This window comes from Mesorhizobium sp. SARCC-RB16n (assembly GCF_008520305.1).
Taxonomy (GTDB): Bacteria; Pseudomonadota; Alphaproteobacteria; order Rhizobiales; family Rhizobiaceae; genus Mesorhizobium.
In genome coordinates this window covers 167,286-224,956 of the sequence record NZ_ML703263.1, presented here as the reverse complement: position 1 = coordinate 224,956, position 57,671 = coordinate 167,286, and the positions used below count along the sequence as shown (strand labels likewise).

Sequence of the window (57,671 nt, the reverse complement as noted above, 5' to 3'; positions counted from 1 at the left end):
GTCACCGTCTCCGGCATGACGGTGACACGGTGCTGCTTGCTGTAGCCAACGGCACCTTCGCTGCCATGCGTGACGACGATCAGCTTCGGGCCTCGGTCGAGCCAATTGCGCACGACATCCTCGTGCGCACCGGCTTCGCCAAACCAGTGGAGGTCTTCGTCCGACAGTTTGACAATGTCGGCCATGGCCATCATTTCCCGGATGCGCCTGAGATGCTTGGCCTTGTCGGGGATAAAGTTCGGCCGGATGTTGGGATCGAGCATCATTACGCGGGCCTCATGCTCGCGCCGCATGAATTCCTCATAGGCCGAGCCGGCCGGCTCCGAGATCAGGCTGATGGCGCCGAACAGCATCGCCTCGATCTCGCCGCCGAGTTGCGGCAGGTCCTCGATGGTCAGCATGCGCCCGGCCGTGTTCTCGTCATAGAAGGTGTAGGTCGCCTGGCCGTTGTTCAGCCGCACGAAAGCCAGTGTCGTCGGTCGGGGCGAGGTGTGGGCATAGGTTGAACTGACCTTGCTGGCCCCCAGCGCGTCCCGGAACTGACCGCCGAACAGGTCCGACGACAGGCCCGAGAAGAAGCCGGCCGGCGCGCCGAGCCGGCCGAGTGCGATCGCCGTGTTGAAGACCGCGCCGCCGACATAGGGAGCAAAGGCCGGCTCACCCTGCGTGGTGGTGCGCGGCAGCATGTCGATCAGGGCTTCGCCGCAACAGAGGATCATGGCTTCTTGGTCTCCGGCGGATAGATCACGCCCTTGCGGATAATGATGTTGGCGTAAAGCCGCGGCTCGCTTGTCGCGACGATGGCATGCGCCGATTTGACCCGTGCATAGAAGTCGGCGCCGGCCAGCGCAACCACCTTGCGGCCCGGCGCGCGTTTGGCGCAGATCGCCTCCATTTCACGGTGGACAGGGTCGGCAAGCGACGGATCGCCTTTCACCGAGGCGCGAAACAGCGCTTCCGGGACGACATCGTCGACCGGAAGCAGCGTCAGTACCGCGTCGAGTACGGGAATGAGGGCATGGCCGTCGGCCCGGATGAGGCGTTTTGCCTGGTCCTGCGCGGGATAGTTCCCGTCGACCAGGGCAATCTCGTCACCATGGCCCATGGCGCGCAATGTCGCCAGAAGCTCCGGACCAAGCAGCGCCGGAATCCCGATCAGCATTCAGGCGCTCCTGGAAATCGTCGTCGAACCGATCAGGAAGCGTTCGGAAAGCGGCAGGCTGGCACCGCCGAGCGCCCGGGCATGGATGCCCACGCTTCCCTCGCGGACGGCCGGAAGTTTCAGGCCTTCGCCGTCGATCGCGCCGATTGCCGTGACGACCGCCTCGACCAGCCTGTGCCGGACGGCCTTCGGCATCCAGCCGTCGATCACCGCGGCCTCGAAATCGATGACCGAGGACGCCGCAACGATGGCGTAAGCGAGCGCCCGCGAGGCGCTGGCGATCCACTCGTCGAGCTCGGCGCCGATCTCCCCCCAATCCTCGGGGGAGGTCCACAGATACGAGGCCTCGACGCCACGCGCATTGAGTGTCTTTTCGAGCATGGCGATTGAGGCCACGTCGATCAGCTGGGCCGGTTTTCCATCCGGCCCCGGCACCGGCATGGAGCCGAGCGCGCCGGCATTGCCGGTCGGTCCGCCGAAAAGTCGGCCGTTGAGCACGATGCCGCCGCCGGCAAAGGCGCCGATGTAGAAATAGACGAAATCCCGCGCCGCGCCCGTCTGGCCGAAGACAAGTTCGGCACCGCAGGCGGAGGTGGCATCGTTCTGCAGATAGACCGGAAAATCGCACTGCGTCTGAATGTCGGCCCGGATATCGCGGTGGCGCCACTCGTCCATAACGTCGCGCGGCGCGCCGGCGGTGTCGGCCCAGTTCCAGAGTTCGAACGGCATGGCGATGCCGAGCCCGGCAATGCGCTTGTCCTGCGCCGGTGTCAGCTCCCCGCGCATCGTCTTCATGCCTGCCGTTACGAACTCGACTGTCTCGCGTGGGGCAGGGTAGCGGTAGGAGTGCTGCAGCATGGCGCGCACGTGCCCGAGAAAATCGATCAGCACGAGTTCGGCGCTGCGGCGGCCGATCTTGAGGCCAATGAAGAAGGCGCCTTCGGGGTTGAGCGCCATGGGGATCGACGGCTGGCCGATCTTGCCGCGCAACGGCGCCTGGCGCACGAGCAGGCTTTCGTCCTCAAGTTCGCGCATGATGACCGAAACCGTCTGCGCCGAAAGTCCGGTCATGCGGGCGATGTCGGACTTCGCCAGACTGCCGTGCTGGCGCACCAGCGAAAGCACCAGGCGCTCATTGTGGTCGCGCATGCCGCTCTGGTTGGTGCCGCGGTGAATAAGGCTCTCATTCGCTTCGGGCGAACCATGCCTCGCAGTGGCGGTCTCCACCCTGTTCCTCCCGTCGTTTCCCCGCAATGCTTTTGGGCAAGAATGAGTGAAGCATGCAAGGCTGTCAATAATAAATAAGAGTGATTTAATTATTGACAGATGCCTTAGTCTGGTGTCTGTTTGAATCGAGCGTCCAAGCTGGGAAGAGTTGTCTGGATGCTTGTGAGGATGCCGGTTGGCCGGCTTCCGATATGGTCTACTGGGAGGAAATCATGGGTAAGTGGAATGTTCTGAGGGCGGCCGTCGCCGGCCTTGCCTTTTATGGCGCGATGGCCTCGGCCTCGTACGCTGCCGATATTGTCGGCCTGATTACCAAGACCGAAGGCAATCCGTTCTTCGTCAAGATGCGCGAGGGCGCGCAGGCCAAAGCCAAGGAACTCGGCCTTACGCTGCAGACCTTTGCCGGCAAGTTCGATGGCGACAATGACAGCCAGGTCGCGGCCATCGAGAACCTGATCTCGGCCGGGGCCAAGGGCTTTGCCATCGTGCCGAGCGATTCCAGTGCCATCGTGCCGACGATTAAGAAGGCGCGCGACGCCGGCCTGCTGGTCATCGTGCTCGACACGCCGCTCGATCCGATCGATGCCGCCGACGCAACCTTCGCCACCGACAATTTCAAGGCCGGCGAACTGATCGGCCAGTGGGCCAAGGGCACCCTCGGCGACAAGGCCTCAAGCGCCAAGATCGCGTTCCTCGACCTAGCCACCAACCAGCCGACGGTCGACTATTTGCGTGACCAAGGCTTCATGCAGGGCTTTGGCATCGACATCAAGGACCCGAAGAAATATGGCGACGAGAGCGACGCGCGCATTTGTGGGCATGAAATGACCGGTGGCGCCGAGGACGGCGGCCGCACCGCCATGGAGACCTTGCTACAGAAGTGCCCTGACGTGAACGTCATGTACACGATCAACGAGCCGGCGGCGGCAGGTGGCTATCAGGCACTCAAGGCGGCGGGCAAGGATGACGGCTCGGTTCTGGTGGTGTCGATCGACGGCGGCTGCCCCGGCGTCAAGAATGTCGCGGCAGGCGTAATTGGCGCGACCTCACAGCAATATCCACTGAAGATGGCTGCGATGGCCATGGAAGCGATCGAGAAATTCGCCAAGACCGGAGAGAAGCCGAAACCCACCCCGGGCAAGCAGTTCTTCGACACTGGAGCGACGCTGATCACCGACAAGCCGGTCAAGGGTGTCGAATCGATTGATACCAAGAAGGGCCTCGAACTCTGCTGGGGCTGATGGCTTCCTAAGACCCGCCAGAAGAGTTTAAACTCCAACGGAAAGGGCGGTTGCGGCCGCTCTTTCCTAAAAATACGGGACCCTTGGGAGGGGATTATGAGCGACGACACAACCGGTTCGGCCATTGCCGAGCGCGGCCTCCGGGGCAGCGATCAGTCGGTGGCGAGTTTTGAAGAGGATCGCCGTTCCAGCTTGAAGAGCCTGCAGAGATTTCTGCACGAATACCCGACAGCAATCCCGTTCATTGTGCTCGTCGTCGGTATCCTGATTTTTTCGGTGGCGGCCGGGGGCCGGTTCTTTGCGCCGTTCAATCTTTCACTCGTTCTCCAGCAGGTCACCATAATTGCCTTTCTGGGCATAGCCCAGACGCTGGTTATCCTGACCGCCGGCATTGATTTGTCGGTTGGCGCGATGATGGTGCTCTCATCCATCATCATGGGCCGGTTGACTGTCACCTTTGGTATTCCGGTCGAAATCGCCTTCGTGCTCGGGCTGCTTACCGGCCTGCTCTGTGGCCTTATCAACGGCGTGCTCGTCGCCGTCATCAAGCTGCCGCCTTTTATCGTCACACTTGGAACTTGGAGCGTCTACGGTGCCATGGTCATCTACGTTTCGCACTCCGAGACGGTGAGGGCGCAGGACATCGAGGCCATGGGGCCGCTGCTGCAATGGCTCGGCCATACGATAAGGCTGGGTGGCGGGGCGGTGCTGACCTACGGCACGATCGCCATGATCCTGACGGCTGTTATCATCTGGTATGTGCTCAACCGCACGGCTTTCGGCCGCCATGTTTATGCAACCGGCGATGATGACGAGGCCGCGCGCCTCGCCGGCATCAACACGCGCGGCGTCTACATTGCCGTCTACACGATCGCCGGCTTCATCTGCGCCATTGCCAGCTGGGCGCTCATTGGCCGCATCGGTGCTGCGAGCCCGCTTGGCAACCAGACCGCCAATCTGGATGCCATTACCGCAGTGGTGATCGGCGGCACCTCGCTGTTCGGCGGCCGCGGTTCGCTCGTTGGCACGCTGTTCGGGGCGCTGATCGTCGGTGTCTTCCGCAATGGTCTGGCGCTCGCCGGCGTCGACTCGCTCTGGCAGGAGTTCACCGTCGGCATCCTCATCATCCTCGCCGTTACCATTGACCAGTGGATCAGGAAGGTCTCGGCATGAGCACGCAGCCCATTCTCCAGGCAAAAGGTCTCAACAAGCGCTACGGCAGGGTGGTCGCGCTCGACAACGCCGATTTCGACCTGCTTCCGGGCGAGATCCTCGCCGTCATCGGCGATAATGGTGCCGGCAAGTCGACGCTGGTCAAGGCGCTTTGTGGTGCCGTCATCCCGGATTCCGGTATGATCGAGCTCGACGGCCAGACGGTGCATTTCCGTTCGCCGATCGAGGCCCGCATGGCCGGCATCGAGACCGTCTACCAGAACCTGGCCCTGTCGCCGGCGCTGTCGATCGCCGACAACATGTTCCTAGGCCGTGAGCTCCGCAAACCCGGCTTTGCCGGGCAATGGCTGCGCCGGCTCGACCGCTCAGCCATGGCGCGCATCGCCCGCGATAAACTGTCCGAGCTCGGGCTGATGACCATCCAGAACATCAACCAGTCGGTCGAAACGCTGTCCGGCGGCCAGCGCCAGGGCGTCGCCGTGGCGCGGGCCGCCGCCTTCGGCAGTCGTGTCATCATCATGGACGAGCCGACAGCGGCGCTTGGCGTCAAGGAGAGCCGCCGCGTGCTTGAACTGATCCTCGACGTGAAGAAACGCGGGCTGCCGATCGTGCTCATCTCGCACAACATGCCGCATGTCTTCGAGGTGGCCGACCGCATCCATATTCATCGTCTCGGCCGTCGCCTCGCCGTCATCGATCCCAAGCAATATACGATGTCCGACGCCGTTGCCTTCATGACCGGAGCGAAGGCGCCGCCTGAGGTACTAGCCGCCTGATCTTGCCAGTTGCCGCGGTCATTCCGGCGACACTTGCCTAAATCGATTGAAAACATGCTGCAATGCACTAGGATAGGCTGGGAGAAACGGTGAAAGCCGGTATGATCAGGCAAACCGAACGAGAGGCGATATGACATCCGCCATGACGATCGAAGCTCCCGCTCTCGACAATCCCGATCCCAAGACGCTCGCCGAAGAGGTCTTGATGTCGCTCAAATACCGGGTCGGCAAGGACACTACCGTCGCGACCCAGTACGACTGGCTGACCGCCTCGATCAAGGTCGTGCGCGACCGGGTCGTCGACCATTGGATGCAGGCGACCAAGGAAGCCTACGACCAGCAGGAAAAGCGCGTCTATTACCTCTCGCTCGAGTTCTTGATCGGGCGCCTGATGCGCGACGCTTTTTCCAATCTCGGCCTGATGGAGAACATGCGCGAGGCCTTGTCCTCACTCGGCGTCGATCTCGACATCATCGCGGCGCTCGAGCCGGACGCAGCCCTTGGCAATGGCGGACTTGGCCGGCTCGCCGCCTGCTTCATGGAAAGCATGGCGACCGTCGACATTCCCGCGCATGGCTACGGCATCCGCTATGCCAACGGCATGTTCCGCCAGGAAATCCATGACGGCTGGCAGGTTGAACTGCCCGAGACCTGGCTGGACCACGGCAACCCGTGGGAGTTCGAGCGACGCGAGCGCTCCTTCGAAGTCGGCTTCGGCGGTTCGGTCGAATCGATCACCTCGAAGGACGGGCGCCTCGAGCGGCATGTCTGGAAGCCTAGGGAGCATGTGCTTGCCGTCGCCTACGACACGCCCGTGGCCGGCTGGCGCGCCAAGCGCGTCAACACGCTGCGCCTTTGGTCCGGCATGCCGATCGATCCGATCCTGCTCGACAAGTTCAATGCCGGCGACCACATTGGCGCGCTGGCCGAAAGCAACAAGGCCGATGCGCTGTCGCGCGTGCTCTATCCAGCCGATTCCCACATGGCTGGGCAGGAACTCAGGCTTCGCCAGGAGTATTTCTTCTCCACCGCCTCGCTGCAGGACATTGTCCAGCGGCATCTCAGCCAATATGGCGATCTGAGGTCGCTGCCCGACAAGGCGGCGATCCACCTCAACGACACCCATCCGGCGATCGCCGTGCCTGAACTGATGCGGCTCCTGATGGATGTCCATGGCATGGATTTCGACCTCGCCTGGAATCTCACCAAGCGCACCTTCGGCTACACCAACCACACGCTGCTGCCCGAGGCGCTGGAAAGCTGGCCGGTGCCGCTATTCGAGCGGCTTTTGCCGCGCCACATGCAGATCGTCTACGCCATCAACGCGCAGGTACTCCTGGAGGCGCGCGCCACCAACCAGTTTTCTGACGAGCAGATCAGCCGCATCTCGTTGATCCAAGAGAATGGCGACCGCCGGGTGCGCATGGGCAATTTGGCCTTTGTCGGTTCGCATTCGATCAACGGCGTGTCGGCGCTGCACACCGAGTTGATGAAGGAGACGGTCTTCGCCGACCTCCACAAACTCTATCCCGATCGCATCAACAACAAGACCAACGGCATCACGCCGCGGCGCTGGCTCATCCAGTGCAATCCGGGCCTCACTGCGCTTGCCCGCGAGGCGATCGGCGACCGCTTCATGGATGACATCGAAGCGATCAAGGGGCTCGATCCTCTCGCCGACGACATCGCCTTCCGCGAAAAATTCGCCGCCGTGAAGCGCCAGAACAAGGTGAGGCTTGCCAATTTGGTCGCCGACCGCCTCGGCATCAAGCTCGACCCTTCGGCGCTCTTCGACATCCAGGTCAAGCGTATCCACGAATACAAGCGCCAGTTGCTCAATATCCTCGAGGCGATCGCGCTCTATGACCAGATACGCTCGCATCCCGAGCGCGACTGGATGCCTCGGGTGAAATTCTTCGGCGGCAAGGCCGCGCCCAGCTACCACAACGCCAAGCTGATCATCAAACTGGCCAACGACGTCGCCAAAGTGATCAACAGTGACCCTTCGGTGCGCGGCCTGCTGAAAATCGTGTTCGTACCGAATTACAATGTCAGCCTGGCCGAGGTGCTGATGCCGGCCGCCGATCTCTCGGAGCAGATCTCGACCGCCGGCATGGAAGCCTCCGGCACCGGCAACATGAAGTTCGCGCTGAACGGCGCGCTGACCATCGGCACGCTCGACGGCGCCAATGTCGAGATCAAGGAGCATGTCGGCGACGACAACATCTTCATCTTCGGCCTCACCACCGAAGAAGTCGCCGAGCGGCGCAACAATGGCTACGATCCGCGCGGCGTCATCGAGGCATCCTCCGAACTGGCTCAGGCAGTCGCGGCCGTTTCGTCAGGCGTCTTCTCGCCCGACGATCCCAATCGCTACCGCGACCTCATCAATGGTCTCTACAATACCGACTGGTTCATGGTCGCGGCGGATTTCGATGCCTATGCCGCCTGCCAGCGCGACGTCGATGCCGTCTGGCGCAACAGCCCGGACTGGTACGCGCGCGCCATCCGCAACGTCGCGCGCGTCGGCTGGTTCTCCTCCGATCGCACGATCCGCCAATACGCGAAAGAAATCTGGAACGTGCCCGTCTGATGTGATTGCATAAGGCCACGAACGATGGCCGCAAAAACAAACACTTGGTGCCCGGGGAGGGCGACCGCCTGATGAGGAAGCCGCGCGCGACCGCTGCGACAAGCGGGCCGGACGGACTGGCGCCAGCCAGCGATGTTGCGGCGATTGTCGCCGGTACGCACGGAGATCCATTTGCGGTCCTTGGCGTCCAGGAGGCAGGCAAGAGCCTGTTCGCGCGCTGCTTCGTTCCACACGCGCAGTCTGTCATCGCCTACACGCTGACCGGCATTGAGGCCGGCGAATTGACCAGGCGCGACGAAGCCGGTTTCTTCGAGGGCAAGCTGTCGATCAAGAAGCGCCAGCCGCTGCGCTACCACGCGCGCAATGCCGGCGGCGACTGGTGGCTGACCGATCCCTACTCGTTCGGTCCAGTGCTCGGACCGATGGACGATTACTACATCGCCGAGGGTTCGCATCTCAGGCTGTTCGACAAGCTTGGCGCGCATATCATCGAGCACGAGGGCGCCACCGGCGTGCATTTCGCAGTATGGGCCCCAAATGCCAGGCGGGTCTCGGTGGTTGGCGATTTCAATGACTGGGACGGCCGCCGGCATACGATGCGCGACCGTCGTGACACCGGCATCTGGGAGCTGTTCATTCCCGATATCGGTGCCGGCCGACCCTACAAATACGAAATCATAGGTCCCGATGGTGTGAGGTTGCCGCTGAAGGCCGATCCGTTCGCCTTCAAGTCGGAGCTGCGCCCGGCAACGGCCTCGGTGACCGCGGTGCCGCCGGCGCATCCATGGGGTGACGAAGCGCATCGCAATTACTGGCGCAACGCCGACCCTCGGCGCGAGGCTATCTCGATTTACGAAGTCCATGCCGGTTCCTGGCAGCTTCGCGACGACGGCACCTTCCTGTCATGGGATGAACTGGCCGACCGGCTGATCCCCTATGTGGTCGAGAGCGGTTTCACCCACATCGAATTCCTGCCGATCTCCGAGCATCCCTATGACCCGTCCTGGGGCTATCAGACCACCGGCCTCTACGCGCCGTCGGCCCGCTTCGGCGATCCGGACGGCTTTGCCCGCTTTGTCGATGGCGCCCACCGTGCCGGCATCGGCGTCATCCTCGACTGGGTCCCCGCGCATTTCCCTGTCGACGAGCACGGCCTGGTCCATTTCGACGGCACCGCGCTCTACGAGCATGCCGACCCGCGCAAGGGCTTCCACCCGGACTGGAACACCGCGATCTACAATTTCGGCCGCCGCGAGGTGGTGTCGTTCCTCGTCAACAACGCGCTGTTCTGGGCCGAAAAATACCATGTCGACGGCCTTCGCGTCGACGCGGTCGCCTCGATGCTCTACCTCGACTATTCGCGCAAGCAGGGCGAATGGATCCCCAACGAGAAGGGTGGGCGCGAAAACCTCGAGGCGGTCAGCTTCCTGCAGAAGATGAACAAGGAACTCTACGGCCACCATCCCGGCGTCATGACCATCGCCGAGGAATCGACTTCATGGCCAAAGGTCTCGGCTCCTGTTCATGAAGGCGGGCTGGGCTTCGGCTTCAAATGGAACATGGGCTTCATGCACGACACGCTGGAGTATTTCTCCAAGGAGCCGATTTTCCGCAAGCACCACCACAACGAGCTGACCTTCGGCCTGACCTACGCCTTCTCGGAGAATTTCGTGCTGCCGCTCTCACATGACGAGGTCGTGCACGGCAAAGGCACGCTGCTGAGCAAGATGGCCGGTGACGACTGGCAGAAATTCGCGACCCTGCGTGCCTACTACGGCTTCATGTGGGGTTATCCCGGCAAGAAGCTGCTGTTCATGGGCCAGGAATTCGCGCAGCGCCGCGAATGGAGCGAGGCGCGCGCGCTTGATTGGAACCTGCTCGATTTCCGCCCGCATCGCGGCGTCTGGCAGACGGTACGCGATCTCAACTATCTCTACCGGTCACGCCCGGCCCTGCATAGCCGCGACTGTGAGCCGGAAGGGTTCTCCTGGCTGATCGTCGACGACAGCCAGAATTCGGTTTTCGCCTGGGTACGCAACGCTCCCGGGGGCAATCCGGTCGCCGTCATCTCCAATTTCACACCGGTGCCACGCGACAATTATCGTGTGCCGCTGCCGAAGGCCGGCAAGTGGCGCGAGATCATCAACACCGACGCTACCGAATATGGCGGCTCCGGCATGGGCAATGGCGGCATGGTCGAGGCAAGGGCGGAGGGCAAGAGCATCTCGGCAACAATGCTTCTGCCGCCGCTGTCGACGATCATGCTCGAGCGCGTTGCCGATTGAGCATCGGCCGGGAACATGGCGAGACTGAGTAACTTGGGAGGGTATAAATGGCAGACTTGAAAAGAACCCAGCCACTGGCTCGCGACGCCATGGCCTATGTGCTGGCCGGCGGGCGCGGCAGCCGCCTCAAGGAACTGACCGACCGGCGCGCCAAGCCGGCGGTCTATTTTGGCGGCAAGACGCGCATCATCGATTTCGCGCTCTCCAATGCGTTGAACTCCGGCATCCGCCGCCTCGGCGTCGCCACCCAGTACAAGGCGCATTCACTGATCCGCCACCTGCAACGCGGCTGGAACTTCCTGCGGCCCGAAAGAAACGAAAGCTTCGACATCCTGCCGGCGAGCCAGCGCGTGTCGGAAACGCAATGGTATGAAGGCACGGCGGACGCCGTCTACCAGAACATCGACATCATCGAGGCCTATGGCCCGGAATACATGGTGATCCTGGCCGGCGACCACATCTACAAGATGGATTACGAGCTGATGCTGCGCCAGCATGTCGATGCCGGCGCCGATGTCACGGTCGGCTGCCTCGAAGTGCCGCGCATGGAAGCGACCGGCTTCGGCGTCATGCATGTCGATGCGAAGGACAACATCATCGCCTTCGTCGAAAAACCCGCCGATCCGCCCGGCATTCCGGGTAACCCGGAATTCGCCTTGGCCTCGATGGGCATCTACGTCTTCAAGACCAAGTTCCTGATGGAACAGCTGCGCCGCGATGCCGCCGAGCCGGGCTCCAGCCGCGACTTCGGCAAGGACATCATCCCCTATATCGTCACGCACGGTAAGGCGATCGCGCACCGCTTCACCAAGTCCTGTGTGCGTTCGACCGCCGAGAACGAGGCCTACTGGCGCGATGTCGGCACGGTCGACGCCTATTGGGAGGCCAACATCGACCTGACCGACGTGACGCCCGAACTCGACCTCTACGACCGCGACTGGCCGATCTGGACTTATGCCGAACTGAAGCCGCCGGCAAAATTCGTGCATGACGAGGATGGCAGGCGCGGTTCCGCCGTCTCGTCACTGGTGTCGGGCGATTGCATCGTCTCGGGCGCTTCGCTGAAGAAAAGCCTGATCTTTACCGGCGCGCGCATCAATTCCTATTCGACGCTGGAAGAGGTTGTCATGCTGCCCGACGTTCATGTCGGCCGGAACGCAAAGTTGAAGCGCGTCGTCATCGACCACGGTGTAAGGATACCGGAAGGGCTGGTGGTCGGCGAGGATCCCGTGCTCGACGCAAAGCGCTTCCGCGTTTCGGAAAAGGGTATCTGCCTGATCACACAGGACATGATCAACAAGCTGTCACTTTAGGGTGTTTTGTGCATGTCGTAATCCCAAAGCCACTGCACGGTTTTGGGCGACGTGGACCAGAAGCGGATCGTTAAGCGCATGCATGTTCTGTCGGTCACGCCCGAGATTTTCCCGCTGATCAAGACTGGCGGGCTTGCCGATGTAACCGGCGCGCTGCCCATTGCACTCGCGGCCAAGGGCGTGACCATGCGCACGCTCATCCCGGGCTTTCCGGTGGTGATGGAGGCCTTCAAGAAAAAGAAGGCCGTCTACCAGTACCCCCTGCTGCAGGGCGGCAAGGCCTCGGTCCATGCCGTCGAGGTCGCCGGGCTCGACCTGTTCGTGCTCGACGCGCCGCATCTGTTCGACCGTCCCGGCGGTCCCTATGGCAACGCCTCGGGCGCGGACTGGCCGGACAATTGGCGCCGCTTCGCCGCGCTGAGCCAGGCCGGCGCCGATATCGCCGGTGGCGCCATTTCGGGGTACCTGCCTGACATCGTCCATGCCCATGACTGGCAGTCGGCGATGACGCTCGCCTACATGCGCTATGGCAAGGCCGTCGGCACACCATCGATGATGACCGTCCACAATCTCGCCTTCCAGGGCCAGTTCGGCGCCGGCATCTTCGGCGAGCTCGGCCTGCCGGCCGCGGCGATGGCGCTTGACGGCGTCGAATATTATGGCGGTGTCGGCTTCCTCAAGGCTGGCCTGCAGGCCGCCTGGGCGATCACAACGGTAAGCCCGACCTATGCGCAGGAGATCCGTTCGCCGGAGTTCGGCATGGGCCTCGACGGTCTCATCAACATGCGTTCAAGCGATCTCCATGGCATCGTCAACGGCATCGACACCGCCATCTGGGATCCGCAAGCCGACAAGCATCTGGTATCGACCTACACGGCCGAAACCTTGAAGGCCCGCGCCCCCAACAGGGACGCCGTCGAGGATCGTTTTGGCCTCGCCCGCGACGGCAGCCCGATGGTCTGTGTCGTCAGCCGGCTGACCTGGCAGAAGGGCATGGACATATTGGCGACGGTGATCGACGGCATCGTCGCGACAGGCGCCAGGCTGGCCATCCTGGGCTCAGGCGACGCCGGGCTCGAAGGCGCGCTGCTGGCCGCTGCCGCACGCCACCGTGGCCGCATCGGCATGGTCGTCGGCTATGACGAGGGGCTGTCGCACACGATGCAGGGCGGCTGCGACGCCATTGTCATCCCTTCACGCTTCGAGCCTTGTGGGCTGACGCAGCTTTACGGTCTGCGCTATGGCTGCGTGCCGGTCGTCGCCCGCACCGGCGGCCTCGCCGACACCATCATTGATGCCAACGAAGCAGCAATGGCCGCCGGCGTGGCGACCGGGTTCCAGTTTGCCCCCAACAATGGCGGCGCGCTGCTCCACGCCATCCGCCGTCTGGCCGACGCCCACGCCAGTCCCGCAAGCTTCGAGACCATCCAGCGCCAGGGCATGAAGACCGATGTGTCGTGGGATCGAAGCGCCGAAAAATATGTTGAACTCTATCGCCTGCTGCTTTCGAAAAGGGTTGCCTGAAGCATGATACGCACCGTCCCCACCAAGCCCTATTCCGACCAGAAGCCCGGCACGTCGGGACTGCGCAAGAAAGTGCCAGTGTTCCAGCAGGAGCACTATGCCGAGAACTTCATCCAGTCGATCTTCGACGCGCTCGACGGATTTGCCGGCAAGACCCTGGTGATCGGCGGCGACGGCCGCTACTACAACCGCGAGGTCATCCAGAAGGCCATCGCCATGGCCGCCGCCAACGGTTTCGGCAAGGTGATGGTCGGACAGGGCGGTATCCTGTCGACGCCGGCCGCCTCGCATGTCATCCGCAAATACAAGACCTTCGGCGGTATCATCCTGTCGGCCAGCCACAATCCCGGCGGCCCGCATGAGGACTTCGGCATCAAGTACAATGCCGGCAATGGCGGCCCGGCGCCGGAAAAGCTGACCGACGCCATCTTTGCCAAGACCAAGGCGATTTCGAGCTTCAAGATCGCCGACATCGATCCGATCGACATCGATACGGTTGGCACCGTCAAGGCCGGCGGCATGACCGTCGAGATCATCGACCCGGTCACCGACTATGCCGAGCTGATGGAGAGCCTGTTCGATTTCGATGCGCTGCGCAAACTGTTCAAGTCGGGTTTCCGCATGCGCTTCGACGCCATGCACGCGGTGACCGGACCCTACGCCAAGGAAATCCTGGAACACCGGCTCGGCGCACCGAACGGCACCTGCCGCAATTTCAAGCCGCTGCCCGATTTCGGCGGTCATCACCCCGATCCCAACCTCGTCCATGCCAAGCACCTCTATGACGAGATGATGGGACCGGACGCGCCGGATTTCGGCGCTGCCTCCGACGGCGACGGCGACCGCAACTTGATCATCGGCAAGGGTATTTTCGTCACCCCGTCGGATTCGGTCGCCATGCTCGCGGCCAATGCCCGCCTGGCGCCGGGCTACAAGGAAGGCCTGAAAGGCATTGCCCGCTCGATGCCGACCAGCGGTGCCGCCGACCGCGTCGCCCACAAGCTCGGCATCGGCATTTACGAGACGCCGACCGGCTGGAAGTTCTTCGGCAATCTGCTCGACGCCGGCATGGCGACGATCTGCGGCGAGGAAAGTGCCGGCACCGGCTCCAACCATGTCCGCGAAAAGGACGGCCTGTGGGCGGTGCTCCTGTGGCTCAACATCCTGGCCGCGCGCGGCGAAAGCTGCAAGCAGGTTGTCACCGAGCACTGGGAGACCTACGGTCGCAACTACTATTCGCGGCACGACTATGAGGAGGTCGAGAGCGCGCGCGCCAATGCGCTGGTCGACGAACTCAGGGCCAAGCTCGGCTCGCTGCCCGGCACCAGTGTGCGCGGCCTGAAGATCGCCAATGCCGACGATTTTGCCTATCACGACCCGGTCGACGGCTCGACCAGCGAGCACCAGGGCATAAGGGTGCTGTTCGAAGGCGGCTCACGCGTCGTCTTCCGCCTCTCCGGCACCGGCACTTCGGGCGCGACCCTGCGCGTCTATATCGAGCGCTACGAGCCGGATAAGGCGAGGCACGATCTCGACACGCAGGAGGCGCTCGCCGATCTCATCGCCGCCGCCGACGACATTGCCGGAATCAAGAGCCACACCGGCCGCAACAAGCCCAGCGTGATTACTTGAGAGCGGTACTGCGTTCATTTCCTTCTCCCTCAGGAAGGGGAGAAGGGGCGCGCGCATGACGTCGCTCGGCGCCACCGTCACCAGCGAAGGTATCCGCTTCGCCGCATGGTCCTCGTCGGCCCGTTGCCTCTGGGTGTCGATCTTCGACGAGCAGGGAAACCGCGAACTCGATCGCCTGGAGATGCGGCCGGAAGGCGACGGCGTGCACGCACTCTTCGTCTCCGGCCTGGCCGCGGGCGCGCGCTATGGCCTGCGTGCCGATGGCGATTATACACCCGAGCGTGGACTGTGGTTCGACCCCGACAAGCTGCTGGCCGATCCCTATGCCGTCGAAATCGACCGGCCCTATGCCTATCACTGGCGGCTCGCCGCGCGGCGCAATGAGGGCGCCGACACCGCGTCGCTGATGCCCAAGACCGTGGCCAGGGCCTTGCCGACAGCCCCGCCGATCCTGCCGCCGCTGTTTCGTCCGGGCGGCCTGATCTACGAACTGAATGTCCGCGCCTTCACCAAGCTCCACCCGGATGTGCCGGCAGACCAGCGCGGTACGATCGCCGCACTTGCCCATCCGGCCATCATCGAGCATCTGCAAAGGCTCGGCGTCTCCGCTGTCGAACTGATGCCGGTGACGGCGTCGATCGACGAGCGGCATCTGCCGCCGCTGGGCTTGAGCAACGCCTGGGGATACAATCCCGTCACCTTCATGGCGCTCGATCCGCGCCTGGCGCCCGGCGGCCTGACGGAATTACAGGACACGGTCGCCGCACTGCGCCGGGCCGGCATCGGCGCCATTCTCGACCTCGTCTTCAACCACACCGGCGAAAGCGACAGGCTGGGGCCGACGCTCTCGCTGCGCGGCCTTGACAACCAGGCCTACTATCGGCACCGGCCGGATGGCGGGCTGGTCAATGACACGGGCACCGGCAATACGATCGCTTGCGACCATCCGATGGTGCGGGAAATGGTGCTCGATACACTCCGTCATTTCGTGCGCCAGACCGGCGTCGACGGCTTCCGGTTCGATCTGGCTCCGGTGCTGGGCCGGGTCGATGATGGTGCCTTCGATCCGGAAGCGCCGCTGCTCCAGGCCATCACCCATGATCCGCTGCTCTGCGATCGCGTGCTGATCGCGGAGCCTTGGGACATCGGGGCAAACGGCTATCAACTGGGCAATTTCCGGCCGCCTTTCCTTGAGTGGAACGATCGCTACCGCGACGATGTCAGACGGTTCTGGCGCGGCGATGCCGGCATGGTCGGTGCTCTCGCCACTCGCCTTGCCGGTTCGTCCGACCTGTTCAACAGGGCAGAGGACCGGATAAGCCGTGGCGTGAACTTCATCGCCGCCCATGACGGCATGACGCTGGCCGACACCGTCGCCTATGAGCGCAAGCACAACGGGGCCAATGGCGAGCAGAATCGCGACGGCCATAACGAAAACCTGTCCTGGAACAATGGCGCCGAGGGCGAGACGGACAGTGCCGCGATCGCCCGGGCGCGCTTCGACGACCAGCGCGCACTGCTCGCCACGCTGTTCGCCTCGCGCGGCACCATCATGCTGACGGCGGGTGACGAGTTCGGCCGCAGCCAGAAAGGCAACAACAACGCCTATGCGCAGGACAATTCGATCACCTGGCTCGACTGGGCCGGTCGCGACCAGGCACTGGAGCGTTACGCGTCGGCGCTCGCGGCAATTCGCCAGGCGGTGCCGGCACTGTCGGACACGCATTTGCTGACCGGAGAACCGATCGAGGCTTCAGGCGTTCCCGACGTCGCCTGGCTGACCGAGACCGGTGAGCCGCTTGCCGAGACCGACTGGAACGACTCCAGCCGGCATCGCCTCGTCATGCTGCTTGGCGGCGAGGATGGCAGGCTTGCCGTCATGATCAATGGCGACCGCCGCCAATGCGTCTTCACCTTGCCGGCGCGAGATGGCTTCCAGTGGCGCCCGGCAATCGAGACGCAGGCGATCGACCTCCTACGCTCGTCGCCGGGCCACAGCGTCAATTTCATGATCGAGCGTCGGACCGGAAACGGCGGCGCCAGGAAGGTTCTGGATGACCGGTGAGAATGTGGAGCAGGGAGCCGAGTGGTGGCGAGGCTGCGTCATCTATCAGGTCTATCCGCGCTCTTTCCAGGACACCACCGGGGATGGCAGCGGCGATCTCGGCGGCATCACGTCAAGGCTCGCCCATATCGCCTCGCTCGGCGTCGATGCCGTCTGGCTGTCGCCTTTCTTCAAGTCACCCATGGCCGACATGGGCTATGATGTATCGGACTATCGCGACGTCGACCCGATGTTCGGCACGTTGGCGGATTTCGGCGCGCTGGTTGCCGAAGCGCACCGGCTCGGCCTGAAAATCATCATCGATCAGGTGCTGTCGCATTCATCCGACAAGCATGAATGGTTCATCGAAAGCCGCGCCAGCCGCGACAATGCCAAGGCCGACTGGTACGTCTGGGCCGACGCCAAGCCTGACGGCGGCGCGCCCAACAATTGGCTGTCGGTCTTCGGGGGACCATCCTGGGAGTGGGACGCGACCCGTCGGCAATATTACATGCACAATTTCCTCGCCTCGCAGCCGGATCTCAATTTCCATAATCCGGAAGTCCAGGACGCGTTGCTGGATACGGTGCGGTTCTGGCTCGAGCGCGGTGTCGACGGCTTCCGGCTCGATACGGTCAATTACTATGTCCACGACCGCTGGCTGCGCAGCAATCCGCCCTTGGCCTCCAGCGTTGCCGGCACCAACACGGAGACCAACACCTACCTCTATCAGGAGCATCTGTTCGACAAGACGCAGCCGGAAAACCTGACTTTCCTGCGGCGGTTCCGTGCGCTGCTCAACGAATATGGCGACCGCGCCGCCGTCGGCGAGATCGGCGATGAAGGCCGCTCGCTGCAGACGCTCGCCGCCTACACCTCCGGCGGCGACAAGCTTCAGATGAGCTACACTTTCGACCTGCTCGGTTCGCAATTTTCGGCGGCGCATGTGCGCGGCTGCGTCGAAGCCTTCGAAAGCGCGGTTGCCGACGGCTGGGTCTGCTGGGCATTTTCCAACCATGACGTCGTGCGCCATGTCAGCCGTTGGACGCGGCCGGGGGGCGATCCCGACCTGGTGGCCAAATTCTCGATCATGCTGCTTACCTGCCTGCGCGGTTCGATCTGCCTGTACCAGGGCGAGGAACTCGGCCTCGAGGAAGCGGAGCTTGCCTATGAGGATTTGCGCGATCCCGTCGGCATTCGCTTCTGGCCCGGCGTGAAGGGCAGGGACGGCTGCCGCACGCCGATGGTCTGGGAGGCGGGGTCCGACAATGCGGGCTTTTCCACCGCAAAACCCTGGCTGCCTGTGCCGGCAAGCCATCGCGCCCGCGCTGTCGATATTCAGAACGGCGAGGAGCAATCGGTGCTGTCGGCCTACCGCTCGGCGCTCGCCCTGCGCAAACAGCAACCTGCGCTGGTCGGCGGTTCGATCCGCTTTCTCGACGCCGAGGGCGACGTGCTCGCCTTCATCCGCGAAGGCGGCGGGGAGAGGCTGCTCTGTGTCTTCAATTTCGCCGAAGAGCCGGCGACTTGGCCGTTGCCTGAAGATATCGGAACTGTCGCGGCTGTCCTGGGCGGTACCGCGGCTGTCGAGGACAACGCGCTCTCGCTGCCGTCTCTCGGTTGCTTCCTCGGCAGGCTCGACTGATTGGCGCTTCGGTTGTGGCCAAGCGGTCCTACTGAACGAGCACTGCCCGTCCGCAGGTCGCGCCGGTGACGCGCACGTCGGCCTGGCCGACACCGACACCCAGGGCCGACAGCACATTGTAGAGCAGGTCGTCGACGGGCGCCGTTACAGTGTTGAGCAAGGCCACCACTGCTGGTTTCACCGTTCCGAGCAGGGCTGTCAGGTCGATCCCAAGACCAAGCACATTGACCGAAAGCGACAGGTCGTTGACCAGCGACGTGGTGAGCGACTGCGAAATGTTTCGCGTCGAAACAGTCTTCACCGTCTTGTTGGCGATGTCGGTCGCATTGAAGGTCAGAGTTTGAGGGCTGTTGTTGGTGATGGCGGTCGCGGCCGAACCCATCACCTGGATCAACGGGATCAACAGCAGCTTAACATCGGCAATGTCTGCATCCGTAAAGGTCTGCGGCTGGCTGAAATCGGCGAAGCCGGAGGGATTATTGCTATTGGCCAGGTTCAACCGGGCAATGCCGGGGTGCGCGGCGATGGAAACGCTGATGCTGGACGGCCCTGTCGGGCACGTGATGTCGGTCAGCCTGGCCTCGGCATAGGCGACTTCTACATTGAGCGGCAGATTGACGGCCACGAGGTTGATACCTCCGCCGAGACCAGGCGAGCCGACGCCGACGGAGGCCGTCAGCTTGATACGGGTCTGGGCGGTCCGCACGACAGTGCCGATACCGTCGATCCCCAGCCAGGGCGAGGATTGCATCGGCTCCCCAATGGCGATGTTGAGCTTGGTGGAGAGCAGTCCCGGGATGGTGGCGCCGAGATCGACCGCGGCCTGGTTGGTGCCGTTCGCGAGCACGGCGGCGGCGGTCAGCATCCCCATGGCGCTTGCGTCCACTCCCAGGCCAGACGGCTGTTGCCCGAGTCCGAGGCTCCCGACCGAGCCGAGATCGACAAGACTGCTGAGCGGGATCTTGACGGTGCTGGTCGACTTGGAGGCGATGGTCTGCAGGGCGACCTTGGCGGTATTGCCGAGGCCGGGAACATTGGCCATGGCAGTGGCGATCTGGCCCACGGTCGCCTTCGAGGCCAGAACGTCGGAATAGGTACCGGCCGTGATGTTCAGTTGTGTGCCCAGCGCACTGACAAAGGAAAGCACGCTGACATCGGCCGAGATCAGCCCGTTGTAGTCCATGACGCTGAGCGAGATGTTGCCGCCGAGAAGTCCGCTCAAAAGTGCGTTGAGGATACCGCCATTGACGCTGAGCAATCTCGACCCGACCGAGAATGTCGCCTGCGGCGTCATGCTGGCGGTGGCTTGGGTGCCGATGACGGGAGTGGGGATAAGCGAGCTTGCGAAGTAGCGGTTGGGAATCTTCGCCAAAGTGACCCGGACGGCATTGTAAGGGGTCACGCCCGCCTGGAAGCGCTGGCTGACATTGGCGGTCGATGAGGCATATCGACCCTGCGTGATCGTCACCACCGTCTTCCCGGCCGCCGCTGGGATGGTCTGTCCCGAAGCTTGAACGACGACGCCCGGCATGCCGTTGTCGGTGAGCGTGGTGACGACCGCCGTATTGACGTTGTTGATGTTCGAGGCGGCGGTGATCGCCGCCAGGTCGACCATCGCCTGCGCTTCCCGGCGCTCGGTGTAGATGGAGCCTTCGTCTATGGCCACCGCTGCCAGCGCCAATGCGACCGGCGCGCTCAATGCGGTCATGACGGCGAAGTTCGCCTTCCTGTCTCCCATCATCGACCGTGCAAGCCGGCCGATGCCCTTGCCCGCCCGCTGCAGCATTCAGATACCCCCGACCCTGATCGTTGACTGACGCTTGATGGTCGTCCCTGGCATGGCTATGCCCGGGAACAGATTCCAGATCGGCAGGTTGCGGGCATCGTAGGAGATGGACACCACGAACTGGCTTCCGTCGGCCACGCTGTCATTGGCCTGATAGGTCAGTTTGCCGGCGTCCACGAAAGGGTAGCCGCCGGCGTTGTTGGCGAGGTAGTTGGCCACGAGCGTCTGCCGTTCGGTCTGGTTCACCCCGGCAATGGCCGTACGGGCGGCGTCGGCTGCAATTTGCTGGATCGAGTTGGCTGCTCCAAAATAAATGCCGTACGCAACCATCCCGAGCAAGAGAAGCATAAAGAGGGGCGACAGCAGGGCGAACTCGACCGCTGATGTTCCCGAATTGTCTGTTCGGAACTGGCGCCTTCGGGCCTTGGAAATGAGGTAGTGAACCATGGCGCCAGCATGCTCAAGTTCGCATGCAAAAAGCGAAAACTCCGGGCACAACCAAAGAGTGTGGCCGATTGAAAATGACATTCTAATTTAGCCGTTGCTTCTTCGATAATGGGGATTGACTTAGGGTCAATCAGTACTCAGTTGAAAAGAGCTTACCTCCTGTCTAGTCTCCTGCCACCAGCCGCCGGAGGGAACCGGCGGCGCGCTCAAAGGAACCAGACATCGGTTCCGGGGCGTCAACACGCAAAGGCGCGCCGATGGCAGCGCCGACAGGGAGAACTTCATGCTGAAAAACATGCTGAAGGCGACGGTATTCGCCACGACCATGACCTTGGCTGCCGGCACGTTCATGGCCCCGGCCTTCGCCGAGAGCGTCTACAACAGGGGCACCGCCGCTGAATCGGAGTCGGTCGACCCACACAAGACCTCGACGGTCTATGAAGCCAACGTGTTGCGCGACCTGTTCCAGGGACTGGTCATGCAGGATGAGAAGGCCAACCTCATTCCCGGCGCCGCCGAAAGCTGGACGGTGTCGGATGACGGGACGGTCTATACCTTCAAGCTGCGCAAGAACGGCATGTGGTCGGATGGCAGCCCGGTGACGGCGGACGACTTTGTGTACGCCTTTCACCGGCTGGAGGATCCTGCGACCGGCGCCGAATACGCCTCGATGCTGTATCCGGTGAAGGGCGCGGAGGACGTCAACACCAAGAAGGGCAAGCCGGAGGACATGGGCGTCAAGGCAATCGACGCCGGCACCCTGGAAGTGACGCTGAAGGCGCCGACGCCCTACTTCCTGGAGATGCTGACCCATCAGGCGACCTATCCGGTCAGCAAGGCATCGATTGAAAAGCTCGGCGCCGACTGGATCAAGCCCGGCAAGTTGGTTTCGAACGGCGCCTATACGCTGGCCGAATGGGTTCCCAACGACCACATGAAACTGGTCAAGAATCCGAAATTCTGGGACGCCGCGACCGTCAAGTTCGACGTCGTCAACTACATCCCGACCGAGGATCGTTCATCGGCGATGAAGCGCTTCGAGGCTGGTGAACTCGATAGCTATGACGATCTGCCGACCGAACAGCTCGCCGACCTCAAGACAAAGTTCGGCGACCAGATCCATGTCGGGCCGTACCTCGGCACCTATTATTATGCGATCAAGACCGACAAGGCGCCGTGGAACAATCCCGAACTGCGCAACGCCATCTCGATGGCGATCGACCGTGACTTCATCGCCGAAAAGGTCTGGCAGAACTCTATGCTGCCCGGCTATTCGATGGTGCCCCCCGGCATCGAGGGCTACACGCCGGCAATGGCCAAATACGCCGACATGCCCCAGATCGACCGCGAGGACGCAGCCAAGAAGATCTTCGAGAAGCTTGGCTACACGCCCGAGCATCCGCTGAAGATGGAGATCCGCTACAACACCTCGGAAAACCACAAGAACACGGCAGTGGCCATCCAGGAGCAATTGAAGCCGCTTGGCGTCGACGTCACGCTGCTCAACACCGACACCAAGACCCACTACTCCTTCCTCGAGCAGAAGGGCGACTATGACGTGGCGCGTGCCGCCTGGATTGCCGACTACAAGGATCCGGAAACTTTTCTCGGCATCACACGCAAGGCCAGCGGCAACAACTATTCGAACTACAACAGCCCCGCATACGAAGCGGCAATGGACAAGGCCGCGGCCGCCGGCGGCAAGCCAGAAGAGCGCATGAAGGACCTCGCCGAGGCCGAGCGCATCCTCATCGACGATGTCGGCCAGATCCCGCTTCTCTACTACAGCTACCACGACATCGTTTCCTCGAAGCTGCATGGCTTCGTCGACAATGTCATGGACGTGCATCCGTCACGCTTCGTCAGCAAGGACTGATCCCTGGCCAAGCCGCCGCGCAACTGAATTGCGCGGCGGCGCTGGTTTGCCATCGCATCGGCCCGGGAAACGGAATCGATTTTCGGAAAGTTCGGTGCGAAGATTTGAAGGCTGGAGCGCAATCGTCCGAGTGGACGGGCGTGCTCTGGATCAAGCGGGGCACCGATGCTGCGATACGTATTCCGGCGGCTTTTGACCGCCATCCCGACGCTGTTCGTCATCGTGACGATGGCGTTCTTCCTGATGCGCGTCGCGCCAGGCGGTCCATTCAACCAGGAGCGGGGGCTGAGCCCCGAGATCAAGGCGAACCTTGAGGCCCAGTTCGGTCTCAATGATCCGCTCTGGCTGCAATATGTCCACTATCTCGGCAATCTCTTACGCGGCAATTTCGGCCCGAGCTACAACATGCCGGACTTCACCGTCACCGAACTGTTTGCCAAGGGCCTGCCCATTTCCGTCCAGCTCGGCTCCTCGGCGCTGATCCTGGCGCTGCTGCTCGGCAGCGTGCTCGGCACCATTGCCGCGCTCAACCAGAACAAGCTTGGCGACTATACGGTGATTGCGCTGGCGACCGCCGGCAGCACAATCCCCACCTTCGTCATCGCGCCGGTGATCCAACTCGTCTTCGGGCTGACCTGGAAGCTTTTGCCGATCGGGGGATGGGGCGACGGCGCCTTCATCAACAAGATCGGTCCGGTGCTGACGCTTGCCTTGCCGCAGATCGCCATCGTTGCCCGCCTGATGCGCGGCTCGATGATCGAATCGCTGCGATCCCATCATATCCGAACGGCGCGCGCGCTCGGCCTCTCCGACTGGTCGGTGGTGGTCAAGCACGCGCTGCGCGGCGCCATCCTGCCGATCGTCTCCTTCACCGGCCCGGCGGCGGCGGCACTGCTAACCGGCTCGGTCATCGTCGAGACGATCTTCTCCATTCCAGGCGTCGGCCGTTATTTCGTCGATGCCGCGCTCAACCGCGATTACACGCTGGTGATGGGAACGGTGGTGGTGATCGCCATTTTCACCATCGTTTTCAACCTGATCGTCGACGTCATGTACGCGGTCGTCGACCCGAGGGTGCGCTATGACTGACATCGCAGCCACAGCTCCCGCCATCGTTGGCCGCTCGCTGTGGGGCGATGCCTGGGCGCGCCTCAAGGCCAACCGCGCCGCCATGTTCAGTCTCTACTACCTCGTTCTGATCGGGGTCGTCAGCGTCTTTGGCCCCTGGTTCGTGCCGCATCAATACACGACCATCTACGCCGACTATGTGCGCATGCCGCCAAGCCTGTCGGCCTACCCGAAACCCGATATGATCGAAACGGCTCTCACTGAAGCGATCAAGCGCATGCGGGTCGACATCAAGGAGTGGCACCAGGAGGGCAACCAGGTGTTCGTCACGGTCAAGTCGACCAAGCCGATCGACGACCGCAACATCCGCTACCTCGACCGGTCCGATGCCTTCGACGGCACCAAGATCGAGAGCAAGTCGCCCGACGGCCTCGAAGTGACGATGAGCGCATCGGTCAAGCAGCAGTATTTCCTGTTCGGAACCGACAACACCGGCCGCGATCTCTTGTCGCGCACGCTGATGGCCGGGCGCATCTCGCTTGCCATCGGCCTGCTCGCCGGCATCGTGGCGGTGGTGATTGGTGTGATCTATGGCGCCGCCGCCGGTTTTTCCGGCGGCAAGGTCGACGAGGTGATGATGCGCATCGTCGACGTGCTCTATTCCTTGCCGTTCATCTTCTTCGTCATCATGCTGGTGGTGTTCTTCGGCCGCAACTTCGTGCTGATGTTCCTGGCGGTCGGTGCGGTGCTGTGGCTGGACATGGCGCGCATCGTGCGCGGGCAGGCGCTGTCGATCCGGCGGCAGGAATACGTCCAGGCGGCGGAAGCCATGGGTATCGGCCAGCGCGGCATCCTGCTGCGCCATGTGATCCCCAACCTGCTTGGCCCCGTGGTGATCTACATGACGCTACTGGTGCCGCAGGTCATCATCCTGGAGAGCTTCCTGTCGTTCCTCGGCCTCGGCATCCAGGAACCGATGACCAGCTGGGGCGTGCTGATCTCGGTCGGCGCCAAGAACATCGGCACCGCCAACTGGCTGCTCCTGTTTCCCGCCTTCTTCCTCGTCTCCACGCTGTTCGCCCTGAATTTCGTCGGCGACGGCCTGCGCGACGCACTCGACCCAAGGGATCGATAAAGATGGGGATCGCTGACATGGCCACTCCCGAAACGATCCTCAGCGTCAAGGACCTCCGCGTCCGCTTCCGTACGCTCGACGGTGCGGTCGAAGCGGTGAAAGGTATCAACATCCACGTCAATGCGGGCGAAACCGTCGCCGTGGTCGGCGAGTCCGGCTCCGGCAAGAGCCAGACGATGATGGCGGCGATGAGCCTGCTGGCCTCCAACGGCGAAGCATCAGGCCATGTCGACTATCGCGGCCGCAACTTGCTCACATTGAGCAAATCCGAGCTGAACAAGGTCCGTGGCCGCAAGATCAGCATGATCTTCCAGGAGCCGATGACCTCGCTCGATCCGCTCTATTCGATCGGCAACCAGCTGATCGAGCCGATCCGCCGCCATCGGGGGCTGAGCGCCGCCGAAGCGCATGAAGAGGCGCTCAAACTGCTGCGGCTCGTCCATATTCCCGATCCCGAACGGCGAATGAAATCCTATCCGCACGAAATGTCCGGTGGCCAGCGCCAGCGCGTGATGATTGCCATGGCGCTCGCCAACGACCCCGACATCCTGATCGCCGACGAACCGACGACGGCGCTGGACGTGACCATCCAGGCGCAGATCTTGATGCTGCTGGCCGAGTTGCAGCGCAAGCTCGGCATGGCGATCGTCTTCATCACACACGACCTTGGCATTGTCCGGCGCTTCGCCGACCGGGTCTATGTCATGCGCCAGGGCGAGGTCGTCGAGGAAGGCGAGGCGGAAGCGATCTTCGCCAACCCGCAGCATGCCTACACCAAGATGCTGCTGGCGGCCGAGCCGACCGGAACCAAGGCGCCTCCACCCGCCAATGCGCCGGTGGTGCTCGAAGGCAGGAATGTCGAAGTCACATTCAGGATCGGCGGCGGGTTTCTCGCCGGCGAACCGCTGATGTTGCGGGCGGTCGATCACATCTCGATCCGGTTGCAACGCAACCAGACCATCGGCATCGTCGGCGAATCCGGCTCGGGCAAATCGACGCTCGGCCGCGCCTTGCTGCGGCTGCTGCCGAGCGAAGGGCTCATTCGTTTCGGCGATCGCGATATTTCCACGGCCGACCGTCAGCAGATGCGGCCACTGCGGCGCCAGATGCAGCTCGTCTTCCAGGATCCCTTTGGCTCGCTGTCGCCGCGCATGACCGTCGGCCAGGTCATCACCGAAGGGCTGCTGGTGCATGAGCCGAACCTTTCTGGAAAGCAGCGCGACCAGCGTGCGGTCGAAGCGCTGCGTGAAGTCGGCCTCGACCCCAACGCCCGCAACCGCTACCCGCACGAATTCTCCGGCGGACAACGGCAACGCATCGCCATTGCCCGCGCCATGATCCTGAAGCCGAAGATGGTCGTGCTGGATGAGCCGACCTCGGCGCTCGACCGCTCGGTGCAGAAACAGATCGTGGAACTGTTGCGCAAACTCCAGGCCGACCACGAACTGTCTTACCTGTTCATCAGTCACGATCTCGCGGTGGTGCGCGCCATGGCCGACTACATCATCGTCATGAAGCAGGGCAAGATCGTCGAAGAGGGGCCGACCGAGGCGATTTTCAGCAATCCGCAAGCGCCTTATACGCAGACGCTGATGAACGCTGCGATCGACGTCACGCGGTTCCGGCTGAGCGCGTGATAAGCCACTGTGGCTGAGGCCTGTTCTCCTCAGCCCGCCGAGCTGGCGCACTTGCGTGCGCGTACGGCAACAGCGGCGTCCTGCTGTTGCTTCAACCGGCCGATCCTGGCCGTTTCACGGTCGGCGACCGCCATTTTCACGCGCGACCCGCCAAGCAGCCAGCGCGGCACGCTGGTGTTGGCGACCTTGCCGCGGGCAATCGCGGTTCGCGAGATGTCGCTCGCGCTGCTTCCCACGGCGCTGTTAAGCTCCGTGCAGCTCATACTCTCGTATTTGGCCGGAGAGGCCGTCCCGCCGATCGATGAGCATCCGGCGACAAGAAGCACAGCAGCCAGAAGAACCGGTGCCGACCCCGTTTTTGAGATCAAATTCATATCCGCGTCCGGTTCGCCGTTTACCGGCTCCCTCATATTCATCGATCAAACTAACGCCGATGCCCATTTCGTCAAAGTTTGACCGACCGGCCAGTGCTCGCGCTCTGCACTGGGTATCGGCGCGTTTATTCGATGCTATGGAAAATTCCTACGCTGCTTTGGCGGCAAATTCGGTCGTGGGGACACAACCGCCGCCGAGCACAATTTGGGCAATATCGGTCGCGTTCTCATCGACATGGGCGGTCACCAGCACAATCCCTTCGCCGACGCTTCGACGCTCCGGCGTTCTGGCCTCCGCGACCAAGGCTCCGAGCAAACCGCCGAGGACGCAGCTGCAGAACGTGCCCGTCAGGGCCATGGCCGACAAGCCGGTTGGGAAAGAATTGATGTCGTAAACAGCAAAAGCGCCCAGGCACGCCAACAGCCCAGCGGCAGCGCCGAGGATAACAGCGGGAGACTTCAGGACACTGATTTCGTCGTGATAGGGACCGATAACGACGACCTGTACGCGAGGAACCCCGGCCGCCAAAAGGTTGCCGGCGATCCGGGCTGCTTCGGGATGGGATTCAAAAAGCCTGCTGATTGTTGGCATGGTCATTCAGGGTGTGTCGTGTCCGTCAGCGCGTCGGTAACGAAAGATGCGGCGATCAAATCGTCGCCATCGATCCGGCCCCTGCCGCCCTCGATCACGGCCGCTACCTTTTGGAAGGTCTTCATTTCACTCTCGGTGATCTGAGCGTGCTGCATCCTGGTTTTGAGGCTATTTATGCGCATCCCCAACACATGGGATGTTACAGTCTCACGGTTCGACATGGTGGTGCTCATTTGTTCCCGCTTCGTTTGTTGTCCACGCCCAAGCTCGAACTTGGGCCGGGCGTAAACGTTCCCAGGCGAGGCTTCGGTCTGGTACCGGCAGGACCTAAGTCTGACTGTAGAGCGCAATGGTATTGCCAAGCGGACCGCCCGGGAACGGCCGCTGTTTGTTACCGTTGTCCAACACAAGATTGTGGGAGGAAGCCGATGGAGAAGAGTGTTGGTCAGGCGCGCTGGTTGCTCGCACCGATCTTCGCGATGGCCATCACTTTCATGGTGGCCGGAATAGTCCTCAGCTAATCTCCTTGCACATCCTGCCGGGCTGCGCTGGCCGGCGTGGGACAGGAAAAATTGCCTGACCACCGCTCCGAGCTCTCCACAACTTATTCCCAGTAGTGATGAGATATTCAAGATTGCGACGATCCAGCCGTGCGTAGCGTGCCAGGGAAAAGTCCTCTGGTGGCCAGGCTCAATCGAAAGCCGGGCCACCAGTCGGCCATCAGTAGCCGCCGTTTTCAATCACCACCGGGTGATGGTGGCGGTGAGTGGAGACGGAGCCGGTGACAACGACGGCATCTCGATGATGATGCCTGCGGCCGTGGTCGTAGAAGGCGATCGTTTCGTGGTGACGGTGATGGAGCCGCTGGCCCTCCTCATTGATGATCCTGACGTGGTTATGATGTCGATGATGGGTCTTGATGACAACGTCAGCCTCGGCGGCCGAAGCCAAGGCGGGCAGTCCCACCGAAAGCGCCAAAGCGCAGATGATCATTGTTTTCATTGCAATTTCTCCAATGCCTTGAATAGCCCTTCGTCGCATACAACTGCTGCTGATCCCTTTGGTTCCGGGTTGCCGAAACAGCCGGGACGTGGGGCAACGGCCATCGCGTCGCGTGCTCAGGCCTGGAGAAAAATCGCAATATCGGCGACCGGCTCCTGCGGGCAGCCACACCGCCACACTGCCACATCGTCCGTCGTCCGCGCGGGCAGGCTAGCGCAGCTGCTGCTGTGAGGACCGATCTGTCTCTGCCCCACAAAAGCAGTTCGCTCGGCTATTCGAGATCTTGTCAGGCGTCGGAACATTAGGCGAGCCTAATGGTTTATCTCCGCGGCGGGCCTCACGGTTTGAAGCCCGCTGAAGATCAGCAGGCAAAGGCTGATCGGCCCGCGTCCTCCGCCAGAGGCGCGGGCTCACCAGGCAACGGGAGAGAAACTATGAACAACATCATTTGGCTCGTCGGAGCGGTGGTCATCGTGATAGCGATATTGAGCTTTTTCGGCCTCCGCTAGGCGACGCGCACCGTGCCTTGTCGGAGTGTGATCAGTTGCAGCGCACGCCGCGAACGCCCACAGGTTGACCGACACGATGGCAGGAAGTTCGTTGCTCACGCGTCGTGAGAGGAAAGGGATTTCGTGCCCGTTTCCTTTTCCGAGGGAACAGGCACCCTCCTGAACCAGGCCCCACCTCGGATGAATCTCGGGTTGCGCCAAAGTCGGGATGCGCTAACACATTGTTTTTCTGGTCGGAGTGGCAGGATTTGAACCTGCGACCCCCTCGTCCCGAACGAGGTGCGCTACCAGGCTGCGCTACACTCCGTGACCAGACCGCGGGCTTATAGCCGCCACACTTCGTTCCTGCAAGCGGCAATGGCAGCACTTCTGTCGCATTTCGTCCGCTTTCGTCGGGCATTGCCTGAAAGCCCGGATTTCCATCCGGGATAAACGCGGCTTAAAGTCTTGTGTGCTAAGCTGCCGCCTCGATAGATCGTGTTTCTGCCGCCTGGAGCCCTGCTGTCTTGCCCCCAAAAATCGTTGGCGAAGCCCGGCCCAACAGCTTCGAATTCGAAACCACGGCGCTGATCAAGGCATCCGGTTTTCGTGAATATGATGCGCGCTGGTGGTTCGGCCATTCCGGCTCGACGGTGCCGCCGGAACTCAATCTGATTGGCGTCCAGGCGCTTGGCATGGGGCTCGGCACTCTGATCCGGCGTCTCGGCGCCGGACCCGATATCGTCACCGGACATGATTTCCGTTCCTATTCGCTTGGCATCAAGCTGGCACTGGTTTCCGGGCTGATGGCGGCCGGCGCACGGGTAAAGGATATCGGCCTGGCGCTGTCGCCGATGGCCTATTTCGCGCAGTTCGCACTGGAGACGCAGTCGGTGGCGATGGTCACTGCCTCGCACAACGAAAATGGCTGGACCGGCATCAAGATGGGTGCGGCGCGGCCGCTGACCTTCGGGCCCGAGGAGATGAGCGCGCTGAAGGCGATCGTGCTGGCCGGCGATTTCGACCTGACGGGCGGTGGTTCCTATGATTTCGTCCGCGATTTTCGCGCCACCTATCTCGACGATCTGACCGGGGACAAGCGCATCACGCGCAAGCTCAAAGTGGTTGCCGCTTGCGGCAATGGCACTGCTGGCGCCTTTGCGCCGGAAGCCTTGCAGCGCATAGGCTGCGAGGTGATCCCGCTCGATGTCGAACTCGACCACACCTTTCCGCGCTACAATCCCAATCCGGAGGACATGCGGATGCTGCATGCCATCAGGGACAAGGTGCTGGAGACAGGGGCCGATGTCGGGCTGGGTTTCGATGGCGACGGCGACCGCTGCGGTGTCGTCGACAATGAAGGCAACGAGATCTTTGCCGACAAGGTCGGCGTCATGCTGGCGCGGGACATCTCCAGCCAATATCCGGGTGCGACCTTTGTCGTCGACGTCAAGTCGACCGGACTGTTCAACACCGATGCGGTGCTGCGCGCCAACGGCGCCGTCACCGACTACTGGAAGACTGGCCACTCCTACATCAAGCGCCGCGTTGCCGAACTGGGCGCGGTCGCCGGCTTCGAAAAGTCGGGCCATTTCTTCTTCAACCGCCCGATCGCGCGCGGCTATGACGACGGACTGGTCACGGCAATTGCCATCTGCCAGATGCTGGACCGCAACCCGGCCAGTTCGATGGCCGATCTCTACCGTGCGCTGCCGCTGACCTTCGGCACGCCCACCATGTCTCCGCACTGCGCGGACGAGGTGAAGTACGGCGTCGTCGAACGCGTGGTCTCCGATTTTCAGGCGATGCAGCGGGACGGCTCCAGTTTCGCCGGCCAGAAGATCGTGGACCTCGTCACTGTCAATGGCGTGCGCGTCGTTGCCGAGGACGGCACCTGGGGTCTTGTGCGGGCCTCGTCGAACAAGCCGGAACTGGTCGTGGTCGTCGAAAGCCCGGTCTCGTCTGAGCGTCGCCGGCAGATGTTCGATGCCGTCGACGCCGTGCTGCGCCGCAGTCCGGAAGTCGGCGCCTACAACCAGACTTTTTGACAGGGTATCATGGGCCAGCGGATCGTCAGTTTTGTCATGAGCGGCGGCGTCGGCTCCCGGCTATGGCCGCTGTCTCGCGAAGACAATCCCAAGCAGTTCCATGATCTGTCGGGCGATGGCTCCATGCTGGCCAAGACCTTGCGTCGCCTGACGGCGAGGCCCGATGGCGAGACGCCGATCTTCCTGATCGCTTCGGAGCGTCACGCCGATCGTGTCCATGCCGACTTGGCCGGTCTCGATCTTGCCGGGGGCGGTCCCCTGTTCGAGCCCGCGGGACGCAACACCGCAGCCGCCGTCGCATTGGCGACCCTACGAACCTTGTCGGAATTCGGCGACAGCCTGATGCTGGTGGTGCCTTCGGACCATGAAATAGCGACGGCGGGGCAATTTTGGCAAAGTATCGAAGCGGGATCGCAGGCGGCGCGCGCCGGCCGCCTAGTGGTGTTCGGCGTCAAGCCGACACAGCCGGAAACCGGTTATGGCTATATCGAGGTATCGGCCGAGAAGGGCGGGGTGTTCGACGTTTCGCGCTTCGTCGAGAAACCCGACCTTGCGACGGCAAATGACTATCTCAAGGCAGGAAATTTTTACTGGAACACCGGCATCTTCCTTTTTCGGGCCGGTGCCATGCGCGACGCCTTCGAGGCATTCCAGCCCGATATCTGGCACGCCACCGACGCGGCCTACAAGGCGGCGACATCGGACCTGTCCGGCCTCTATATGCCGCTGGAACTTTACGCGGCCATCCCGTCGAACTCGATCGACTACGCCATCATGGAGCGGGCAAAAGACATAGCCATGGTGCCGGCCGGCTTTCGCTGGAACGATCTCGGCTCCTGGCAATCGCTGCTCGACGTCGGTCCCGCTGACGGCCAGGGCAATGTCGTCGTCGGTGATGTCGTCGCCATCGATTGCGAGAATTCGTATATCCGCAGCGACGGCCGCCTGCTGTCGGCGATCGGCATGAAGGACGTCGCCATCGTCTCGACGGCGGATGCCACGTTCGTTGCCCCGGTGAGCCACAGCCAGCACGTCAAGAAGATCGTCGAACAACTCGAAAAATCAGGACGGCTGGAAACCAGGTTCACGCCAGCGCATGACCGTGTCATCGAAAGCGGCGCCTGGCGGCGGCGCGTGCATCACTGGCTGTTCCAGGAAACCTTGCCGTTGTGGTCGACTTCAGGTGTCGACGAGCGCCATGGTGGCTTCCACGAGGCGCTGGGTTTCGACGCCAAGCCGCTCATCAAGCCCAAGCGCATGCGCACCCAGGCCAGGCAGGTCTATGCTTTCGCGGTCGCCAGGGAGCGCGGCTGGACCGGCCCGGCCGACCGGCTGATCGCGCATGGCATCGACTTCATGGCCGGGCAGGGCCGCACCGAACGGGGCGGTTGGGCGCGCACGCTGAACGTCGATGGCTCTGTCGCCGACGCCACGGAGGACGCCTACGATCATTCCTGCATTCTGCTGGCACTTGCGCATGCGCACATGTCGGGCAATCCAGATGCCTTGCGGCTCGGCGAAGAGACCTTCGCCTTCCTCGACGCGTATCTGGAGGATAGCCGCATGACCGGCTTTCTCGAAACGTCGGACGGGGCGGGCGAGCGGCGCTCCAACCCTCACATGCATCTGCTCGAAGCTTTCCTGGCCTGGCACCGTGCGACCGGCGAGCGCGCGCATCTTCGTCGTGCGGCGCGCATCATCGATCTCTTCCGCAGCCATTTCTTCGACCCCGAGAGCTGGACGCTCGGCGAGTATTTCGATGCCGAATGGAAACCAGTCTCCGGAGAGAAGGGAAGCCGGACCGAACCTGGCCACCACTTCGAATGGGCGTCGCTGCTGATCGATTTCGCCGGTCGCAGCGGCCAGGCCGAACTGAGCGTCTTTGCCCGAAAACTTTATGCCTCGGCGATCGCCAACGGCCTCAACCGTGCCACCGGCCTTGCCTATGGGGCAGTCTCGCGGCAGGGCCTTCCGCTCGACCTGATATCGCGCAGCTGGCCGCAGGCGGAAGCGCTCAAGGCGGCGATCGCGCTGGATGGCTCGGGGGGGCCTGATCTGAAGCCGGAGATAGAGGCGCGCGTCGGCCGGCTGTTCCGCTGGCACATCGACCCGGCGCCGCTCGGCTTGTGGATCGACCGCATCGACGAGCGCGGCCGCTCATTGGCCAGCGACGTGCCGGCGAGCATCTTCTATCACCTCGTCTGTGCGCTGACCCAGTATCTGGATGGCACGGTGGAGAAGTAGACAGGATCAGTACGGACTGGCGACGTTCCCGGTCTCGACATAGATCGACTTCAGCTGCGAATAGAGCGCCAGCGCCGCCAGCGAATTCTCGCGCCCGATGCCGGATTGCTTGACGCCGCCGAAGGGGATTTCCACCGGCGTCAGATTGTAGGCGTTGATCCAGCAGGTTCCGGCCTGCAACTCGGCGATGACGCGGTGGGCGCGCGGCAGGTCGCGCGTGAAAACGCCAGCGGCAAGGCCGAACTCGGTGTCGTTGGCGCGCTCGATCACCTCGTCCTCACTGTTGAATTTCAGCACGCTCATGACCGGGCCGAAGATCTCTTCGCGGGCGATCCGCATCGTGTCCGTGACGCCGATGAACACCGTCGGTTCGACGAAGAAGCCGCCCTGGAAGCCTTGCAGCGACGGCACGTTGCCGCCGCAGGCCAGCGTGGCCCCATCCTGTTTGCCGGCCTCGATATAGCTGACCACCTTCTCATGCTGTGCCTTGGAGACCAGTGGCCCCATCTGCGTTTCCGGGTCGAGCGGATCGCCGATGCGGATTTTCTTGGTCCGTTCGATCAGCCGCTCGACAAAGCGGTCGTGAATGCCGCTCTGGACGAAGACGCGCGTGCCGTTGGAACAGATCTGGCCGCTCGAATAGAAATTGCCGAGCATGGCGCCGCCGATGGCATTTTCGAGATCGGCATCGTCGAAGACGATCAGCGGCGACTTGCCGCCGAGTTCCATCGTCGCGTGCTTCATCTTGGAGCCGGCCAGCGACAGCACCTTGCGCCCGGTCGGCACCGAGCCGGTCACCGAGACCTTGGCCACGACATCATGGCCTACAAGCCCGGCGCCGACATCGCCATAGCCTTGCACGACGTTGAACAGCCCGTCGGGCAGGCCGGCCTCCGAGTAGATCTCGGCCAGCGCCAGCGCCGAAAGCGGCGTGTTTTCCGATGGCTTGAACACCATGGCATTGCCCATGGCGAGCGCCGGCGCCGATTTCCAGCCGGCGATCTGGATCGGATAATTCCAAGCGCCGATGCCGACGCAGACGCCAAGCGCCTCGCGGCGCGTGTAGGCGAATGGCCCGCCGAGGTCGACCGCTTCGCCGTTGAAGACGGCGACCGCGCCGGCGAAATATTCGAGGCAATCGGCTGCCGAAGGCGCGTCGGCCACCAGCGTCTCCTGGATCGCCTTGCCGGTGTCGAGCGTCTCGATACGGGCAAGGTCGACGTTGCGGGCGCGCAAAATGTCGGCGGCACGGCGCAGGATGCGGCCGCGCTCGACCGGCTTAAGCCGCGCCCAGGCCGGCTGCGCGGCGCGTGCGGCCTCGATGGCGAGTTCCAGCACGTTCGGCGTCGCCGAACGCAGCATGGCGATGGTCTCGCCCGTCGCGGGATAGATGACAGGCAGTGGCGCGCCGCCTTCGTCCTCGATATAGCGTCCGTTGACATAGTGCGAAGCCGTGGGCTGGGCGCGCATGGAAATCTCCAAATCATTTCGCCCCCAAGCGTCGGCTATTGGGCGGAAGGCTCTCGGGCGGCTCACTCTATCGGCGGATCATGGCCTATCTGTCGGACGCCTGCCAGCGCGGATTGATCCATGGTTCCTGGTTGGACGGCGCGAGCGGCGTACGGCCAAGAATGTGATCGGATGCCTTCTCGCCGGTCATGATCGACGGCGCGTTGAGGTTGCCGTTGGTCACGCGCGGGAAGATCGAGGAGTCGGCGACCCGCAGTCCGTCGACGCCGATGACGCGGCATTCCGGATCGACCACGCTCGATTGATCATCGACGCGGCCCATTCGGCAGGTGCCGCAGGGGTGATAGGCGCTTTCGGCATGGTCGCGAATGAACACATCGAGATCGTCATCCGACTGCACATGGCTGCCCGGCGAGAGCTCCTGTCCGCGATAGGCATCGAAGGCCGACTGGCCGAAAATCTCGCGGGTCAGGCGGATGCAGTGACGAAACTCCGCCCAATCGTCCGGATGCGACATGTAGTTGAAGCGGATGACCGGCTTCGCTTTCGGGTCCGGCGAGCGCAACGTCACCGAGCCGCGCGACTTCGATCGCATCGGTCCGACATGCGCCTGGAAGCCGTGCGATTTCGCCGCCGCCTTGCCGTCATAGCGAACCGCCGCCGGGATGAAATGGTATTGGATATCGGGATAGTCGACGCCAGCCTGCGAACGCACGAAGGCGGCGGCCTCGAAATGATTGGTGGCGCCAAGGCCTGATTTGAAGAACAGCCACTGCGCCCCGATCATCGCCTTGGAGAACGGGTTCAGAACTGAATTGAGGGTGATCGGTTTGGTCGATTCCTGCTGGATGTAGAGCTCCAGATGGTCCTGCAGGTTGCCGCCGACGCCGGGCCGGTCGGCCACGACGGCAATGCCGTTTTCGCGCAGATGCCCGGCCGGGCCGATACCGGACAGCATCAGGATCTTTGGCGAGTTGATCGACGACGCCGCGACGATCACTTCACGTCGCGCCTTAACGACCTGAATCTGTTTGTGAGCTTCGATCTCGACGCCGATGGCGCGTTGGTTCTCGATGATCACCCGGCGCGCAAAGCCTTTGACCAGAGTAACGTTTTTGCGCCGGAGCGCCGGCTTCAAATAGGCTGATGCCGCCGACCAGCGGCGACCGCCCTGAATGGTCTGCTCCATTGGGCCGAAGCCTTCCTGCTTGGCGCCATTGTAGTCGTCGGTCAGTTCAAACCCTGCCTGGCGGCCCGCTTCGACGAAGGCGCCATAGAGCGGATTGCGGCGCGAGCCGCGCTGCACATGCAGCGGGCCGCCGTGCCCGCGCCAGCCATCCTCGCCACCATCCGAATCCTCCATGCGCTTGAAGTAGGGCAGCACGTCGGCAAAACCCCAGCCGGCCGCTCCCTGTTCGGCCCAATGGTCGAAGTCGCGGGCGTGACCGCGCACATAGACCATGCCGTTGATCGAGGAAGAGCCGCCGATCACCTTGCCGCGCGGCGTCGCCAGCACGCGGCCGCCCAGATGCGGCTCCGGCTCGCTGGCGAAGCCCCAGTCGTAGAGGCTCATGTTGAGCGGGATCGACAGCGCCGACGGCATCTGGATCAGAGGTCCGAGATCGGTGCCGCCGAATTCGATGACGATCACGGAATGCTTGCCGTCTTCAGACAAACGATAGGCCATGGCCGAGCCGGCGGAGCCGGAGCCGATGATAACGAAATCCGCTTCAAGCATGGTTCATATGCGCCATAAAATCGGCGAGCGAAACGTTGCCGCCGGTAGCCACCACCAGGACGGTCTTTCCCGCCACATCCACCTTGCCGCCGAGCAGTGCCGCCAGCGCCGCCGCACCCGACGGTTCAAGCACCAGCTTCATCCGCTCGAAAGCGATCCGCATGGCGCGCCGCACCGACTGATCATCGACGGTGATGCCACGAACACCTGCGGTCTTGACCGCGGCAAACGGTGCGTCGCCGGGCCGGCGCGACATCAGCCCGTCGCAGATCGACTTCGGGCCGATCGGCATGGTCTCGATGCTGCCACGCGCCAGTGACGAGCCCATGCCGTTGAACCCTTCGGGCTCGACGCCGATGATCTCGGTGACCGGCGACAGATAGTGGAAGGCGAGCGAACGCCGCCGATCAGCCCACCGCCGCCGACCGAGCAGAATAAAAGATCAGCGCTCGCGTCCTTGGCGGAAAGCTGGTCGAGCGCTTCGAGGCCGGCGCCCGCCTGGCCCGCGACGATCTCCGGATCGTCGAACGGATGCAGCAGGGCCAGACCTTCGGTCTCCGCGATCTCGCGAGCCTTTGCGGCGGCGATTTCCTCACGCGCACGATCTCCATGATCGGTCAGTACGACGCGCGCGCCGTAGCCAGCGGTTGCATCACGCTTGGCGGCCGGCGCATCGATCGGCATGACGATGGTCACGGGAATGCCGAGCGCCTGGCCGGCCGCCGCCAGCCCTTGCGCAAAATTGCCCGAGGAATAGGCGACGACGCCCTTCTTCGCCTCGTCGGGCGAAAGCCGCTTCAGCCGCCAATAGGCGCCGCGAACCTTGAAGGATCCGGCCCATTGCAGCGATTCCGGCTTGATGAAGACGCGAGCCGCGCCGGTTTCCCTGGCGAGCGCCGCCGATTCCAGCAGCGGCGTGACCTGTGTCGCCTGGGAGGTGACGGCATAAGCCTGCCTGAGATGGTCGAGGGAGGGGACGAGAAGGTCTGTCATCATTCGCCTCTTGGATACCTTTTACTCTCTTCGAGATTGTCGAGGTTCATGTGATTGCGCATGTACCGCTCGGACGCCCTTTGCAGTGGCTGGAAATCCCAGGGGTAATAGGCGCCGTTGCGCAGCGCCGGATAGACGACCCAGCGGCGTGCCTGGCTCTCGCGTACGGCGGCGTCGAAGCCGGCCATGTCCCAACGCGCCCGGACCTTTTCCATGAATGCCGCCACCATGCCCGCATTGGCAGGGTCGTCGGCCAGATTCTCCCGCTCGAGCGGATCGGCTTCGAGATCGAACAATTGCGGCGGGTCGAGTTCGCAATGGACGAATTTGTATCTGCCGTCGCGGATTGCCACCAACGGCGCATAGGAGCCTTCCGCCGCGTACTCGATCAACACCGGTGCCGTGCGCTGCCCGCCATTGGTGAGAGGCAGCAGCGACTGGCCGTCGGTCCACGGCGCGATCGCCCCGATATCGATGCCGGCGAGGTCGCAAAGCGTTGGTGCCACATCGAGATTGGAAACCGGCGCCTCGATCAGCCCGGCACGAATGCCCTTGCCGGCAATCATCAACGGCACCCGCGCCGAGCCTTCGAAGAAGCTCATCTTGAACCACAGGCCGCGTTCGCCGAGCATGTCGCCATGATCCGAGCAGAACAGGATGATCGTGTCATCGAGCATGCGCGTTCGCGTGAGAACGTCGAGGAGCTCGCCAAGCTTGTCGTCGACATAGGAGATGTTGGCGAAATAACCGCGCCGCGAACGACGCACCTGCTCGGGCGTGATCTCGAAAGAGGGATAGTCACTGGCGTGGTACAGTCGCTGGGAATGCGTATCCTGCTCGTCTTCAGCGATGAACCCGGTTTCCGGCTCCAGCGCCTGGCAATGCTCGTAGAGATCCCAATATTGCTTGCGCGCGACATAGGGATCGTGCGGGTGCGACAGCGAGACGGTGAGGCACCATGGCCGATGGCTCGCATCGTCCTGCTCGCGTGAAAGCTGATAGAGCTTCTGGGACGCGAGGAACACGACCTCGTCGTCATACTCCATCTGGTTGGTGGTCTCGGCGACGCCGGCACCGGTTACAGAACCCAGATTGTGATACCACCACTCGATGCGCTCGCCGGGTTTGCGGTAGTCTGGCGTCCAGCCGAAATCCGCCGGGTAGATGTCGGTCGTCAGCCGCTCCTCGAACCCATGCAACTGATCCGGTCCGACGAAATGCATCTTGCCCGATAGGCAGGTGTAGTAGCCGTCGGCACGCAAATGATGAGCGAAGGTCGGGATCGACGAGGCGAACTCGGCCGCATTGTCATAGACACCGGTGCGCGACGGCAACTGGCCGCTCATGAACGAGGCACGGCCCGGTGCGCAGAGCGGCGAGGCGGTGTAGGTGTTGGCAAAGCGCGCCGAACGCGTGGCCAGCGCTTTCAGATGCGGTGTGTGCAGAAATTCCGCCGGCCCATCCGGGAACAAGGTCCCGTTGAATTGGTCGACCATGACGATCAGGAAATTGGGTCGCTTCGCTGTCACTGTTTGTGCCGCCCGCCAAGTTTGATTTCGAGATAGTCCTCGACCAGCGCGATCGCGGTCGCGGCGTCAGGCACGCCATCCTTCAGCGCGCGCCTGATATAGAGCCCGTCGATCATCGCCGCCGTCGCTTCCGCGGCGCGGTCGGCTTCGGTCCTGGGCAGGATACCGATCAATCCGCTCATCAGGTTCGAATGCAGCCGCCGGGCGTAGATCCTGAGCAGCCGGCGCAGCGAGGACGATTGCTGCGCCTCGACGTAGAAAGCGAGCCATGCGGCGATGGTTTCAGCCTGGAACTGGATGTCGGAGAAGTTGACGGCAACCACGGCCGAGACGCGCTCGCGCGGGGACGTGGCGGATTGAAGCGCGCGGCGCATATCGACGGTCAGTTCGGACAGGATGTGTCGCATCGTGGCGAAAAGCAGCTCGTCCTTGGCGCCGAAATAGTGATGGGCAAGAGCCGAAGACACACCGGCGCGTCCGGCAATCTCGGACATGGTCACGTCAAGCGAGCCGCGCTCGCCGATCGCCGAGATCGTCGCGTCGATGAGCGCCTTGCGGCGCAACGGCTCCATTCCGATTTTTGGCATGCTGTTCCCGATTTTGCAGGGAGATTATTTTTTATTGACGCGTCAATCAATAAAAAATCGACGCAGACGGGACCTGCACCAAGCGATTGTTGGGTTGCGGCCCTTCACGGTTCGGGCAAGAATGTTTATATTTGAACAATAGAGGCGAAGTGCGCCATGAGCCGATATGCTAGGCTGGCGCCAAGGATGGAGACCGCCATGACCGCATGCATCGTCGGCTGGGCGCATTCGCGTTTCGGCAAGCTTGAGGGCGAGACGCTCGAAAACCTGATCGTCAAGGTCGCGACGGACGCGCTCGATCATGCCGGCATCGGCCCGGACGAGGTTGACGAGATCGTGCTTGGCCATTTCAACGCCGGCTTTTCGGCGCAGGATTTCACCGCCAGCCTGGTTCTCCAGGCGGACGACCGGCTGCGCTTCAAGCCGGCCACGCGCGTCGAAAACGCGTGCGCCACGGGATCGGCGGCGGTCAGGCAAGGCCTTCGTACCATCGATGCAAACGCCGCCCGGATCGTTCTGGTGGTCGGCGCCGAGCAGATGACGACCACGCCCGGGCCAGAGATCGGCAAGAACCTGCTCAAGGCGTCCTATCTGCCCGAGGACGGCGACACGCCGGCCGGCTTTGCAGGCGTCTTCGGCAAGATCGCACAGGCCTATTTCCAGCGTTATGGCGACCAGTCGGATGCGCTCGCCATGATCGCCGCCAAGAACCATAAGAACGGCGTCGACAATCCCTATGCCCAGATGCGCAAGGATTTTGGCTATGAATTCTGCCGGCAGGAGAGCGAGAAGAACCCGTTCGTCGCCGGTCCTCTCAAACGCACTGACTGCTCGCTGGTTTCCGACGGCGCCGCCGCCCTTGTCCTTGCCGATACGGCGACGGCGCTGAAGATGCGCCGTGCCGTCGCCTTCCGCGCCAACGAACATGTGCAGGATTTCCTGCCGATGTCGAAGCGCGACATCTTGACCTTCGAAGGTTGCGAACAGGCTTGGACCCGTGCGCTGAAGAACGCCGGCGTGACGCTCGACGATCTCTCCTTCGTCGAGACGCATGACTGCTTCACCATCGCCGAACTGATCGAGTATGAGGCGATGGGCTTGGCCAAACCGGGCGAGGGCGCCAAATTGGCGCTCGACGGCACAACGGCCCGGGATGGCCGCCTGCCGGTCAATCCCTCCGGCGGTCTGAAGGCCAAGGGCCATCCGATCGGCGCGACCGGTGTCTCCATGCATGTCTTGACCGCCATGCAGCTTGTCGGCGAAGCCGGCGGCATCCAGGTGCCGGGCGCGAAGCTCGGCGGCATCTTCAACATGGGCGGTGCCGCTGTCGCCAATTACGTTTCCATTCTCGACCGGATCAGATAGACCGCCCGCATTACAGCGCCGCGCGCCGTTTGGGGCGCGCAAAGGACGCTGTAACACTTTGATTTTGCGGGAGGTGACATGACAAATCCGGTTCTGATCGAAGTTTTGCGCGGCGCCATTGTCGAGAGCGCGCATCGCGGCGCCGTCGCCATCTTCGACGCCGACGGCAAGCCGGTTCTGGAGATCGGCGACACATCGAAGCCGGTTTTCCCCCGTTCCGCCGTCAAGGCGATCCAGGCGCTGCCGCTTGTCGAAACGGGTGCTGCCGATGCCTATGGCTTTGGCAACCGCGAACTAGCGCTGGCCTGTGCCTCCCATTCCGGCGAGCCGGCGCATGTCGAACTGGCGCGGTCCATGCTGGCCAAGGCGGGGCTGGACGGGTCGGCGCTCGAATGCGGGAGCCACTGGCCCTCGAACCATGACGCGGAGATTGCGCTCGCGCGTGCCGGCGGCTCACCCAATGCGCTGCATAACAATTGTTCCGGCAAGCATTCCGGTTTCCTCTGCACCTGCGTTCACTCAGGCATCGCGCATCGCGGCTATGTGAGGCCGGATCATGCGCTGCAGGAAATGGTGCGCGACGCCATGCAGGCAGTCACCGGCGCTGTCCACGGCCCCGACCAACGCGCGACCGATGGCTGCTCGATCCCGACCTATGCGGTGCCGCTCAGGAGTTTCGCGCTCGGCTTTGCCCGCATGGCCACGGCGCACGGCTTTGGCCCGGAGCGGGCGAAGGCTGCGAAGCGGCTGCTCTCCGCCTGCATGGCGGAGCCATTCTTCGTCGCCGGCACTGGCCGCGCGGACCTGTTGCTGATGGAAGCCGCTCCCGGCCGAATTTTTGCGAAAGGCGGAGCCGAGGGCGTCCACTGTGCCGCAATTCCGGAACTCGGCCTCGGTATCGCGGTCAAATGCGATGATGGTGCCGGGCGTGCCGGCGACGCAATCGCTGCCGCCGTGCTCGCCAGGCTGCTGCGGGCGGACGAGGCCTTGGCGGCGAAGCTGCTCGAACTGGCGAACGCGCCGATCGAAAGTCGGATTGGCGCCAAGGTCGGGGCACTGAGACCGACGCCGGCCTTGAATTGAAGGCAGCAGTCAGCTGACGCGATTGCGCTCGACGGTCAGGTGAGCATAGCCGCTGCTGCTGGTGTGGGTGAGGTCTGACGTCACCGGCTCGGCCCAGCGCTGGCCGACAACCGCCCCGTTCAGCGCACCGTCGATGACATTGTCGGAGATGACGGCAGTGCCGGCACCTTCGACAACGCTGACGACGATGCCGGTGCCTGCCTTGCGGATGATATTTCCCATGGCCACGACATTGCGCAGATACGGTCCCCAGCCGATCGACATGCCATAGAGCGGCGCATTCTCGATGACGTTGTTGGAAGCGATAGTGTCGGCCTCGACAGCGATGCCGACACCGAACCCCGGCGGGTCCGCGGTGTAGGCGCCGCTGGTCGACAGATTGCGCACGATGTTGCCCGAGCAGACACCCATGCGGCCGCCTTCGTTGAAGTTGACGATCGAGATGCCGTTAGCGGCGCCGTCGACGATATTGTTGCTGATGACGGCGCCTTCGAACGAGAACTCGGAATAGACAGCGGTTTCGCCCGAGCGCGAGCAGGTGTTGCCCGATATCTGCAAATTGCTGGAGCTGTTGGCCCGGATCGCCGAGAAGGCACAGTCGGAAACCACATTGCCCGAGATGAGGACATTGCCAGCGCGGAAGGCATTGATGCCGTTGCCGTTCTGGCCTGTACCGCCGCTGCGCGCGCCAATGCGTTCGACGCGGTTGCCGGTGACCATGGTGCCGTCTTCCGCCGCTTGCCAGCGGTGCACGAGGATGCCGCCATTGGCGCAATCGGAGACGGTGTTGCCTGATATCGCCAGCTCTCCGGCTTCGACGGAATAGATGCCGGCATCGGCGGCGCCCGATATGTCCGTGCGTTCGATGCGGCCAGCCGCATGTTCCAGCGCCAGCCCATTCTTGCCGCTGCCTGTGATCTGGCAGTTGTCCACTACCAGATGCGCGACCCGGCGCAGATCAAGCAGCCCTTGCGCGTAGTCGCCCATCGAGCGGTTCGAGCCGTCGAAGACCAGCCCGCTGAGTTCGATATGTTCGGCCTGTTCGGCCATGAACAGATGGCCGTCACCGCCGTAGACGATCCGCGTCGCACCCGGCACGCCGGAAAGACGCACGCGGCCGGGCAGGGAGAGATTGGACACCACATAGGTGCCGGGCGGTAGGAAGACCGGCATGTCGCGGCCGTTCGCGTCACGCAGCAGCTTGGCGAAGGCCTTGCTCTGGTCGTCAAACGTACCGGGCTGGACGCCAAGTTCGGTGGCGTTGATCGAGCCGCGCATAGAGGCTTTTTCGATGCCCGTCAGGCCAGCTGCCGCCGCCTTGCCGAGCGCGGGGCCCATGACGGCAAAGCCGGCGGTTTGCGTCAGCAGCGTTCGTCTGTTCAACATCGGCACAGAATCCCAGTGTTCAGCCCCGACACCGCAGGAATCATGCCAAACGTTCGGTGCGCCTCTTCTCAGCGACAATGGCTTGTCGAGCAGCCACTCGGCGCCTAAGTTCAGGCAATGAGCAGAGCTTTTACCCGCGAAGAAGACAGTGAGAATGCCATCGCCGGCGTTGGCGAGCGCCCGATCAGCACGCACCGTAACCTGGTGACGGAGCGCGGCCTGGCCCAGATCGAGGACAATCTGGCCGATCTGCGCGATATCATGGCGAAAGCGGAGCGGAAAGCCGACCGCGAGCGCATCGCGGTCGTGTCGCGCGATCTGCGCTATTGGACCGCGCGGCGCGAGAGTGCCGAGCTTTCCGTGCCGGAGTCCGGCAGCGACGTCGTCCGCTTCGGCATGGGTGTCACGCTGGAAAGCGATGACGGCAAGAAGGTGCATTGGAAGATCGTCGGCGAAGACGAAGCCGATCCAACCAAGGGCAGCATCTCGCATGTCTCGCCAATGGCGGTCGCGCTGTTCGGCAAGAAGGTCGGCGACCTCGCCAGCGTCAACGGCAAGGAGTGGGAGATCGTCAAGCTCTCGGATGGCTGACGCAAGCTAGGTCCGTCTACTTGGCCATCCTTTGCAATGCGGCCTCACACTGGTCCATGACATCACGAGCAGCGCGCATCTGCCGTTCGACGTCGTCACTTCTTACCGGTCTTAGAATGACGCCGTCATCGGTTTCGATGATCTGGAATTGATCGCCTACTTGCATGTTCAGGTTGTCCAGCATTTCCTGCGGCAAGATCACGACACCTGATCCGTCGTCGAGCATGCGGACAATAGTCTTCACGGCCGTTACCCTTGGTTGTGTTCGTCATTGTGACGCAACCTTTCCGGCGCTACAATATTCGCTCAACGCGCCAGCAGCCGATCCAGCAGCCGCTCCGCCGCTTCCGGAATGACCGTGCCCGGCGGGAAGATTTCCGCAGCACCGGCTCGCAGCACCGCCTCGTAGTCCTGCGGCGGGATAACACCGCCGGCCACGATCAGCATGTCGCCTCGGCCGAGCTTCTTCAGCGTGTCGCGCAATTCGGGGATCAGCGTCAGATGGCCCGCTGCCAGCGATGAGGCGCCGATAATGTGGACGTCATGCTGGACCGCCAGTTTGGCGATCTCTTCCGGCGTCTGAAACATGGCTCCCACGGTGACGTCGAAGCCGAGATCAGCGAAGGCCGTGGCAATCACCTTCTGCCCGCGATCGTGGCCGTCCTGTCCCATCTTGGCGACGAGAATGCGCGGCTTGCCGCCGTTTTTCTTTTCGAAGGCATCAAGCTTGTCCTGCAGCCGGTCGACCACCGGATTGTCGCCAAGCGCCTTGCGGTAGACACCGGAAATGGTCTGCACCGTGGCCACATGGCGCCCATAGGCTCTTTCCAAGGCGAACGAGATTTCGCCGACAGTGGCATTGGCGCGCGCGGCGCGGATGGCGAACTCCAGGAGGTTATCCTCGCCTTTTGCGGCACGGGTCAGCGCATCGAGCGCGCCTTCGACGGCGGCGACGTCGCGCGTGCCTTTCAGCCGTTGCAGTTTCGAGAGTTGCCGAGCCCTGACCTCGGCATTGTCGATCTTCAGCACATCCACCTCGATATCGGTCCCGGGGCGATGCGCATTGACGCCGACCAGCATCTGCTCGCCGGAATCGATACGCGCCTGCGTGCGGGCAGCTGCTTCCTCGATGCGCAGCTTGGGTATGCCCTTCTCGATCGCCGCCGCCATGCCGCCGAGAGCCTCGACCTCCTCGATATGGGCAAGCGCACGCGCCGCCAGATCGTGTGTCAACCGCTCGAGATAGGCCGAACCGCCCCACGGATCGATGATGCGCGTGGTGCCGGATTCCTTCTGCAGGACGAGTTGCGTGTTGCGGGCGATGCGCGCCGAGTGGTCGGTAGGCAGCGCCATTGCTTCGTCGAAGGAATTGGTGTGCAGCGATTGGGTATGCCCCTGGGTCGCTGCCATCGCCTCGATCATGGTGCGGATGATGTTGTTGTAGGGATCCTGCGCCGTCAGCGACCAGCCGGAGGTCTGGCAATGGGTGCGCAGGGACAGCGATCGCTCGTCCTTCGGCGCGAAATTCTTTTTCATCAGCGTCGCCCACAACAGGCGTGCGGCCCTGAGCTTGGCCACTTCCATGAAGAAGTTCATGCCGATCGCCCAGAAGAAGGACAGGCGCGGCGCGAAACGGTCGATGTCGAGGCCCGCTGCGACGCCGGCACGGGCATATTCGACGCCGTCGGCGATCGTATAGGCGAGTTCCAGGTCGGCGGTCGCGCCGGCTTCCTGCATGTGATAGCCGGAGATCGATATCGAGTTGAACTTCGGCATGTTCTTCGAGGTATAGGAGAAGATGTCCGAGACGATCCGCATCGAGGGCTTCGGCGGATAGATGTAGGTGTTGCGGACCATGAACTCCTTCAGGATGTCGTTCTGAATGGTCCCCGCCAGGTCCTTCTGCGCGACGCCTTGCTCTTCCGCCGCCACGATGTAGAGCGCCATGATCGGCAGTACCGCGCCGTTCATCGTCATCGATACGGTCATCTCGCCGAGCGGAATGCCGTCGAACAACTGCCGCATGTCGAGGATGGAATCGATGGCCACGCCCGCCATGCCGACATCGCCGGCGACGCGCGGATGGTCCGAGTCATAGCCGCGATGCGTGGCGAGATCGAAGGCAACCGAAAGACCTTTTTGGCCGGCGGCAAGGTTGCGCCGGTAAAACGCGTTGGACTCTTCGGCGGTCGAAAAGCCGGCATATTGCCGGATCGTCCAGGGCTGCTGGACATACATGGTCGGGTAGGGGCCGCGCACGAAGGGCGCCAGGCCCGGATAGGTGTCGAGATGCGGCAATCCCTTGAGGTCGCCTTGGCTGTACAACTGCTTGACGACTAGACCTTCCGGCGTCGTCCGCTGTCCCTTAATCTCGACAGGCGCGCGGCGCGGTGGCACCCAGCCGATCTGAGTGAAATCCGGAATCAAGAAGCGGCCCCGATGAATTGATCGATGCGGACCGGCGACAGCGCTTCGCACAGGACAACGCCTTCGGTGAAGGCAGGTCGTCGCTCTGCGTCCAGCGTCTCGACCGGACGCTCGCTTTTCAACGGATAAAGCGTGGCGCCGACAATGGCCCGCTCGCCTGACTTGAAGGCAATGCCGCGCTGGGCGGCGGCAGTACGGACACGCTGCTGGATATGTCCGTCCCGAAGGCTGGACAGCACACCACCCTCTGCCTCGATCGCCTGCAATTCTGCCCACGCTGCTGCGCAAAGGTCTGACGTCAGCGCCTCGACGGCGCCGGAGCCATAGGCGGGATCGGCGACATGATCGACATGGCTTTCATTGGCCATGATCAGTTGCGCGTTGCGCGCGACGCGGCGGGCAAAAGCTGCCGGCAGGCCGTGCGCGATCGTGTGCGGCAGGATTGAGATCGAATCGGCGCCTCCCGCCGCCGCGGCGAAGCAGCCGATCGTTGTGCGCAGGATATTGGTTTCGGGATCCGATGCCGTCATCATGCGAAATGACGTCTCGGCATGGATGTTTGCCGTGGAATTGGGGATCGAGCAGGCCTCCTGGGCTCGCGCCCACAGCCTGCGCAAGGCTCGGACCTTGGCAATTGACAGGAACTGGTCCTGGTCGACGCTGAGCGCGAAACCGATATGAGGCGCGGCATAGACGAGCGGCTGCCGCGCCTTCTCGAACATTCTGAGGTACGAGACCGCCGAAGCCAGCATGATGCCGAGTTCCTGCGCTTCCGTGGCGCCGGCGTTGTGAAAGACGCGGCCGTCCGCCTCCAGAAGCACGCCCGGAACGCCCATCGAGAAGAAATGCGCCAGCGATTGCGGCATCGATTCCTGCAGCGCCTCGATCGACATGCGCAGTCGGCCGGTGCCGGCGAGAATGGCCGCCGGATCGATGCCGAAGGAAAGGTTGAGCTTTGCCGGATCGGAGCGGCGCTTGCTCAGGAACGCCACCAGCCAGTCGGCCATTGGGCGGCTCCAGGGGTGGGTATCGATGCGGATCTGGACCCGATTGAGGGGCACGCCCTCCAGCACCGTCTCCAGTGCCTGTGCCGTCCTCGGCAAGCCATAGCCGAATGCGTTCGGGGCGCCTTCGAAGACGAGCGACAATCCCGTCGCGCCCTGCGCTATATCGTCAAGAACCTGGCTCTTGGCGCGATCAACATCCGGGTCGTCGACGCGCTGGCTGACGATCCAGGGCGACTGGGGATTGGCGCGCACGATCGGTTCCGTTCCGGTCGCGCGATCATAGAGCGGCTCGACGCGGATGTTGTCGTCGGTGTGCGAGACCAGCTTTTCCTCGAAGGATGCGCCCGCCAACGCTCTTTCGGCCAAGGCCAGCCATCGCTGACGCTCCGCATCCGTTGGCTCAACATCCCTGGTCAAGGCTCCGGCGCCCATTCATCTTCCTCGTTCAATGTGGCCGCACCAGCCCGGGCAGCCCAGTCTACGGTCCCCGGTCGGTTATCGCAATGCGCGTCCCGTGCCAGAATTCGGCCCACCTGATATTCGATCCACCTGATATAGGGCGGCTTGCGTGGACGGACCATGAACGATTGCCAAACACCGTCGAAATTCGCAAGTTCCAAAATCCCGCCTTGGCGATTACCCCGATCGGACGATTACCCGATTGGATGATTGGTCCGCTTTGGACAATTGTGATTGTCGCTGTGCAGCAGCCTCACTATACCTTCCGGCAATGGCTGGACCCTCGGGCAAAGGCTGGCTTTAGGCACATCAGTTTGCGGAGACCCGACATATGGCTGACGATACCAGTATTTTCATCGGCGCCAGCCGCAAGCCCGACGACAGTTATCAGCGCGCCGAAAATCTGCTGCTCCAATATGGCAACCGCCACGGTCTGGTGACCGGCGCGACGGGTACCGGCAAGACTGTCACCTTGCAGATTCTGGCGGAGGGATTTTCCAACGCCGGCGTGCCGGTATTCTGCGCCGACATCAAGGGCGACCTTTCCGGCATCGCCATGATGGGCACCGCCCAGGATTTCCTGGTCAAGCGGGCAGAACAGGTCAAGCTCGACCCTTATGATTGTCAGGAATTCCCGGCCATTTTCTGGGACCTGTTCGGCGAGCAGGGCCACCCGATCCGCGCGACCATTTCGGAAATGGGACCGCTGCTCCTGTCGCGGCTGATGAACCTGACCGACGCGCAGGAAGGCATCATGAACATCGCCTTCCGCATTGCCGATGAAGAGGGCCTGCTTCTCCTCGACCTCAAGGACCTGCAGGCGCTGCTCGCCAACATCGCGGAGCGCGCCGAAGAGATCAGCGCCCGTTACGGCAATGTCACCAGGCCATCGGTGGGCGCCATTCAGCGGACGCTGCTGGTGCTTGAGCAGCAGGGCGCGGCGAATTTCTTCGGCGAGCCGGCCTTGCGGATTTCCGACATCATGCGCACGACCCGCGACGGTCGCGGCGCCATCAGCGTGCTGGCCGCCGACAAGCTAATGATGAATCCGCGTCTCTACGCGACCTTCCTGTTGTGGCTGATGTCGGAACTGTTCGAGGTGCTTCCGGAGGTCGGCGACCCCGACAAGCCGAAGCTGGTGTTCTTCTTCGACGAGGCGCACCTGCTCTTCGATGAGGCGCCGAAAGTGCTGATCGATAGGGTCGAGCAGGTGGTCCGCCTGATCCGCTCCAAGGGCGTCGGCGTCTATTTCGTCACGCAGAACCCTTTGGATATCCCCGAAAAGGTCCTGGCCCAGCTCGGCAACCGCGTGCAGCACGCGCTGCGCGCTTACACGCCACGCGAGCAGCAGGCAGTGAGGACGGCGGCCGAAACCTTCCGGCGCAATCCCGATTTCGACTGCGCCACCGCCATTACCCAGCTCGCCACCGGCGAAGCGCTGGTCTCGACGCTGGAGACCAAGGGCATTCCGTCCATGGTCCAGCGCACGCTGATCCGTCCGCCGTCGTCGCGGCTTGGGCCCATAACCCCCGCCGAGCGGCAGAAGCTGATCGGGGAAAGCCCGGTCGCCGGCCAGTACGACCAGGTCATCGATCGAGAGTCGGCCTTCGAGATGCTGCAGAAGAAGGCCAAGGAGGCGCAGGATGCCGAGGCCCAGACAGGCAGCGGTGGCTCGCGCTGGACCATTCCAGGCTTCGGCAATGAAGATCCTGCGCCGCAGTCCGGCGGCAGGCGCGCGCCGGCGCCGCGCCCGTCCAACCGCCAGACGGTGGCGGAAGCCGCAATCAAATCGGTTGTGCGCTCGGTCGGCTTGTCGGTCGGCCGTGCGATCGTGCGCGCGATTCTAGGGAGCCTGTCGCGGGGACGTTGAGCCGCGCCCGGACGAGTGGCCCATGTCGGCCGGACGCCTTCGAAGGCGTCCGGGACCGGCGGCTTCAAGGCCGTCGGCAGGATAGCCGAGCGCGAGGTGTGATCACGTCAAGCGGCTCAAGACCATCGGCTGCTTCGGCGCTGAGCTGGAGGCGGTGCGTCTAATGTTCACCGCGCCAGATTCGCTCGATGACGTCGAAGGCCAGAGAGACATTTGGATCGGATCGCCGCGCGAACAAGCAGGCAAAACCCAGGCTGGTCTCCAGCTTGACCCTGTCTGCGATAACCAGGCCGTTTGCCTGTCGTTCATTGAGTGCGATCGATTCCCGGCAGAGGCTTAGGCCGAGGCCGGTACGAACCATCGCCAGCATGGAGGTTTCCTGGTCGACCAGGGCGACGATATTCTGCTTGAGGCCGCCAAATTGCCTCGCAAGCAGCCTGTTATGGACCGATTCCGATGGAGTGCCGATCCAGGGAAGCTCGGCAAGCTCCTTCCAGTCCCGCCCTGCCACCATGCTGGCAAAGCCAGGCGGCGCCACGACGCGATAGGTCAGGCGTGACAATTGCTCGATGAAGAACTGGACCTCGGATTGCGTATCGGCGGCATCGGTGCTGGTGCCGAAATCATCGAGATCGCCGAGAAAAAAGCCGACATCCAGTTCGTTTCGCTTGAGCCGGATGGCGACCTCGCCACTCATGCCTTGCCGAAGTTCCGTGTCCATGCCCGGGCCGCTTTCGGCGAGAGCCTGCAGAAACGCGCCCAGGCGGGTGAATTCAGGGTCGATGATCGTACCGATCCTGAGTTTGCCGCGCAGCTTCGTGCTGAGATGCCTGGCGGTCTGTCTGAACTCGGCCGCCTGAGCCAGCACCTGCTGGCCTTTAGCCGCAAGCAGCGCGCCGTCGCGCGTCAATTCCAGCCCGCCGGCGGTCCGATGGAACAATGTCACTCCGACGTCCTGAGAGAGCCGTTTGAGCTGAAGGCTGACGGCAGGCTGGGTGAGATTCAGCAATTCGGCCGCCTTGGTGACGTTCCCTTCCTGCGCCACGGTAACGAACGCTTTCACCAGCCTGAAATCCAGATGGTCCATATAAATTTCCATTATAATCGTTTCTTCAATTTATCATTGGATTCAGCAAACGAATAGCCGCATTGTGCCATGGGAGGCATGCTGATGACGGTCGCGGGCGACGAGAATTATAAGAAACACCCGGCTTGTCGTGCCCTTGTGAACGCGGCGCGGCGCTGCTTTCATCGCATTTCGCGGAGGATTGACGGGAATGGAAGCGCGGGGCGTTCGCTCGGATATTGACGTTTTCGACTACATCGTGGTCGGCGCCGGGTCGGCGGGTTGCCTGCTTGCCAGCCGTCTCAGCAGCGATCCCGCCAGGCGTGTCCTGTTGATCGAGGCTGGCCGGAACGACAGCTACCCCTGGATTCACATTCCCGTGGGTTACCTCTACTGTATCGGCAATTCGCGTACCGACTGGCTTTACAACACCGAGCCCGAGGCGGGCCTCAACGGCCGCTCCCTGCGTTATCCCCGGGGCAAGGTCCTGGGCGGCTGCTCCTCGATCAATGGCATGATCTACATGCGTGGCCAGTCTCGCGACTACGATCAATGGGCGGCAGTCACCGGCGACGGCGAGTGGTCATGGGAAAAATCGCTGCCGGACTTCATGGCGCATGAGGATCACTATCGCCTCGACAACGGCGCCGACCCCGCCACCGGCGACAACAGCCGGTTCTCGGACATGCATGGACACGGCGGCGAGTGGCGCATCGAAAAGCAGCGTCTCAAATGGGACATTCTCGAATCCTTCACCGACGCCGCTGTTCAGGCGGGCATCCCCCGATCTTCCGATTTCAACGGCGGCGACAACGAAGGTGTCGGTTACTTCGAGGTCAACCAGAAATCCGGCTGGCGGTGGAACACGTCGAAAGCCTTTCTGCGGCCGATCCGCCATCGCCGCAACCTGGTGATCTGGACCGAGGCCGAAGTCGACAGGCTGTGCATCGAAACCGCGCCGGATGGGCACAAGCGGTGCACGGGGCTGTTCCTCCACAGGCGCAACCAGCAGGTGTCGGCCCGGGCGAAATGTGAGGTCATTCTGTCGGCCGGGGCGATTGGCTCTCCGCACATACTGCAGCTCTCGGGCATCGGCCCGGCCGCGCTTCTCAAGGGTGCCGGTATCGATGTCGAGCTTGATCTCCCGGGCGTCGGAGAAAATTTGCAGGATCACCTGCAGATACGCGCCGTCTTCAAGGTCACCAATGCCAGAACACTCAACACGCTTGCCAACAGTCTTGTCGGCAAGGCGATGATCGGACTGGAATACGCCTTGAAGCGCACCGGGCCGATGAGCATGTCCCCATCGCAGCTCGGCGCGTTCACACGCTCCGATCCAGGCCAGGCGCATGCCAATCTCGAATATCATGTGCAGCCGCTTAGTCTCGACGCGTTCGGCGAACCTCTGCACGCCATCCCGGCCTTCACCGCCAGCGTCTGCAACCTCAATCCGACCAGTCGCGGCAGTGTGCGGGTCCGCTCCGCTCAGCGCGGGGAAGCGCCCGCCATCGCCCCGAGTTATTTGAGCACCGAGAAAGATCGCAAGATTGCCGCCGACAGCATCAGGCAGATCAGGTCGATCGTCGGCCAGCCGGCGCTTGCAAGATATAATCCGGTCGAATGGAAGCCCGGTGTGGAATTCCAGAGCGATGAAGATCTCGCGAAACTCGCGGGCGACATCGCAAACACCATCTTCCATCCCGTGGGAACCGCCAGGATGGGGCGCAACGACGACGGGATGGCCGTTCTCGACAGTCGGCTGCGTGTCCGCGGCATCGAGGGTTTGCGGGTCGTCGACGCCAGCGTGATGCCGACGATCACCAGCGGCAACACCAGTGCTCCCACGATGATGATCGCCGAAAAGGCGGCGCGCTGGATCATCGACGACGCGCGGCGACACGGACACTGAGCAAGAGATCACCGCCATGACATCGATTTCGCGTTCGGCACTGCCACTGTCCGGCATCAAGATCATCGACTTCGGGCAGTATATCGCCGGTCCCGCGGTGGCGATGATCCTCGGCGATCTCGGCGCGAGCGTCGTTCACGTCGATCCCCCCTCGGGTCCGCTCTGGGACAATCCGGCCAATGCAATTCTCAACCGCAACAAGTTGAGCGTCACGATCGACCTGAAAACCGCTGCGGGCCTGAACGAGGCGAATGCGCTGGTTGCCGAGGCCGACATCGTCATCGAGAATTTCAGGCCCAAGGTCCTGGCCCGGCTCGGCATCGACTTCGAAGCGCTGCGAAAAGCCCGTCCCGAGTTGATCACGGTATCGATCCCCGGCTTCGCCTCCAACGATCAACTGCGCAGCGACTGGCGCGCCTTCGAGACCGTTATCGCGGCCTCGTCCGGCGTCTTCACGGACATGGGCCTCAACCGGGTGCTGATGGGAATCAATCCGTCCTTTTCGCCACTGCCCCTAGCCTCGGCCTATGGCACCATGCTCGCGGCTTCCGCAACAGTTCTGGCTCTTCAAAGCCGCCAACGGACCGGACACGGCGACCATATCGAAGTGCCGCTCGCCAGCGCGGTGATGGAGGGCCTGTCTTACAACTCCATCAGGATCGAAGACTATCCGCTTCGCTATCAGACGCAGCGCGAACGGGAGATCGAACGGCGCCGCAAGGAAGGCCTGCCGATGGACATGTCCTACGGCGACTTGCAGGAATTCCTCGATCCCTTCTATCGCAGCTACATGTGCGGCGACGGGCGGATGTTCTACGTCGTCTGCCCAAGCCACAAGAACCACGCCAAACGATGCCTGCAGACCCTCGGCCTTTACGATGAACTCGTGAGTGAAGGGCTTCACGAGGAAGACGACACCTATCTTCCCGTCTCGGAATGGTCATCGGACGCGTCGCTCGGCGTCTATCCCTTGCCGAAATTCTGGGCCGACAAGATTGCCGCAAGGATGAAGGCGGTTTTCCTGACCCGCACTGCGGCGCAATGGGAGCGCATTTTCGGCGAGGGGTTATTTCCGGGAGCACCGCAGCGTTGGCTGCAGGAATGGATCGCCGACGATCATGCCAGGGCAGCCGGCCTGATGATCGAGGTCGACGATCCCATACTGGGCCGCATGATCCAGCCTGGGCCGATGGTTTGGCTGCAGGAAAGTGCGCAAGCCATGCTGAACCCGGTGCCGCGCAGCTGGGTAACCGTGGCCGAGGCCCAGGCAAGGCTGGCTGAAGTGAAACGGCCGCTTCCGTCTGCTCCAACCGCCAATGCCTCGGTCGGCTGGCTCGACGGCATCAAGATACTCGATCTCTGCAACGTCATCGCGGGCCCGCACTCGGTCGCTTACCTCGCCCGCTTCGGCGCGGAGGTGATCAAGGTCGATCCGGCAAAACCGTTCTACGACTGCTGGAATACGGTGATTTTCGGCATGTCCCACATGCGTGGCAAAAAATCCGCGCTGCTGGATATCGCAACGGTTGAAGGGCGCGAGGCGTTCGAGAGGCTGGTCAAGTCCGTGGATGTCGTCGTCTGGAACGCCACCGACCGTCAGGTCGACGTCATGGGACTCGACCTCAACGGGATGAGAGCGCTCAACCCCGACGCAATTTTCTGTCAGCTCGATTGCTTCAGTGGCGTCCGCGTCGGACCGCGCACCAACTATCTTGGCTATGACGACCTGGTCCAGGCGGCGACCGGCATCATGCTTCGGTTTGGGGGATCGATGCAGACGCCGGAAGAACATGCCCATGTCGGCACCATCGATGTCATGTGCGGCTTTGGCGCCGCTCTCGGCGTGGCTGCCGCGCTTTTTCAGAAATCCACTACCAGCGTTATCGGCCGGCCACGCACGTCGCTGTCGGCGCTGACAGGGCTGGCACAGATCCCCTTCTGCTACGATTATGAGGGCCGCCGACCATTCGACGAGCCTGCGGGCCGAGAAACAAAAGGTTTTGACGCATTGTCCCGGCTTTACGAAACGGCATCCGGTGGTTCGATCCTGCTATGTGCGTCGGACGCCGACTTGCCACGCTTCGAGACGGTAGAGGGATTGACGGGGCTGGCCTCGATACCGAAGCCCGATCGGGAGACCCATCTGGCCAAGATATTCATGACCGAACCGGCCGAGATTTGGCAACAGCGCCTTGTCGACGCCGATATCGGTGCATCGCCTTGCGAGAACATCGAGACGATCCGGAGCCGGAACGCAAGGATGGCGGACGGCAGTCCTGGTACGGAATATGGCAGCTACTCATTCTCCGTCTTCCCAGGCCACCCGAGCGGTCACACGGTGACCCAACTTGATCCTTTCGCCGTCCGGCCCAGCGACGGAAAGGTCTATGCGATTGCGTCGGCTGAGAAATACTGCGCCTCGACACGCGCCGTTCTCGCCGCCGTCGGCTATGACGATGCTGAAATCGACAGAATGCTGAAGTCGGGTGCCGCCAGTGTTTCCTGGAGCAGTGCCTATTTGCCAGGCTGAGAACAGACACCGATGGCCCAAAACCCGAGGCGGCGTGGCTCGCCGCCTTGGATCTCGACAAGCTCAGAAGATCGCGTTCGTGACCGCTTTGACCGGACCGAGCAGCACCGATCCATCCGGCACGCCGGCGTCGATCGGGATGGCCTTGTGGTTGGCCGTCGCTGCGGCCACCATCGGCTGGCGGGGGTCGTTGGTCACGATGACCGGTGTCTTCGAGGGCACGCGGTCGTAGAGGTCGATGATGTCCTGGTTCATCAGGCGCACGCAGCCCGATGACACCGATTTGCCGATCGAGCGCCATTCCGGCGAGCCGTGCAGGCGGTAGAGCGTGTCCACATTGCCCTGGAAGAGATAGAGCGCGCGCGCGCCGAGCGGGTTCTTCAAGCCGCCGGGCATGCCGCCATTGTCGGCGCTGTACTGCTTCAATTCCGGCTGGCGGGCGATCATCTCATCCGGCGGCGTCCATTTCGGCCATTTCTGCTTCCACTGGACGACGGCGTCGCCCGACCATTCGAAGCCGGCGCGGCCGAGACCGACACCATAGCGGATTGCCTGGCCACCCGGACGAACCAGATAGAGGAAATGGCCTGTCGTATCGACGATGATGGTTCCTGGCTTCTGCCCGGTCGGGTCGGGAACGATCTGGCGCAGGAACTGTGGGTCGATCCTGTCGACCGGGATAGCCGGCAGATCGAAGCCGCCATCGCTGACCGCCGCGTACATCGACGCATAATCGGCGAGCGGCGGTTCGACGTAGGTCGGTGGCGGCGGCTGGACCGGCCCCGGCCCAGTGGTGGCGCATGCGGAAACCGCAATCGAGGCGGCGCCCAATGCTGCGGCGTTGAGGAAGCCGCGACGGCTCAGGCGATAGGATTCGATTTCGGTTATGGACATGGCTGCCTTCTTTAGGACTCAAATCGCAACAAGGCGTCAACACACCGACGTCCGCTGCGGGTGCATGACAACACCTGAGGCGATAGGCGGTTCCGATTCTGGCCCGAACGTGGACAAACAAAGGCGAAGCTGTGACTGCGCCGCCACTGTGGCGTTGAGGCCACAGGTGCGTTTAGCCGGCGGATACGAGGGCCTCCAGCGATGGCAGGATCAGGGCCGGCGGCAAGTCCCGATATTCCTCCGGCTGATTGAAGCGGTTGATCCAAACCGTGCGGAAGCCGAATTTGGTGGCGCCCGCAATGTCCCAGCGATTGGAAGACTGGAAGGAGATCGCGCCGGGATAGAGACGCCATCCCGTGGCGACCATGTCGTAGACCGCTGGATCGGTCTTGAAGCGACGCACCGCATCGACGGAATAGATATCGTCCAGGACCTGGTCGAGTGCCGCGGACTTGACCGCCGCCTCCAGCATTTCGGGCGAACCGTTGGAGAGGATCGCCAGCCTGGCGCCCGAAGCCTTGAGCGCTTTCAGCACGGCCGGCACTTCGGGGTAACAGTCTAGCCTCCAATAGGCTTCCAGCAGTTTCGCCTTGAGGCTCGGATCGGCCGAAGGGACCTTGCGCAAGGCGAAGTCCAGCGCCTGTTCCGTCAATTGCCAGAAATCGGCATAGGCGCCCATCAGAGTGCGTACCCAGGAGTATTCGAGCTGCTTGGCACGCCAGATTTCGGATAGGAGTTGGCCGTCGGGGCCGATCGCGTCCGCATGGCGGCGTACCGCCGCGTGCACGTCGAACAGCGTGCCGTAGGCATCGAAAACATAAGCGGCGTATTGCATGGCAACAGTTTTGAGGCGAGGCGGGACAAGGTGCAAGCCTTGATTGCATCGCACCTGTTGCTGGCCTCAACAAAACTCCCCGATGCTGGTTGACGACAGCTGCCAAAGCATCTTCCAATGCTGTCACACAAGATTGACCGGAACGGGAAAACGCGATGACACTGGCGGCGGCGGCGCAATCCGCGACATGGACTTTCGTCGATGGCGATTGGTATGAAGGCAATGTCGCCATCCTGGGGCCACGCAGCCACGCCATGTGGCTCGGCACCAGCGTGTTCGACGGGGCGCGCTGGTTCGAGGGCGTGGCGCCCGATCTCGAACTTCATGCCGCACGCGTCAATGCCTCGGCGATCGCGCTCGGCCTCGCGCCGAACATGACGCTAGAGCAGATTGTCGGGCTGACCTGGGATGGATTGAAGAACTTCGACGGCAAGACGGCGGTCTACATCAGGCCGATGTACTGGGCAGAGCATGGCGGCTACATGGGCGTGCCGGCCGATCCCGCCTCGACCCGTTTCTGTCTGTGCCTCTATGAATCGCCGATGATCTCGCCGACCGGCTTTTCGGTGACCGTGTCGCCGTTCCGGCGTCCGACCATCGAAACCATGCCGACCAATGCC

The 57,671-nt window shown here is 62.7% G+C and carries 42 protein-coding genes, 1 tRNA gene and 2 pseudogenes (2 of these 45 cut by a window edge); 24 read left to right on the top strand and 21 right to left on the bottom strand.

Annotated features, from left to right (window positions below):
• The 3 genes in view from C7I87_RS09700 to C7I87_RS09690 are tightly spaced (each overlapping or abutting the next) and all read right to left on the bottom strand, a layout consistent with a single transcriptional unit that may run on beyond the window.
• Positions 1-719 carry the 5' portion of a carbohydrate kinase family protein gene (locus C7I87_RS09700; protein ID WP_149903985.1) on the bottom strand. The gene continues 205 nt to the left of window position 1, outside the view, so the window shows 719 of its 924 coding nt (coding positions 1-719); it begins with the start codon at positions 717-719; the stop codon falls past the left edge of the window.
• Positions 716-1,162, bottom strand: a complete 447-nt coding sequence (locus C7I87_RS09695; protein ID WP_149903984.1) for an RbsD/FucU family protein — start codon at positions 1,160-1,162, stop codon at positions 716-718. The genes C7I87_RS09700 and C7I87_RS09695 overlap by 4 nt, the downstream gene beginning before the upstream one ends.
• Positions 1,163-2,389, bottom strand: coding sequence for an ROK family transcriptional regulator (locus tag C7I87_RS09690; RefSeq protein WP_149903983.1), 1,227 nt, complete (start codon positions 2,387-2,389; stop codon positions 1,163-1,165).
• Positions 2,390-2,601: 212 nt separating this feature from the next.
• On the opposite strand from C7I87_RS09690, the gene C7I87_RS09685 reads away from it, so the two are divergent.
• The 10 genes from C7I87_RS09685 (at position 2,602) to C7I87_RS09640 (ending at position 18,615) form a co-directional block, all read left to right on the top strand.
• Positions 2,602-3,630: a sugar ABC transporter substrate-binding protein gene (locus tag C7I87_RS09685; RefSeq protein WP_149903982.1), complete on the top strand. Its 1,029-nt coding sequence runs from the start codon at positions 2,602-2,604 to the stop codon at positions 3,628-3,630.
• A gap of 96 nt (positions 3,631-3,726) precedes the next feature.
• Positions 3,727-4,803, top strand: a complete 1,077-nt coding sequence (locus C7I87_RS09680) for an ABC transporter permease (RefSeq protein ID WP_149903981.1) — start codon at positions 3,727-3,729, stop codon at positions 4,801-4,803.
• Positions 4,800-5,579, top strand: a complete 780-nt coding sequence (locus tag C7I87_RS09675) for an ATP-binding cassette domain-containing protein (RefSeq protein ID WP_149903980.1) — start codon at positions 4,800-4,802, stop codon at positions 5,577-5,579. Before C7I87_RS09680 ends, C7I87_RS09675 begins: the two co-directional genes overlap by 4 nt.
• A gap of 130 nt (positions 5,580-5,709) precedes the next feature.
• Positions 5,710-8,172: a glycogen/starch/alpha-glucan phosphorylase gene (locus tag C7I87_RS09670; protein ID WP_149903979.1), complete on the top strand. Its 2,463-nt coding sequence runs from the start codon at positions 5,710-5,712 to the stop codon at positions 8,170-8,172.
• A gap of 71 nt (positions 8,173-8,243) precedes the next feature.
• Positions 8,244-10,457 (top strand): 1,4-alpha-glucan branching protein GlgB, encoded by a 2,214-nt coding sequence (glgB, locus tag C7I87_RS09665; protein ID WP_149903978.1) that lies wholly within the window; start codon positions 8,244-8,246, stop codon positions 10,455-10,457.
• A 47-nt stretch (positions 10,458-10,504) separates the two neighbouring features.
• A complete protein-coding gene (gene glgC, locus C7I87_RS09660) occupies positions 10,505-11,770 on the top strand; it encodes a glucose-1-phosphate adenylyltransferase (protein ID WP_149903977.1) in 1,266 nt (421 codons plus the stop codon).
• Between the two features lie 78 nt (positions 11,771-11,848).
• A complete protein-coding gene (gene glgA / locus C7I87_RS09655) occupies positions 11,849-13,294 on the top strand; it encodes a glycogen synthase GlgA (protein WP_149903976.1) in 1,446 nt (481 codons plus the stop codon).
• A gap of 3 nt (positions 13,295-13,297) precedes the next feature.
• Positions 13,298-14,926 carry an alpha-D-glucose phosphate-specific phosphoglucomutase gene (locus C7I87_RS09650; RefSeq protein WP_149903975.1) on the top strand — a complete coding sequence of 543 codons (1,629 nt, stop codon included), beginning with the start codon at positions 13,298-13,300 and terminating at the stop codon, positions 14,924-14,926.
• A gap of 55 nt (positions 14,927-14,981) precedes the next feature.
• On the top strand, positions 14,982-16,991 hold the full coding sequence (gene glgX / locus C7I87_RS09645; protein WP_149903974.1) for a glycogen debranching protein GlgX: 2,010 nt from the start codon (positions 14,982-14,984) through the stop codon (positions 16,989-16,991).
• On the top strand, positions 16,981-18,615 hold the full coding sequence (locus C7I87_RS09640; RefSeq protein WP_149903973.1) for a beta-galactosidase BglA: 1,635 nt from the start codon (positions 16,981-16,983) through the stop codon (positions 18,613-18,615). Before glgX ends, C7I87_RS09640 begins: the two co-directional genes overlap by 11 nt.
• A gap of 28 nt (positions 18,616-18,643) precedes the next feature.
• On the opposite strand, the gene C7I87_RS09635 is transcribed toward C7I87_RS09640, so the two are convergent.
• A complete protein-coding gene (locus C7I87_RS09635; RefSeq protein ID WP_149903972.1) occupies positions 18,644-20,401 on the bottom strand; it encodes a pilus assembly protein TadG-related protein in 1,758 nt (585 codons plus the stop codon).
• Positions 20,402-20,848, bottom strand: a complete 447-nt coding sequence (locus tag C7I87_RS09630) for a TadE/TadG family type IV pilus assembly protein (RefSeq protein ID WP_149904200.1) — start codon at positions 20,846-20,848, stop codon at positions 20,402-20,404. It lies immediately after the preceding gene.
• Between the two features lie 283 nt (positions 20,849-21,131).
• Between C7I87_RS09630 and C7I87_RS09625 the strand changes: the two are divergent.
• From C7I87_RS09625 to C7I87_RS36610, 5 genes and pseudogenes are all read left to right on the top strand, one after another.
• A pseudogene (locus tag C7I87_RS09625) lies at positions 21,132-22,472 on the top strand (peptide ABC transporter substrate-binding protein); the annotation flags it as partial.
• Between the two features lie 417 nt (positions 22,473-22,889).
• Positions 22,890-23,813, top strand: coding sequence for an ABC transporter permease subunit (locus tag C7I87_RS09620; RefSeq protein WP_149903970.1), 924 nt, complete (start codon positions 22,890-22,892; stop codon positions 23,811-23,813).
• Entirely contained in the window at positions 23,806-24,927 is a 1,122-nt protein-coding gene (locus tag C7I87_RS09615) for an ABC transporter permease (protein WP_149903969.1), read from the top strand. The genes C7I87_RS09620 and C7I87_RS09615 overlap by 8 nt, the downstream gene beginning before the upstream one ends.
• 17 nt (positions 24,928-24,944) lie before the next feature.
• Complete coding sequence (locus tag C7I87_RS09610; RefSeq protein WP_149903968.1) at positions 24,945-26,564, top strand: ABC transporter ATP-binding protein; 1,620 nt, start codon at positions 24,945-24,947, stop codon at positions 26,562-26,564.
• A 51-nt stretch (positions 26,565-26,615) separates the two neighbouring features.
• Positions 26,616-27,020: a hypothetical protein gene (locus C7I87_RS36610; RefSeq protein WP_188393788.1), complete on the top strand. Its 405-nt coding sequence runs from the start codon at positions 26,616-26,618 to the stop codon at positions 27,018-27,020.
• Positions 27,021-27,086: 66 nt separating this feature from the next.
• On the opposite strand, the gene C7I87_RS09600 is transcribed toward C7I87_RS36610, so the two are convergent.
• The 4 genes from C7I87_RS09600 to C7I87_RS09580 form a co-directional block, all read right to left on the bottom strand.
• Entirely contained in the window at positions 27,087-27,536 is a 450-nt protein-coding gene (locus C7I87_RS09600) for a hypothetical protein (protein ID WP_246696238.1), read from the bottom strand.
• On the bottom strand, positions 27,533-27,751 hold the full coding sequence (locus C7I87_RS09595) for a hypothetical protein (RefSeq protein WP_149904198.1): 219 nt from the start codon (positions 27,749-27,751) through the stop codon (positions 27,533-27,535). The genes C7I87_RS09600 and C7I87_RS09595 overlap by 4 nt, the downstream gene beginning before the upstream one ends.
• Positions 27,752-28,250: 499 nt before the next feature.
• Positions 28,251-28,532: a hypothetical protein gene (locus C7I87_RS09590; protein WP_149903966.1), complete on the bottom strand. Its 282-nt coding sequence runs from the start codon at positions 28,530-28,532 to the stop codon at positions 28,251-28,253.
• A gap of 739 nt (positions 28,533-29,271) precedes the next feature.
• Positions 29,272-29,348, bottom strand: a tRNA-Pro gene (locus tag C7I87_RS09580).
• A 199-nt stretch (positions 29,349-29,547) separates the two neighbouring features.
• Between C7I87_RS09580 and C7I87_RS09575 the strand changes: the two genes are divergently transcribed.
• Both C7I87_RS09575 and C7I87_RS09570 read left to right on the top strand, forming a co-directional pair.
• Entirely contained in the window at positions 29,548-31,068 is a 1,521-nt protein-coding gene (locus tag C7I87_RS09575; RefSeq protein ID WP_149903964.1) for a phosphomannomutase/phosphoglucomutase, read from the top strand.
• Between the two features lie 9 nt (positions 31,069-31,077).
• Positions 31,078-33,312, top strand: coding sequence for a mannose-1-phosphate guanylyltransferase/mannose-6-phosphate isomerase (locus C7I87_RS09570; protein WP_149903963.1), 2,235 nt, complete (start codon positions 31,078-31,080; stop codon positions 33,310-33,312).
• Between the two features lie 6 nt (positions 33,313-33,318).
• Here the strand turns inward: C7I87_RS09570 and betB are convergent, their stop codons facing one another.
• The 5 genes and pseudogenes from betB to betI form a co-directional block, all read right to left on the bottom strand.
• On the bottom strand, positions 33,319-34,782 hold the full coding sequence (gene betB, locus C7I87_RS09565) for a betaine-aldehyde dehydrogenase (protein ID WP_149903962.1): 1,464 nt from the start codon (positions 34,780-34,782) through the stop codon (positions 33,319-33,321).
• Between the two features lie 85 nt (positions 34,783-34,867).
• Positions 34,868-36,520, bottom strand: a complete 1,653-nt coding sequence (gene betA / locus C7I87_RS09560) for a choline dehydrogenase (protein WP_149903961.1) — start codon at positions 36,518-36,520, stop codon at positions 34,868-34,870.
• Positions 36,513-37,513, bottom strand: a pseudogene (locus C7I87_RS09555) (threonine/serine dehydratase). Before C7I87_RS09555 ends, betA begins: the two are co-directional and overlap by 8 nt.
• Positions 37,513-39,042, bottom strand: coding sequence for a choline-sulfatase (betC, locus tag C7I87_RS09550; protein ID WP_149903960.1), 1,530 nt, complete (start codon positions 39,040-39,042; stop codon positions 37,513-37,515). The pseudogene C7I87_RS09555 and the gene betC overlap by 1 nt, the downstream one beginning before the upstream one ends.
• Positions 39,039-39,629, bottom strand: a complete 591-nt coding sequence (betI, locus tag C7I87_RS09545; protein WP_149903959.1) for a choline-binding transcriptional repressor BetI — start codon at positions 39,627-39,629, stop codon at positions 39,039-39,041. Before betI ends, betC begins: the two co-directional genes overlap by 4 nt.
• Positions 39,630-39,827: 198 nt before the next feature.
• Here betI and C7I87_RS09540 point away from each other — a divergent pair, with 198 nt between their 5' ends.
• Together C7I87_RS09540 and C7I87_RS09535 are read left to right on the top strand one after the other, a co-directional pair.
• Positions 39,828-40,994 (top strand): acetyl-CoA acetyltransferase, encoded by a 1,167-nt coding sequence (locus C7I87_RS09540; RefSeq protein WP_149903958.1) that lies wholly within the window; start codon positions 39,828-39,830, stop codon positions 40,992-40,994.
• Between the two features lie 78 nt (positions 40,995-41,072).
• Entirely contained in the window at positions 41,073-42,077 is a 1,005-nt protein-coding gene (locus tag C7I87_RS09535; protein WP_149903957.1) for an asparaginase, read from the top strand.
• A gap of 9 nt (positions 42,078-42,086) precedes the next feature.
• Here C7I87_RS09535 and C7I87_RS09530 read toward each other — a convergent pair whose 3' ends face one another.
• Complete coding sequence (locus C7I87_RS09530) at positions 42,087-43,463, bottom strand: TIGR03808 family TAT-translocated repetitive protein (RefSeq protein WP_149903956.1); 1,377 nt, start codon at positions 43,461-43,463, stop codon at positions 42,087-42,089.
• 117 nt (positions 43,464-43,580) lie between these two features.
• On the opposite strand from C7I87_RS09530, the gene greA reads away from it, so the two are divergent.
• Complete coding sequence (greA, locus tag C7I87_RS09525) at positions 43,581-44,054, top strand: transcription elongation factor GreA (protein WP_149903955.1); 474 nt, start codon at positions 43,581-43,583, stop codon at positions 44,052-44,054.
• A gap of 16 nt (positions 44,055-44,070) precedes the next feature.
• On the opposite strand, the gene C7I87_RS09520 is transcribed toward greA, so the two are convergent.
• The 3 genes from C7I87_RS09520 to C7I87_RS09510 all read right to left on the bottom strand — a co-directional run bounded on the left by C7I87_RS09520 (position 44,071) and on the right by C7I87_RS09510 (position 47,920).
• Complete coding sequence (locus C7I87_RS09520; RefSeq protein ID WP_149903954.1) at positions 44,071-44,298, bottom strand: AbrB/MazE/SpoVT family DNA-binding domain-containing protein; 228 nt, start codon at positions 44,296-44,298, stop codon at positions 44,071-44,073.
• 62 nt (positions 44,299-44,360) lie between these two features.
• Complete coding sequence (gene scpA, locus C7I87_RS09515; RefSeq protein ID WP_149903953.1) at positions 44,361-46,481, bottom strand: methylmalonyl-CoA mutase; 2,121 nt, start codon at positions 46,479-46,481, stop codon at positions 44,361-44,363.
• Complete coding sequence (locus tag C7I87_RS09510) at positions 46,478-47,920, bottom strand: methylmalonyl-CoA mutase subunit beta (RefSeq protein WP_149903952.1); 1,443 nt, start codon at positions 47,918-47,920, stop codon at positions 46,478-46,480. Before C7I87_RS09510 ends, scpA begins: the two co-directional genes overlap by 4 nt.
• A gap of 358 nt (positions 47,921-48,278) precedes the next feature.
• Between C7I87_RS09510 and C7I87_RS09505 the strand changes: the two genes are divergently transcribed.
• A complete protein-coding gene (locus tag C7I87_RS09505; RefSeq protein WP_149903951.1) occupies positions 48,279-49,817 on the top strand; it encodes a helicase HerA-like C-terminal domain-containing protein in 1,539 nt (512 codons plus the stop codon).
• Between the two features lie 160 nt (positions 49,818-49,977).
• Here the strand turns inward: C7I87_RS09505 and C7I87_RS09495 are convergent, their stop codons facing one another.
• Positions 49,978-50,904 (bottom strand): LysR family transcriptional regulator, encoded by a 927-nt coding sequence (locus tag C7I87_RS09495; RefSeq protein WP_149903950.1) that lies wholly within the window; start codon positions 50,902-50,904, stop codon positions 49,978-49,980.
• A 190-nt stretch (positions 50,905-51,094) separates the two neighbouring features.
• Here C7I87_RS09495 and C7I87_RS09490 point away from each other — a divergent pair, with 190 nt between their 5' ends.
• Positions 51,095-52,792: a GMC family oxidoreductase gene (locus tag C7I87_RS09490; protein ID WP_149903949.1), complete on the top strand. Its 1,698-nt coding sequence runs from the start codon at positions 51,095-51,097 to the stop codon at positions 52,790-52,792.
• A 16-nt stretch (positions 52,793-52,808) separates the two neighbouring features.
• Complete coding sequence (locus C7I87_RS09485; RefSeq protein ID WP_149903948.1) at positions 52,809-55,322, top strand: CoA transferase; 2,514 nt, start codon at positions 52,809-52,811, stop codon at positions 55,320-55,322.
• A gap of 63 nt (positions 55,323-55,385) precedes the next feature.
• On the opposite strand, the gene C7I87_RS09480 is transcribed toward C7I87_RS09485, so the two are convergent.
• Positions 55,386-56,216 (bottom strand): L,D-transpeptidase, encoded by an 831-nt coding sequence (locus C7I87_RS09480; protein ID WP_149903947.1) that lies wholly within the window; start codon positions 56,214-56,216, stop codon positions 55,386-55,388.
• Positions 56,217-56,388: 172 nt separating this feature from the next.
• Entirely contained in the window at positions 56,389-57,051 is a 663-nt protein-coding gene (locus tag C7I87_RS09475) for a haloacid dehalogenase type II (protein ID WP_149903946.1), read from the bottom strand.
• 155 nt (positions 57,052-57,206) lie between these two features.
• Here C7I87_RS09475 and C7I87_RS09470 point away from each other — a divergent pair, with 155 nt between their 5' ends.
• Positions 57,207-57,671, top strand: partial view of a branched-chain amino acid aminotransferase gene (locus C7I87_RS09470; protein WP_149903945.1) — the 5' portion only. The gene runs 414 nt beyond the window's last position; the window shows 465 of its 879 coding nt (coding positions 1-465); the start codon lies at positions 57,207-57,209; the stop codon falls past the right edge of the window.

Bases quoted from the DNA above. Each gene is read 5' to 3' on its own strand.
- C7I87_RS09535 (WP_149903957.1), top strand. From the start codon at position 41,073: ATGACAAATCCGGTTCTGATCGAAGTTTTGCGCGGCGCCATTGTCGAG.
- C7I87_RS09600 (WP_246696238.1), bottom strand. From the start codon at position 27,536: ATGACCATGCCAACAATCAGCAGGCTTTTTGAATCCCATCCCGAAGCA.
- glgB (WP_149903978.1), top strand. From the start codon at position 8,244: ATGAGGAAGCCGCGCGCGACCGCTGCGACAAGCGGGCCGGACGGACTG.
- C7I87_RS09670 (WP_149903979.1), top strand. From the start codon at position 5,710: ATGACATCCGCCATGACGATCGAAGCTCCCGCTCTCGACAATCCCGAT.
- glgX (WP_149903974.1), top strand. From the start codon at position 14,982: ATGACGTCGCTCGGCGCCACCGTCACCAGCGAAGGTATCCGCTTCGCC.
- C7I87_RS09495 (WP_149903950.1), bottom strand. From the start codon at position 50,904: ATGGACCATCTGGATTTCAGGCTGGTGAAAGCGTTCGTTACCGTGGCG.
- betB (WP_149903962.1), bottom strand. From the start codon at position 34,782: ATGCGCGCCCAGCCCACGGCTTCGCACTATGTCAACGGACGCTATATC.
- C7I87_RS09650 (WP_149903975.1), top strand. From the start codon at position 13,298: ATGATACGCACCGTCCCCACCAAGCCCTATTCCGACCAGAAGCCCGGC.
- C7I87_RS09620 (WP_149903970.1), top strand. From the start codon at position 22,890: ATGCTGCGATACGTATTCCGGCGGCTTTTGACCGCCATCCCGACGCTG.
- C7I87_RS09590 (WP_149903966.1), bottom strand. From the start codon at position 28,532: ATGAAAACAATGATCATCTGCGCTTTGGCGCTTTCGGTGGGACTGCCC.
- C7I87_RS09635 (WP_149903972.1), bottom strand. From the start codon at position 20,401: ATGCTGCAGCGGGCGGGCAAGGGCATCGGCCGGCTTGCACGGTCGATG.
- C7I87_RS09530 (WP_149903956.1), bottom strand. From the start codon at position 43,463: ATGTTGAACAGACGAACGCTGCTGACGCAAACCGCCGGCTTTGCCGTC.
- glgA (WP_149903976.1), top strand. From the start codon at position 11,849: ATGCATGTTCTGTCGGTCACGCCCGAGATTTTCCCGCTGATCAAGACT.
- C7I87_RS09630 (WP_149904200.1), bottom strand. From the start codon at position 20,848: ATGGTTCACTACCTCATTTCCAAGGCCCGAAGGCGCCAGTTCCGAACA.
- betA (WP_149903961.1), bottom strand. From the start codon at position 36,520: ATGCTTGAAGCGGATTTCGTTATCATCGGCTCCGGCTCCGCCGGCTCG.
- C7I87_RS09610 (WP_149903968.1), top strand. From the start codon at position 24,945: ATGGCCACTCCCGAAACGATCCTCAGCGTCAAGGACCTCCGCGTCCGC.
- betI (WP_149903959.1), bottom strand. From the start codon at position 39,629: ATGCCAAAAATCGGAATGGAGCCGTTGCGCCGCAAGGCGCTCATCGAC.
- C7I87_RS09505 (WP_149903951.1), top strand. From the start codon at position 48,279: ATGGCTGACGATACCAGTATTTTCATCGGCGCCAGCCGCAAGCCCGAC.
- C7I87_RS09480 (WP_149903947.1), bottom strand. From the start codon at position 56,216: ATGTCCATAACCGAAATCGAATCCTATCGCCTGAGCCGTCGCGGCTTC.
- C7I87_RS09475 (WP_149903946.1), bottom strand. From the start codon at position 57,051: ATGCAATACGCCGCTTATGTTTTCGATGCCTACGGCACGCTGTTCGAC.
- C7I87_RS09675 (WP_149903980.1), top strand. From the start codon at position 4,800: ATGAGCACGCAGCCCATTCTCCAGGCAAAAGGTCTCAACAAGCGCTAC.
- C7I87_RS09540 (WP_149903958.1), top strand. From the start codon at position 39,828: ATGACCGCATGCATCGTCGGCTGGGCGCATTCGCGTTTCGGCAAGCTT.
- C7I87_RS09695 (WP_149903984.1), bottom strand. From the start codon at position 1,162: ATGCTGATCGGGATTCCGGCGCTGCTTGGTCCGGAGCTTCTGGCGACA.
- C7I87_RS09485 (WP_149903948.1), top strand. From the start codon at position 52,809: ATGACATCGATTTCGCGTTCGGCACTGCCACTGTCCGGCATCAAGATC.
- C7I87_RS09685 (WP_149903982.1), top strand. From the start codon at position 2,602: ATGGGTAAGTGGAATGTTCTGAGGGCGGCCGTCGCCGGCCTTGCCTTT.
- C7I87_RS09490 (WP_149903949.1), top strand. From the start codon at position 51,095: ATGGAAGCGCGGGGCGTTCGCTCGGATATTGACGTTTTCGACTACATC.
- C7I87_RS09510 (WP_149903952.1), bottom strand. From the start codon at position 47,920: ATGGGCGCCGGAGCCTTGACCAGGGATGTTGAGCCAACGGATGCGGAG.
- C7I87_RS09615 (WP_149903969.1), top strand. From the start codon at position 23,806: ATGACTGACATCGCAGCCACAGCTCCCGCCATCGTTGGCCGCTCGCTG.
- glgC (WP_149903977.1), top strand. From the start codon at position 10,505: ATGGCAGACTTGAAAAGAACCCAGCCACTGGCTCGCGACGCCATGGCC.
- C7I87_RS09640 (WP_149903973.1), top strand. From the start codon at position 16,981: ATGACCGGTGAGAATGTGGAGCAGGGAGCCGAGTGGTGGCGAGGCTGC.
- C7I87_RS09680 (WP_149903981.1), top strand. From the start codon at position 3,727: ATGAGCGACGACACAACCGGTTCGGCCATTGCCGAGCGCGGCCTCCGG.
- C7I87_RS09595 (WP_149904198.1), bottom strand. From the start codon at position 27,751: ATGTCGAACCGTGAGACTGTAACATCCCATGTGTTGGGGATGCGCATA.
- C7I87_RS09570 (WP_149903963.1), top strand. From the start codon at position 31,078: ATGGGCCAGCGGATCGTCAGTTTTGTCATGAGCGGCGGCGTCGGCTCC.
- greA (WP_149903955.1), top strand. From the start codon at position 43,581: ATGAGCAGAGCTTTTACCCGCGAAGAAGACAGTGAGAATGCCATCGCC.